This is a genomic window from Streptomyces sp. NPDC029292 (genome assembly GCF_055569295.1).
Map to the genome: position 1 here is coordinate 116723 of NZ_JBVHXR010000003.1, position 55281 is coordinate 172003.

The window sequence follows — 55281 nt, forward strand, 5'->3', positions numbered from 1 at the left end:
CGGCCAGCGCACCACAGATGAGGCTCGCGAGACTCCTGCGTCCCACGCCGCTCCTGGAGATAGGTGTCATGCCGTCCGTCCTCACGTCCCAATTGCCTGACGCACGCCATTCGGAGCGGTCGCCGGGGTGGATTGGTCGAATCCCACACGTCTTTACGGCGGCTTGGCCGGCTTGTTTCATCGACGAGCCCGTTTGTTCGGCGACGGACCCGCGTTTTCGGTTCGCTGATCCGTAACCCCATCCGTAGCCACACTCGCTGCGAACACGTAAGTGAAGGGACGGGCCGTACGCGGCCGAAGAGAGGGGGACGGGTGGAGGCGGACGAACTTCTGGTGCTCGTGGCCGGAGGCGACCAGAAGGCATTCGAGAAGCTGTACGGACTGGTGTCCGGGCCGGTGTTCGGACTGGTGCGGCGCGTGGTCCGGGACCCCGCGCAGTCGGAGGAGGTGGCCCAGGAGGTGCTGCTCGAACTCTGGCGCTCGGCCGCGCGGTTCGACCCCGGCCGCGGCAGCGCCCTGTCGTGGATCCTCACCCTCGCGCACCGCCGCGCCGTCGACCGAGTCCGCAGCGCCCGCGCGGCCACCGAGCGCGAGCAGCGCGAGGGGCGGCGCGCGCACCATCCCGCCTTCGACCAGGTCGCCGAGGAGGTGGAGGCCGGACTCGAACGCGAGTGGGTCCGTCGCTGCCTCGATCGACTCACCGCCCTCCAGCGACAGTCCGTCACCCTCGCCTACTACGACGGCTACACGTACCGTGAAGTCGCCGAACGGCTCTCCCTGCCGCTCGGCACCGTCAAGACCCGTATGCGCGACGGACTCACCCGCCTGCGCGAATGCCTGGGAGGTGCCGCATGAGCCTCCTCGACCGCATGACGCGCCGTGAACTCCACTCCCTCGCCGCGCCCTACGCGCTGGACGCCCTGGAACCCGACGAGCGCCGGCGCTTCGAGCGCCACCTGCGCGGTTGTACGCGCTGCTCGGCCGAAGTGCGGGCGCTGACCGAGGACGCGGTACGCCTCGCCTGGTCCACCGCAGCGCCGGCGCCGGCCGCCTTGCGCGACCGGGTCCTGACCGCCGTACGCACCACCCCGCAGGATCCCTCGCCCCTGGAGGCGTCACGCGTGCGTGTCTCCGCTCAGCCGGCACGCGCGCGTGCACCCCGTTTCCGGCCGCTGCTGGCCCCGCTCGCCACCACCACGGCCGCCGCGGCCCTCGTCGTGGCCTCGCTCTTCGCCGTGCAGGCGACACAGACCCAGGACAGGCTCGACCAGGAGCGCGCCCAGGCACGTGAGATCGCCCACGTTCTCGCGGCACCCGACGCGCGCGCGACCAGTGAGCGGGACGCGCAGGGGCGCGGAATCGGAGTGGTGGCCTCCGCATCGGAGCGGCGCGCCGTCGTGACGGTGAGCGGACTCGGCACTCCCTCCGGGGGGCGCGTGCATCAGCTGTGGCTCATGCGCCCCAACGAGAATCCGCGCTCGCTCGGGCTCTTCGACGGCGACACGCCCTTGGTCGCCGGTGGTCTGAATATGAACGCCACGTCACTCGCTGTGACCGTCGAACCTCACGGTGGCTCAGTACAGCCCACCACTACACCAGTTGTCCAACTCGCCCTGGAATCGGTTGGATTCGGAGAGTAATCGTCAACACCCTTACGGGGAAGGTGAATCCTGCGCCCGCGATACACGAGTGCCACGAGGGAGCGATAGGGTTAGCCTGCCCGGGCCGGGTGGACTCGTACGGGTGGGGAGTGACATGGAACAGATAACAGTGCGCAGCAGGGCACGTGTCCCTGCGATCACCTGCGGGAGCAGTGCGACCAGTTCGCGCCTCGACCGCCATCTCGCGGTGCTGGGCGGCCCTGCCATCCCGCAGCGTGAGACGGCTGAGGCGACGTCACTGATGCGTGAGCTCACCGCGCGTGACACCGCGCACGACAGCAGCGGCAGGGGCGCGCGAGTGAGGCGAGTCTCGCTCTTCGCACCGTTGAAGCGGCTGCGCCGTTCGCTGTTCGGCGGCCGCTGAACGGCAATCGGCACCGGCGTTTCCGACCCGTGCTCCGGCGATCCCACCGACCTGGCGCAGCGCTGCACTTCCGCGTCCGTCATCCCCACGGCAGGCAGCGGCGCCAGGTGGGCCGAGCCGGGGCGCGGGTGGTCGCGCTCAGTGAGCCACCCCGTCCCGCCGCAGCTCCGCGACGTCCGCGTCCGTCATCCCGAGCGTCCGCAACACCGCCCCGGTGTGCTCCCCGAGCCGGGGCACGTCACCCATCCGCGCCTCACCCCCACCCGGCAGGGTGATCGGCGGCAGCAGTGCCCGCAACGGCCCCACCGGTGAGCCCACTTCCCGCCACCGGTCCCTGGCCGCCAGCTGCGGATGCTCCGCCACCTCCCGTACGTCCCTCAGGCGCGCGCACGCGATGCCCGCACCCTCCAGCCGTGCCACGGCCTCGTCGGCACCGAGCGCGGCAAGGGTCTTCGCCACCAGAGCATCGACCCGCTCCCGGTTGTCGACCCGCGCCGCGTTCGTCGCGTACGCCGGATCGTCCACCAACTCCGGCTGCCCCAGCACCTGGTGAGCGAGCCTGCGCCACTCCCGGTCATTCTGCACCGACAGCAGCACCCGACCGCCGTCCGCCGTCGGATAGGCGTCGTACGGCGCGATGACGGCGTGCGCGAGACCCGTGCGCGCCGGGGGAGTTCCTCCGTGCATCGCATAGTGCAGCGGATGCCCCATCCACTCCGCCAGCGCCTCCAGCATCGACACCTCCACCGGGCCCCCGCGCCCGGTCGTGCCACGCCGCACCAGTGCCGCGAGCACCCCGGAGAACGCGTACATGGCCGCCGCGATGTCCGCCGCCGGAATCCCCGCCTTCACCGGCTGCTCCGGCGTCCCCGTCACCGACACGAGCCCCGCCTCGCACTGCACGAGCATGTCGTACGCGCGCTTGCCGGCGTAGGGGCCCGACGCCCCGTACCCCGAGATGTCCACGGCGATCAGCCGCGGATGCGCCGCGCACAGCGTCGCCGCGTCCAGGCCGAGCCGCGCCGCCGCACCCTGCGCGAGGTTCTGCACGAACACGTCCGCGTCCGCGACGAGACGCCGTACGACGTCCAGGCCGCGCGGGTCCTTGAGGTCCAGCGCGACGGATTCCTTGCCCCGGTTGCACCACACGAAGTGCGAGGCGAGGCCATGCGCCGCCGTGTCGTAACCACGGGCGAAGTCGCCGCCGTCGACGCGCTCGACCTTGATGACCCGGGCGCCCAGATCGGCCAGCTGACGGGTCGCGAAGGGCGCCGCGACCGCCTGTTCGACGGCGACGACGGTGATGCCTTCGAGCGGCAGGGGCTGACTGGCCGCAGGGGCCGCGGAATGTGGCTGCATGCGGTGGATCATGTCTGGTGCGTAACACCTTTGTCATGCACGAAGGTTGACGGGGCAATGTTCGGGGGCCAGGGGGCTGATCGTTTACACGATTCACATGGCCGATACACCCAACCTCACCCCTGAGGTGCGCGTGTGTGACCTGCATGACCAGCGTGAACCCGAGTCGACGGCCGCGAACGGCCCGGCGCTGAGCCGACGGCGGATCGACCGATGTCGCCGACATCAGCCGGAACGTGCCGACCGTCTCGATGGGCGCCGCGCTCGCCCCCATCGGCACCAAGCTGCGCACCTGGTCCACCGCGTACGCGCGGCCGCGGCCCCCGGTCGGGCCGCCGTCATCGCCGCCGCCCAGTACCTCGCGGCGACCGCCGTCGACCTGCTCACCCAGCCCGAGCGGCTCAAGGCGATCAAGGACGAGTTCAACGAGCGCACGAAGGACGTCGACTGGAAGACGGCGCTCCCGGACGGCAATGAGCCGCCGATGTACGAGCCCCCGGAGTGGTTCCTGAAGAAGACCGGTCAGAAGTGGCCGCCGAAGAACATCACGTGGCCCCCGAAGCGGGTGGTCTCCCAGGGGAAGCTCTCGTAGCTCTCGTCGCTGGGTCCGAACTCACGGCTCAGACGCAGGAGCTCAGCGCCGAGACGCAGAAGTCCAGCGGCAAGACTCAGGAGCTCGGCGTCCAGATACGGGCGTTGCGCATGCCGCTCACCGTCCTCCGGTCGCGTACCGGCGGATGGCGAGCGGCAGGAACACCGCGATGAGCGCGGCGCACCAGGCCAGCGACCCGGCGACGGGATGCGTCACCGGCCACGCGCCTTCGGCCGGCACGGACGCGTTCCCGAACAGGTCCCGTAGCGCTGTGGCCACCGCGCTGATCGGGTTCCACTCGGCCACCGCGCGCAGCCAGCCCGGCAGATTGCCGGTGGGGATGTAGGCGTTGGACAGCAGTGGCAGGAGGAAGGTCGCGGAGCCCAACTGTCCGGCCGCCTCCTCACTCTGCGAGGCCAGCCCCAGCAGAATGCCGATCCACGTCGTGGCGAACCGGAACAGCAGCAACAGCCCCACGGCGCCCACCGCTTCGGGCGCCGACCCCTCGATCCGCCAGCCCACCGCGAGCCCGACCAGCATCAGCGGCACCAAGCCGGCGGCCGTGACGACCAGATCCGCGGCCGCCTGCCCGAACGGCACGGCGGCCCGGCTCATCGGCAGCGTACGGAAGCGGTCCATCACGCCCCGGTGCGAGTCCTGGGCGGCCTGGAACATCCCGGTCATGATCCCGTTGGCGCCGGTCGCCACCATGAGCCCCGGCACCAGGAAGGCGCGGTACTCCTGCCCGGGTGTCGCGAGGGCGCTGCCGAAGACATAGCCGAAGAACAGCAGCATCGTGACGGGCATGGTCTGGGTGAGGATCAGCAGCCCGGGATTGTGCCGGATCCGCCGCAGATGGCGGCCCAGCATCGCGGTGCCGTCGTACGCCAACGTACTCATGTCACGAGCTCCTTGCGGTCGGTCCGGCCTTCGGCGAAGCCGACGGTGCGGCCTGCGGCGCCGTCTGCGTCGCCGCTTTCGGTGCGGCCTCCGATGAGGCGGAGGAAGACGTCGTCGAGGGTCGGCGGACGCAGGCTCGCGTCGAGCAACGGCACGCTCGCGGCGTCGAGTTCACGGACGAGACGCGGGAGTGTCAGCGTCGAGTCGGTGGTGACGGCGCCCACCGCGCACCGCTCCCGGTCGAACGCGGGCTCGTTGCCGGTGAGTTGGTCCAGTACGGTCGCCGCTGCGGGCATCGCGTCCGCGTGCGCCACGACCACCTCCGCGCGCCGACATGCTCCGGGTCGCGCATCAGACCCGCGCTCTCATGCACCGCCACCCCTGGCTGCCGGGCCTGATGTCCCCGCTCTACGGCTTCAGCCCCAACGCCCTGCGCTATCTGGAGCACTGCCTGGCCTGTCTCGACTCGTTCGACGCCTCGTACGGCACGAAGATCGAGCTGATCGCGATGCTCAACGGCGTCGTGACGACGTACGTCGCGAACGAGCTGGCCACCGTCGAACGCGCCCGCTCCCTGCCCTGGTCCGAGGAGCAGGAGAACGCGGTCCGGATCGCCTATCTCGGCAGCCAGGTGGCGACCGGCGCGTATCCGCGGATGGCGGCGGCCTTCATGGAGGACGCCGGGCCGATCGACCTGGAGGCGGTGTTCCAGCGGGCGCTTCAGCGGCTCCTCGACGGGTTCGAACCCAGGGGCTAGACAGGGGCTAGAGGAGCGCGAACTGGCCTTCGGGACCCTCTTCATGATGGTCGAGGACGGAGGCGGGGCGACGTGCCGCATCAGATACCGGGAGGACGCCCGCCTTGCGCAGCTCGCCCCGTGTGATCGGCGACGCGATCGTCATCTCGGCCTGCTGGGGCCGCAGTTCCGCGAGCAGCGCCAGCACGGTGACGAGTTCCAGCAGCTCGGACGTCCACGCCTGCGGCCAGGTCGCGGGCCGGATCGTCTCCAGGGCGCCCGCCTCGGGCGGCAGTTCCGTCCTGGCCGCGAACCACTGCTCCAGTACGCGCACTCCGCCCACCTCGAAGTCCCAGGCCTCCGGCGGGACCGGGGAGATCCGGCCCTCGCCGAGCTCGAGGGCCTCCTCGTCGCGGTCGTAGCGCAGATCGAGCGGGAGGGCCGGGAGCGGGGCACGGACGTACGGTCGACGGCCCCCGGGGAGCTTGGGCCGCTCACCGTCGCGCCGCATCAGCCACAGCAGCCGGCGGCCCAACTCGACGCCGTGCGCCCACACGTCGGGATCCGCGGTGAGCGGGACCGCGCATCCGTCCCGGCCCGGCCGCGCGACCGCCACCGTCCAGGCGAGCACGTCGACGGGGTCGGGGGAGTGGCCCAGGCGGGTGCCTAGGTGCTCCAACAGGCCCGGCGTCAGGTTCGGTTCGAGGCCGCCGGGGCGCCGGTAGAGGGGGCGGACACGGCCGCCGCGGCCGGCGCTCAGCGGCAGCGCGGAGGCGACCAGCAGCACCGGCCCCGACCCCTGGGGCACCACCGTCTGCTCGACCGCGAAAGACTGCCGCTCGTCGGCCACCCGCCACAACTCGGGGCGGGCCGCGTCGATCAGCCGGTGGTCGGGGATCAGCCACTGCTCGTCGAAGGGCCCGTGCAGGACGCGTACCGGCTGCGGACAGGGACCCGACTCGCGCGCCAGACGGCCCGTCCCGGTGGACTGCCCCGGCAACTGCGCGACCGCCGAGTGCGGCGTGCGCGAGCGCGTCGGTCCGAACAGCGCCTCACGGTCCGGCCCTTCGGCCTTCAGCAGGGCGTCCCACCGTGCCCTGAGGGACGCGGCGTCGGGGGCCGTCGGCCACCCCCGGCCCAGCCTCGGCGGTGCGACGGACCACGGCATGAGGTCCGCGAGCAGCGGAGCGTCGTCGTGCGTCACGCTGGGCATCGTACGACGTGCGTGCTGAGCGCCGGCCTCGTACGGCATGACCACGTGCTCAGTGGGCGTCGAGGGTGACCGTGAACGAGAAACGGTCGCCCCGGTAGTGGATACGGGCCACGTCCAGGGCGCGCCCGTCCTCGCCGTGCACGATGCCCGTGTAGTGCAGGATCGGGCTGAGCAGCGGGACTTGGAGCAGCCGCGCCGTCTCCGGGTCCGCGAGCCGGGCCTCCACGGTGTCCGTGATGCGGCTGATCCGCACGCCCACCACATCCCGCAGCACCTTGGTCATGGGCCAGCGCGTCAGGTCCTCCGGGTCGATCAGCGCCGCCAGTTCGGGGCGGACGTAGTTGCGCGCGTGGTTCGTCGGCTCGCCCGTCTTCTCGTCGCTGCGCAACCGGTGGTACGTCCCTACCTCGGCCAGATCCGGGAAGTACTCGGCGAGTTCGGCGGACACCGGCACCGTGCCGTGGTCGAGCAGCTCGGTCGTCATGCCCGACTGCTGGGCCACGATCGCGTCCACCGAGCCGAGCAGCCGCACGGGCGCACCCCGCTGCGCGCTCGGCTCGATGAACGTGCCACGCCTGCGATGCCGCGTGATGAGCCCCTCGTCCTCCAGCTCCTTGAGCGCCTGCCGCATGGTCAGCACACTCACCCCGTAGTGCCCCGCCAGCTGCTCCTCCGTGGGCAGGCGCAGCGGGTCCCGGGGCGAGCGGCCGAGTATCGAGGCGCGCAGGGACTGCGACACCTGATACCAGAGCGGCAACTTGCGGTTCAGGACGATCGAGTCCGGGGCGAAGGAGGTCACGAGGGTATCCGTACAGGTCGCGGGAGTTCAGTGCAACGGGCGGTGCAGGTCAGTCGACCGGGCGGAAGTGCCGCTGGAGGCCCTGCCACACGTCGTCGTACCCGCGTTGCAGATGCTCCGCCCGCGCCGCCTGCGCCGTGGCCGTCACCGGCCAGCGCGTTTCGAACATGAACGCGAGCCCGTCGTCGATCTTCTGCGGCTTCAGCTCGGCGGCGCTCGCCCGGTCGAAGGTCTCCCGGTCCGGCCCGTGCGCCGACATCATGTTGTGCAGCGAACCGCCGCCCGGAACGAATCCCTCCGCCTTGGCGTCGTACGCGCCCTCGATGAGCCCCATGTACTCGCTCATCACATTCCGGTGGAAGTACGGCGGCCGGAACGTGTCCTCGCCCACCAGCCAGCGCGGCGCGAAGACCACGAAGTCGACGCCCGCGAGGCCCGGAGTGTCCGACGGAGACGTCAGCACCGTGAAGATCGACGGGTCCGGGTGGTCGTAGCTGATGGTGCCGATCACATTGAAACGGCGCAGATCATAGACGTACGGCACATGGTTGCCGTGCCAGGCGACCACATCCAGCGGCGAATGGTCGTACGTCGCCGTCCAGAGGTTGCCGCAGAACTTGTTCACCACCTCGACCGGGCCCTCCACGTCCTCGAACGCGGCGACGGGCGCCAGGAAGTCCCGGACGTTGGCGAGTCCATTGGCGCCGATCGGGCCGAGGTCGGGGAGCCGGAAGGGCGCTCCGTAGTTCTCGCACACATAGCCGCGCGCGGAAGCATCCAGTAGCTCCACACGGAAGCGGACCCCACGAGGAATCAGCGCGACCTGGCTGGGCTCCACATGCAGCAGCCCGAACTCGGTGCGCAGCAGCAGCCCGCCGCGCTCCGGCACGATCAGCAGTTCACCGTCGGCGTCGCTGAACACCCGCTCCATCGAGGAGTTGGCGTGATACAGGTGCACCGCCATGCCGGTGCGCTGGGTCGCGTCGCCGTTGCCGCCGAGCGTCCAGAGCCCCGCGAGGAAGTCCGTTCCCGCGGGGGGCTCGGGCAGCGGGTTCCAGCGGAGGCGGTTGGGGTCGGGCACGGTCTCCGTGAAGGGCGCCGTGCGCAGCGCGCCGTTCTCCGTACGGGTGAAGGAGGGGTGCGCGGCCGACGGGCGGATCCGGTACAGCCAGGAGCGCCGGTTGTGCGCCCTCGGCTCGGTGAACGCCGCACCGCTCAGCTGCTCCGCGTACAGCCCGAGCGGTGCGCGCTGCGGTGAGTTGCGGCCGTGCGGGAGTGCCCCCGGGACCGCCTCCGAGCTGTGTTCGTTGCCGAAACCGGAGAGGTAGGTCAGCCCCTCGGCCGTCTTCCTTGCGTCCCCGCTCATGATCGCTCCCTCGCGCCTGATTCCTATGCATCACCGTAGGATTCAGGTTTTCCGTGCGCAAGAGGCCGACTCCGGGCGCTGGCCGAAATCGTCGCCCGGCGTACTACCCAGGGGTCGCCGCACGGCCGAAGAACCCGACTCCTGGGGGATCCGAACTGTCGGAGCGGTGTTCTACGCTCCCCGGCATGTGGTGGACGCGTGGACTGTTCGCCGCGCTCGCGGTCTGCGCCCTGCTCGGCGGATCGGCGGGCTGCGGCACCAGCGATGCGCACGAGCGGAGGGACGAAGCGTCGGCCTCGCCCGTGGGTAAATTGCTGGACGAGTCGGACGAGGAGGGACGGCTCTACCGTGAGGTGGACAAGAAGGGTGCGCCGGAGATCGCGATCGAGGTCCAGCCCGCCTCCGACGACAGCTGGGCCGTGACACTGACCGTCCGCAACTTCCGCTTCTCGCCCGCCGGTACGCGATCCGTGCCGGTGGCCGGACGGGGCATCGCGCACCTCTACGTGGACGGCCGGACCATCGCCCGGCTCCGCACCACCAAGTACCACCTCGCCGGCGGCCTCGTCACGCGCGGTACCCACCATGTCACCGCGCGCCTGTACGCGGACGACGGCACCGTGTGGGCCGTCCACGGCAAACCCGTCGAGAGCACCGCGGACATCACGGCGTCCCGGGCCGGGTCGACCCGGGCGCCATGACGTCCGCGAAGACGATGAGTGTGACCGGCACCCGGGCCCGTACTGATACCGGAGGTTCACCGGACCCCGGCGGAAAGGCATCATGAAGCCCGTGCCCCAAGCGACCTCGCTGCGCCGAGCTCCCGTGCAACGCCGCAGTGCCGAACGACTGACCAGAATCCTCGACGCCTGCGCCGACCTCCTCGACGAGGTCGGCTACGACGCCCTGAGCACCCGGGCCGTGGCCCAGCGCGCCGGCGTACCCATCGGCTCCGTCTACCGCTTCTTCGGCAACAAGCGCGCGATGGCCGACGCGCTTGCCCAGCGCAACCTGGAGCGCTATGCCGAACGCGTCACCCAGCGCCTCCAGGAGACCGGCGGGGGAGGCTGGCGCGTGGCCATGGACGCCGTACTCGACGAGTACCTCGCCATGAAACGCACCGCGCCCGGCTTCTCCCTCGTCGACTTCGGCAACCAGATCCCGGTCGGCTCCCGCTACACCGAACCCAACACCCGCGTCGCCGACCGCCTCACCGAGCTGCTCTCCGGCTACCTCGACCGAACCCCCGACGAGGATCTCCGCCGCACCTTCCTCATCGCCGTGGAGACCGCCGACACCCTGGTCCACCTGGCCTTCCGGGTCGCCCCGGAGGGAGACGAACGGATCATCGGAGAGACCCGGGAACTGCTGCGGGCTTACCTCGCCAGGGTCCTGGACTGAACCGTCTGGGTGCGGGACTGAACCGTCTGGGTCCTGGGCCGGACCGTCAGGGTCTTGGGTCGGACCGTCAGGGTCCCGGGACGAAGCGTCGGCGAATTTCCGACCTGACCCCCAGCGGGCCCTCCCCTCCATGCATACCGGTCGGTATGCTCGGCCCCAGCCCGTGTGCCACCGCCGTCACCGCCCTCCGGGAGGACCCGTGTCCCGCACCTCCGGCACCACCACCGACTCCCGTACCGCGCTACGCGTCTGCCCCCTCTGTGAGGCCACCTGCGGGCTGACGCTCACCATCGAGGGCACCCGCGTGACCGGCGCCCGGGGCGACCGCGACGACGTGTTCAGCAAGGGGTTCATCTGTCCGAAGGGCGCCTCCTTCGGGGCGGTCGACGGGGACCCCGACCGGCTGCGCACCCCCCTCGTCCGCAAGGACGGCGAGCTGCGGGAGGCGACCTGGGAGGAGGCGTTCGACGCGATCGCCGCGGGGCTGCGGCCGGTCGTCGAGCAGCACGGGCCACACGCCCTCGGCGTCGTCCTCGGAAACCCGAACGTGCACACCATGGCCGGCGCCCTCTACCCGCCCGTCCTGCTCGCCGGGCTGCGCACCCACAGCCTCTTCACCGCCTCCACGGTCGACCAGATGCCCAAGCACGTGTCGAGTGGGCTGCTGTACGGCGACGCCAACGCGATCCCCGTACCGGACCTGGACCACACCGACCACCTGCTGCTCATCGGTGCCAACCCCCTGGAATCCAACGGGAGTCTGTGCACCGCCCCCGACTTCCCGGGCAAGCTCAAAGCGCTGCGGGCGCGCGGCGGCACACTGACCGTCATCGACCCGAGGCGCACACGCACGGCGAAACTCGCCGACCGGCACGTGGCCATCCGCCCCGGCACCGACGCGACCCTGCTCGCGGCGATGACGTACGTCCTCTTCGAGGAGAAACTCGTCGACCTGGGCGACCTCGCCCCGCACGTCCAGGGCCTGGACGAACTCGCCGACACCGTACGGGACTTCACCCCCGAGGCCGCGAGCGAGGCCTGCGACGTGGATGCGGACACCATCCGGGAGCTGGCGCGCGAGCTCGCCGCCGCGCCCACCGCGGCCGTATACGGTCGCATCGGCAGCTGCACCGTCCCGCACGGCACCCTCGCGAGCTGGCTCGTCGACGTCCTCAACATCCTCACCGGCAACCTCGACCACCCCGGCGGCGCCCTCTTCCCGCAGGCCGCGACCGACAAGACGCCCCGTCCCGCCGGGCCCGGACACGGCTTCGCACTGGGGCGCTGGCGCAGCAGGGTGAGCGGCCACCCGGAGGCCAAGGGCGAGCTGCCGCTGTCCGCGCTCGCCGAGGAGATCGACACCGCCACGCAGGAGGGCAGCCCGGTCCGCGCCCTCATCTCGATAGCCGCCAACCCCGTACTCTCCGCGCCCGACGGCGACCGCCTCGACAAGGCCCTCGACTCACTGGACTTCATGATCAGCGTCGACCCCTACCTGAACGAGACCTCGCGCCACGCGCACGTCGTCCTGCCGCCGCCCCCGCCCTCGCAGAGCGCCCACCACGACTTCGCCTTCAACACCCTCGCCGTGCGCAACCAGGTCCGCTACACCCGCCCCGCCGTCCCCCTGGAGCCGGGCCGCATGGCGGAGACCGAGATCCTCGCGCGCCTCGTCCTCGCCGCGACCGGCATGCACGGCGCCGACCCGTCCGCCGTGGACACGATGGTCATCGACTCCACCCTCGGCAAGGCGGCCAAGGACGCGCACGGGCCGGTGCACGGGCGCGACCCCCGCGAGCTCGCCGCCCAGCTCACCGGCGAGAACGGTCCCGAGCGGCGGCTCGACATGATGCTGCGCCTCGGCCCGTACGGCGACGGCTTCGGCGCCCGGCCGGACGGCCTGACCCTGGAGCAGCTGCTCGCACATCCGCACGGAATCGACCTCGGGCCGCTGCGGTCACGCCTTCCGCAGCCCCTGAAGACGCCCAGCGGGAAGATCGAGCTGCTGCCCGGACCGATCGTCGACGATCTCCCACGGCTGCGGGAGGCGCTGCGTGAGCGCCCGACAGGCCTGGTGCTGGTGGGCCGCCGCCATCTGCGGTCCAACAACAGCTGGATGCACAACGTGCCCGCGCTCACCGGCGGCACCAACCGCTGCACCCTGCACATCCACCCCGAGGACGCCGAACGCCTCGGGCTCGGCGACGGGGCGGCCGTACGCGTCAAGGGCGCCGGGGGAGAGGTGACCGCCCCCGCCGAGGTCACGGACGCCGTACGGCGCGGTGTGGTGAGCCTGCCGCACGGCTGGGGACACGGTCGGCCGGGCACCCGGATGAGCCACGCCGCCCTGGACCCGGGCGTCAACGTCAACCAGCTCCTCGACGGCTCGCTGCTCGACCCGCTGTCGGGCACGGCAGTACTCAATGGCGTGCCCGTGGAGCTCGCGCTCGCCGAGACAAGGCTGTGACCTGGAGTTTTGCGCTTATTGCTCGCGTGTCAACATCTTGTTAACGCGTTCGAGTGCGACCTAACGTCATCGCACCACCGGCCCTGGTGGGAGTTCAAGGGCGAACGTTAGGCAATCCACTCATGCTGACCATCCTCGGCTTCACCATGATCGCGACCTTCCTGGTCCTGATCATGCTGAAGAAGATGTCGCCGATCGCGGCGCTCGTGCTGATTCCGGCACTCTTCTGTGTCTTCGTCGGAAAGGGCGCCAAGCTCGGTGACTACGTCATCGACGGCGTCACCAGCCTCGCCCCCACGGCGGCGATGCTCATGTTCGCGATCGTCTACTTCGGTGTGATGATCGACGTCGGTCTCTTCGACCCGATCGTCCGGGGGATCCTCAAGTTCTGCAAAGCCGATCCGCTGCGGATCGTGGTCGGCACGGCGCTTCTCGCCGCGATCGTCTCCCTCGACGGCGACGGCTCGACCACCTTCATGATCACGGTCTCGGCGATGTACCCGCTGTACAAGCGCCTGAAGATGAGCCTGGTCGTGATGACCGGCGTCGCCGCGATGGCCAACGGCGTGATGAACACGCTGCCCTGGGGCGGCCCGACCGCCCGCGCCGCGACCGCGCTGAAGCTGGACGCCAGCGACATCTTCGTGCCGATGATCCCGGCCCTCGCCGTCGGTCTGCTCGGCGTCTTCGCCCTCTCGTACGTCCTCGGGCGGCGCGAGCGCAAGCGGCTCGGTGTGCTGACGCTGGACGAGGTGCTGGAGCCGCAGGAGGCCGAGACGGTTCTGGTCGGCGCGGGCGGCTCCGGGTCCGGCTCCGGCTCCGGCTCCGGTGACAAGAAGGCCGTGGCCACCGGTGGTTCGGGCGCCGGTGCGGACGCGGATGCCGAGGTGCCCGACGAGGACGACGGCTTCCAGGGCCTCGACCCCAACCGCGCCACCCTGCGCCCCAAGCTCTACTGGTTCAACGCGCTCCTCACGGTCACGCTCCTCACGGCCATGATCATGGAGTGGCTGCCGATCCCGGTGCTGTTCCTGCTCGGAGCCGCGCTCGCGCTCACCGTCAACTTCCCGCACATGCCCGACCAGAAGGCCCGCCTCGGAGCCCACGCCGAGAACGTCCTCAACGTCTCCGGCATGGTCTTCGCCGCCGCCGTCTTCACCGGCGTCCTCCAGGGCACCGGCATGGTCGACCACATGGCCGAGTGGCTGGTCTCCAACATCCCCGACGGCATGGGCCCCCACATGGCCTTCGTCACCGGCATCCTGAGCATCCCGCTCACGTACTTCATGTCGAACGACGGCTTCTACTTCGGCATTCTCCCGGTCCTCGCCGAGGCGGGCCACGCGCACGGCGTCTCGTCCCTGGAGATCGCCCGCGCCTCGCTCGTCGGCCAGCCGCTGCACATGTCGAGCCCGCTCGTCCCGGCCGTATACGTCCTGGTGGGCATGGCCAAGGTCGAGTTCGGAGACCACACGCGGTTCGTGGTGAAGTGGGCGGCGCTCACTTCGATGGTGGTGCTCGGGGCCGGAATCCTGTTCGGCATCATCTGACAGTTGACAACATTTGGATGACAGGTAACAGATGACGGATAACAGATTTCATCATCCGTCATCTGTTACCTGTCATCCGTCATCCGTCGTCTGTTACCAGTTGTCTGTTATCCGTCCTCGAGTGGAGGTCCCCCCGTGGTCCCCGGTGAGAACCGCGGCTGGCTGTTTCGCCTCGTCATAGCCTTCAGCTTCGCGCAGGCGGCGGTGTCGATGGCCCGGCCCGCAGTCTCCTACCGGGCCCTCGCCCTGGGCGCGGACGAGCGCGCGATCGGCGTGATCGCGGGCGTCTACGCCCTGCTCCCCCTTTTCGCCGCCGTACCGTTGGGCCGCCGCACCGACCACGGACGCTGCGCCCCGCTGCTGCCGGTCGGCGTCGTCCTCATCGCCGGAGGCTGTGCGCTCAGCGGTACGGCGAACTCGCTCACGGCGATGGCGGCGTGGAGTGGCGTGATGGGCCTCGGCCACCTCTGCTTCGTCATCGGTGCCCAGTCGATCGTCGCCCGCCAGTCCGCTCCGCACGAACAGGACCGCAACTTCGGCCACTTCACGATCGGCGCGTCCCTGGGCCAGCTGGTCGGGCCGATCGCCGCGGGCGCCCTGATCGGCGGCCCCGACATGGCGGGCACCAGCGCGCTGGCGTTGCTGGTCGCGGGCGCGGTCGCAGCGGTCTCGTTCACCTCGCTGTGGCGCATTGAACGCCGTACGACGGCCAAGTCCCGTACGCCGCAAGGCGACCGGGTCCCCGTGCACCGGATCCTGTGGACCCGGGGTGTGCCCGCGGGCATCTTCATCAGTCTCGCCGTGCTGTCCGCGACGGACATCCTCACCGCATATCTGCCGGTGGTCGGCGAGCACCGGGGCATCGCGCCCTCCATGATCGGCGTGCTGCTGAGCCTGCGTGCGGCGGCCACCATCGCCTGCCGTCTGGTGATGACGCCGATGCTGCGGCTGCTGGGCCGCGCCGCCCTGCTCACCGTGACCTGTCTGGTGGCGGGTGTGCTGTGCGCGGGCATCGCGCTGCCGGTGCCGGTGTGGGCGATCGGCGTGATGCTCACGGTCCTCGGCTTCTGTCTCGGCGTCGGTCAGCCGCTGTCGATGACGACGGTTGTCCAGGCCGCTCCGGACGACGCCCGTTCCACGGCGCTCGCCCTGCGGCTGACCGGCAACCGGCTCGGTCAGGTCGCCGCGCCCGCCACGGCGGGTCTGGTCGCCGGAGTGGCGGGCGTGGCCGCGCCGTTCGTGATGCTCGGGGCGCTGTTGCTGCTGTCGTCGGGGATCGCGTTGCGCTCGCCGGCGAAGCCTGCCCGAGGTTCCGGTGAGTCGCTGCGGCAGCCCCGGGCGCCTTTGCGCCGGAAGAGCGATATCTGACGGGGCGTAGGGCGCTGCTGTCGTCTTCCGCGAGGCGGATGTGAAAGAGAGTCAGGTGAGTGTCTGATTTGTATGAAAATCATCCGACTCGGAGGAGCTCGCATGTCCACCTCGTCCCTTTCGCGCCGCCCCGGCATGCGCCGGGGTGCTTCCGCCCTCGCGGCCCTCGCCGTCGCGGGCACCGCGTTGCTCGCGGCCCCGGCTGCCGTGGCCGCTCCCGGTGACAACGGCGACGTCAAGGTCCACGACTCGGGGACGACGGTCGACGATCAGAGAGACGATCCGACGGTCTGCCGGTTCTACCTCGACGGCTTCGACTTCGACAGGGCACAGGACGTCAGCTGGTCCATCGAGACCCAGCCCCATGTGGCCGGCGGTGCCACGCTCGCGGGCGGCCTCATCATTCCCGAGTCCGGCCATGGCCGGACCGAGGGCCTCTTCTCGCTGCCCAATGGTCAGTACAAGCTCACCTGGAACTTCGAGGGCGAGAGCGGCGCGGGCAAGCAGAAGGTGTTCAGGGTCGACTGCACGACCCCGACCCCGACACCGACACAGACCCCGCCGGGCGGCGGTCCCGGCGGCCCGAACGGCGGACCTCCCGCGGGCGGCGGCGGTCTCGCCCGCACCCAGGACTTCTCACCGGTCGCCGGTGCGGCGGCCGCGGGCCTCGTCGTGGCCGGGGGGGCCGTGTACCTCCGGCTGCGCCGCCGCCCCGATGGCACGGCGTAGACGCGCCCGCAGGCCCTGGTACAGGACGCGCGCCTACCGCCTGATGCGGACCCTCGTGCTCACCGTCTGTCTGGTGGCGGGCGGCGTCTGGTGGGCGGGGGACGATGAGCCCGCCGGGCCGGTCGCAGCCGACGTCGCGGGGCCGGAAGGCGCCGCGGCGTCCTCCGGCCCCGCCCGGTCCGGCGGCGACACGCGGAGTGCCGATGCCCACCGGGCGGGCGGCGATGCGCGCGGCGCGCGGCCCGACCGCACCACGCCCACCCGGCGCCCGCGGCCCACACCCCCACCCACGCCCCTCCCGCGCTCCGCGGCGACCTCGCTCCGCATCCCTTACTTCGGCCTCGAGGCTCCGGTCGTCGGCCTCGAGCTCGACCGCGAGCGGCGGCTCACTGCCCCTCCCGTGGACGATCCCAAGCTGGTCGGCTGGTACGAGGGCGGGCCGACGCCGGGCGAGTCGGGCACGGCCGTCGCCGTCGGCCACCTCGACACCAGGACGGGACCTGCCGTCTTTGCCCCACTCAGTCAACTCCGGCCCGGCAGGCTCGTCGAGGTCCGGCGTGCCGACGGACGGACGGCCGTCTACACGGTGGACGCCGTGAAGACGTACGAGAAGGCGCACTTCCCCAACAGGGAGGTGTACGGCGACAGGGGGCGCCCCGAGCTGCGTCTGATCACGTGCGGCGGTGTGTTCGACCGGAAGGCGGGCTACGCCGGCAACGTCGTCGTCTTCGCTCATCTCACGGAGACCCGGGGGCGGGCCCGCAGCACGTGAGGCCCCCGCCGCCCCGAGTCGAGCAGCGCTGAACCGGTGCGTCCGTTTTTCCGGTGCCCGATCGTCCGCTTTCGCCCGTGCCGAACCGGACCGTCCGATCCCGCCGCGCGTCTTCCCCCGGGCGTGCGCAGTCCGTTAACTTCCGTGACTCATACGTCCCGTACGACCCGCACGGGACGTTCGACCGCGGAGCACCAGCGCCCTGTGAGCCCCCGGGGGCATCTTTCATGACACGCGCCATCTCTCTGCACAACGTCAGCAAGGCCTACACCCGCGGTGTCCGCGTGGTGGAGCGGCTGTCGCTGGAGATCCGGCCCGGCGAGTTCCTCGTGCTGCTCGGGCCGTCCGGCTGCGGCAAGTCGACCGTGCTGAGAATGATCGCCGGCCTCGAAGAGGTCACCGAGGGGGAGGTGCGCCTCGACGGCGAGTACGCCAACGATCTGCCGCCGTCCGGGCGGGACATGGCGATGGTCTTCCAGAACTTCGCCCTCTATCCGAGCATGACCAGCCGCAACAACATCGGCTTTCCGTTGCGCATCGAGACCCCTGGTGAGGACCCCGGCCCGCGCGTCGACGCCACCGCCCGGATGCTCGGCATCGAGGACCTCCTCGACCGCTTCCCCAACCAGCTCTCCGGCGGCGAACGCCAGCGCGTCGCGATGGGCCGCGCGATCGCCCGCCACCCCTCCGCCTTCCTGATGGACGAACCGCTCTCCAACCTCGACGCCAAGCTCCGCAGCCACTTGCGGGCCGAAATCTCCCGGCTCACCCGGGACTTGGGCGTCACCACGGTGTACGTCACGCACGACCAGGCCGAGGCGATGTCGCTCGGCGACCGGGTCGCCGTCCTGCGCGGCGGGGCCCTTCAGCAGCTGGGCACTCCGCGTGACGTCTACGCGCTGCCCGCGAACGTCTTCGTGGCCGCGTTCATCGGCACCCCGCGCATCAACCTATTGCGCGGCCTGGTCCGGGCCCCGCTCGACGGGGCGATGTCGATCAGCCTCGGCAAGCAGTATCTGCGGCTGCCCGAACCCCTCTCCCTCGACCACCAGTTGCTGCGGGTGCAGCAGGGCCGTGAGGTGATCGTCGGGCTGCGGTCGGAGGCCGTGCGGCTCGCAAAGCCGTCCGCCGCACGGCCGGGCGAGGTGGCGATCAGTGGCCTCGTCGAGCATGTGGAGTTCCAGGGGCACGAGGTCCTCGTCCATTTCGACACCGGCTCGCGGCCCGCCGTCGTACCGGAGCTGGAGGCGCCGCGCCCGACCCGTCCGGCGCGCCGGAGGCGCCGCGAGGGCACGGTCATGGACCGCCTGCGGGGACGGGCCGGTGCCCTGCGTGCCGGGCCGGTCGTGGTCCTGGAGCACCCGGCGGACGCGGAACCCGATCACCCCGAACCGGTGCCGCCGGAGGGCCGGCTGCCCGGCGACCTGGTCGTCCGCACCACCCCCGACATCGAACTCCGCCACGGTATGCAGGTCCCCCTCCTTGTCGACCTCGCCCATCTCTTCGTGTTCGACCAGTACGGCGAACGCATCTGCCCGGCTCCGGCGCGGCTGCCGGATCTGGAGGAGTGAGTTCCGCTAGGCAGGCGTGCATGACCTTGTTCACCACCCGCGCCCGTCTGGGCGCTACCGCCGCCACCGCACTGCTCGCCGCCGGCGCCCCGGCCGCCTACGCCCTGCTCGGCGACGCGACGCCGCAGACCACGGTCCGTGGTGCGGCGTACCTCGAGACCCGGCTCCTCTTCGGCACCGAACGGCCCGACGGCGGCGCGGCCGTGACCGACCGGCAGTTCATGGCCTTCGTCGACCGCCGGGTGACGCCCGGCTTCCCGGACGGGCTGACCGTGCAGGACGGGCGCGGGCAGTGGCGGGACGCGCACGGCGCGATCGAGCGCGAGCGGTCGTACGAGCTGATCCTGCTGTATCCGGTGAGGGAGGAGCGGGCGAGCGACAGGAAGATCGAGGAGATCCGGACCGCCTATGAGAAGGCCTTCGCCCAGGAGTCCGTGGCCAGAGTGGACGACCGGGTCGGCGTCGACTTCTGAGGCTGTGTGGCGTTCGATGGCGTAAGGCGTCGGGACCCTCTGGCGCCGCAAAACTATCATCGCTAGTTTAGGGTGCGGACGACGCGGCCCCGCCCGGGAGGAACACGATGAAGGCACACGACGGCATGTACATCGACGGCGCGTGGCGCCCCGCCGCCGGCACGGACACGATCGAGGTCGTGAACCCGGTCGACGAGCAGGTGATCGGCCGGGTCCCGGCGGGCACCGCCGAGGACGTCGACGCCGCCGTACGGGCCGCACGTGCCGCCTTCCCGGCCTGGGCGGCGACCCCGCCCGCCGAGCGGGCCGCCCGCCTGACCGCACTGCGCGACGTACTCGTCGCCCGCAAGGACGAGATCGCCGAGACCGTCACCGCCGAGCTCGGCGCGCCGCTGCCGTTCTCGCAGGCGGTGCACGCGGGTGTGCCGATCCTCGTCGCGGGATCGTACGCCGAACTGGCGGCGACCTACGCCTTCGAGGAGAAGGTCGGCAACTCGACCGTCTACCAGGAGCCCGTCGGTGTCGTGGGCGCGATCACGCCCTGGAACTACCCGCTGCACCAGATCGTCGCCAAGGTCGCCCCGGCCCTCGCGGCGGGCTGCGCGGTGGTGCTGAAGCCCGCCGAGGACACCCCGCTCACCGCCCAGCTCTTCGCCGAGGCCGTGGCCGAAGCGGGCATCCCCGCCGGAGTCTTCAACCTCGTCACCGGCCTCGGGCCGGTCGCGGGCCAGGCCCTCGCCGAGCACCCGGACGTGGACCTGGTCTCCTTCACCGGCTCCACCGCGGTCGGCAGGCGGATCGGCGCGACGGCCGGCGCGGCGGTCAAGCGAGTCGCCCTCGAACTCGGCGGCAAGTCGGCCAACGTCATCCTGCCGAGCGCCGACCTCGCCAAGGCCGTCAACGTCGGCGTCGGCAACGTGATGTCCAACTCCGGCCAGACATGCAGCGCCTGGACGCGCATGCTGGTGCACGTGTCCCAGTACGACGAGGCCGTCGAGCTGGCCGCGGCCGCCGCGGCGAAGTACGGGGACCGCATCGGCCCCGTCGTCAACGCCAAGCAGCAGGCACGGGTGCGGGGTTACATCGAGAAGGGCGTCGCGGAAGGCGCGCGGCTCGTCGCGGGCGGCCCCGAATCCCCGTGCGAGCAGGGGTACTTCATCAGCCCGACCGTCTTCGCCGATGTCACACCGGAGATGACGATCGCTCAGGAGGAGATCTTCGGGCCGGTGTTGTCGATCGTCCGCTACGAGGACGAGGAGGACGCCCTCAGGATCGCCAACGGCACGGTGTACGGGCTCGCGGGCGCGGTGTGGGCGGGTGACGAGGCCGAGGCGGTCGCCTTCGGGCGACGGCTCGACACCGGACAGGTCGACATCAACGGCGGACGGTTCAATCCCCTTGCCCCGTTCGGGGGTTACAAGCAGTCGGGTGTGGGGCGCGAGCTGGGCTCGCACGGGCTGTCCGAGTACCTCCAGACCAAGTCCCTCCAGTTCTGAGGAGCCTGCACGTGGTTCGCGCTGCCGTACTTCCCGCCGTGGGCGCTCCGTTGGAGATCGCCGAGATCGACCTGCCCGAACCCGGTCCCGGCCAGGTCCGCGTCCGGCTCGCCGCCGCCGGGGTCTGCCACTCCGACCTCTCACTGTCCGACGGCACCATGCGGGTGCCCGTCCCCGCCGTCCTCGGCCACGAGGGCGCCGGCACCGTCGTCTCCGTCGGCGAGGGCGTCACCCACGTCGCGCCCGGCGACGGTGTCGTCCTCAACTGGGCCCCCTCCTGCGGCAGTTGCCATGCCTGCTCGCTGGGCGAGGTGTGGCTGTGCGCCAACGCGCTGACCGGCGCCGGGGACGTGTACGCGCGACGCGCCTCCGACGGGAGCGACCTCCACCCCGGCCTGAACGTCGCCGCGTTCGCCGAGGAGACCGTCGTGGCCGCCGGATGCGTACTGCCCGTACCGGACGGCGTGCCGCTCACCGACGCCGCGCTCCTCGGCTGCGCCGTTCTCACCGGATACGGCGCCGTCCACCACTCCGCCCAGGTCCGTCCGGGCGAGACGGTCGCGGTGTTCGGGGTCGGCGGAGTCGGGCTCGCGGCGCTCCAGGCCGCACGGATCGCGGGCGCGTCGAAGATCGTCGCGGTCGACGTCTCGCCCGAGAAGGAGTCCCTCGCACGCGCCGCGGGCGCGACCGACTACGTCGTCGCCTCCGACACCACCGCGCGCGAGATCCGCGCCCTCACCGGAAAACAGGGCGTCGACGTCGCCGTCGAGTGCGTGGGCCGCGCCGTGACCATCCGCACCGCCTGGGACTCCACCCGGCGCGGCGGCCGCACCACGGTCGTCGGCATCGGCGGCAAGGACCAGCAGGTCACCTTCAACGCGCTGGAGATCTTCCACTGGGGCAGGACGCTGTCCGGCTGCGTGTACGGCAACTCGGACCCGGCGCGGGATCTGCCCGTGCTGGCGGAGCACGTCCGGGCGGGCCGTCTCGACCTCGGAGGCCTGGTCACCGACCGGATCGCCCTCGACGGCATCCCGGCGGCCTTCGACAACATGATCGCGGGCAAGGGCGGCCGGGCGCTGGTGGTGTTCTAGCCCGTGCCGAGTCCGTACCCCGGCCGCCGAGACGCGGCCGGGGTTCTCGGCGTGCGCGCCAATCGCTGTCGTTGCCATGTGCAGGTAAAAACTGCTGCCGCACGACCCGTTGACCTCCGTACCGTCCGGTCAGTATGTTCCCGGAACCGCGGCGCCGCACCCTCGTACCGTCCCCGCACCCACCGGAGTGTGCACGCATGGACACGGCACCTTCCGCACCATCCGCTCACCCCCAGTCCGCCACTTCCCCCGCTGTACGGAACCGACGCAAGGTGGCCACCGCGGCCGCTCTCGCCTCGGCCGTCGAGTGGTACGACTACTTCGTCTTCGGCATCGCCGCCGCCCTGGTGCTCGGCGATCTCTACTTCCCGACGGGCAGTTCGTCCGCCGGAGTCCTCGCCTCCTTCGCGACCTTCGCCGTGGGCTTCCTGGCCCGTCCGCTCGGCGGAATCGTCGCGGGGCACCTCGGCGACAAGCGCGGCCGCAAACCCATGCTGGTGCTCGCCCTGACCCTGATGGGCCTGGCCACCACGGGCATCGGCCTGCTCCCCACCTACGACACCATTGGCGTCGCCGCCCCGATCCTGCTCGTCGCCCTGCGCGTCGTGCAGGGCATCGCCGTCGGCGCGCAATGGGGCGGCGCCATGCTGCTCGCCACCGAGTACGCCCCTGAGGGCAAGCGCGGGGTGTACGGCAGCGTCGTCCAACTCGGCGTCCCCATCGGCGTGGTGACCGCCAACACGGTCTTCCTCGCCGCAGGGGCCTTCACCAGCGAGAGCGCCTTCGCCGCCTGGGGCTGGCGACTGCCCTTCCTGGTCGGCCTGTTCGTCCTCGCCCTCGCCTGGTACATCCACACCCGCGTCGAGGAGACCCCCGAATTCCGGGCGGCGGAAGAGGCGTTGGCGGCCGAGGAGAAGGGATCGAAGAGCTCGCCGCTGCGCACGATCGTGCGCGAGCACCTGGGCACGGTCTTCCTCGCGGGCGGCTCCTTCGCCGTGAACACCGCGACCTTCTACATCCTCATCACGGGCGTCCTCGACTACACCACCCGCGAACTCGACATGAAACGCGGCGCGGTCCTCACCGTCTCGCTCTGCGTCAGCCTCACGCAGCTGGTGCTGATACCGGCGTCGGCCGCGCTGTCCGACCGCGTGGGGCGCATCAGGATCTACGCGCTCGGGGCGGTCGGTATCGCACTGTGGGCCGTGCCGCTGTTCCTGCTGATCGACACCGGTTCGCTGGTGTGGCTGGCCGTCGGCACGTTCGTCGCGAGCTGCTTCCTCAGCGTCATGTACGGCCCTCAAGCCGCCCTGTTCGCCGAACTGTTCACACCCGAGATGCGGTACACGGGCGCCTCGCTCGGTTACCAGATCGCGGCCGTGTTCGGCGGCGGACTCGCCCCCTTCGTGATGGTGCTGCTCCTGGAGGCGACGGGCACGTCGATGGCCGTGTCCGCGTACATCATCGGGCTCGCGGTGATCGCCCTCGTCTCGATCAGGATCCTCGCGGGCAGGGCGCGTTCACGCTGACGCCGGGGCGGAACAGCGTGGCATCACGCCTGTTCGTGCTCAGGCCGCGGTTCCGGGATCCGCTCCGGGACCGTGGCCGAGCGCGTACGGGGCCGCGAGCGCGACACCGCCACACCCGCCAGGCACAGCGCCCCGCCCGCCAGCGTGAGCGGCCCCGGGACCTCGTCGAGGAACAGCCAGGACATCAGCACCACGAGAGCGGGCACCGCGTACGTCGTCGCGCCCATACGGCTCGCGGTCGTGCGGGCGAGCGCGTATGCCCACGTCGTGAACGCCAGCGCGGTCGGGAAGACGCCCAGGTAGAGCATGTTGAGCGTCGCGGAGGCGGGTGCGTCGGCCGCGTCCCGGACGAGCTGTCCGGCAAAGGGCAGACACACGACGGCCCCGACCAGGCAGCCGAACGTCGTGACCTGGAGCGCGCTCGACCGGCCGAGCGCGGGCTTCTGCGCGACGACCCCGGCCGCGTAGGCCACGGCGGCGAGGAGACACAGCACGACCCCGAGGACGGAGGAACCGCCCTCGCCGGACATCGAGAGCCCCACGGCGACCGCGCCCGCGAACGACACCGCCATGCCCGCGAGCAGCCGCGGCGGCATCGCGTCGCCGAGCAGCCGGGAGCCGAGCAGGGCGATGAGGATCGGGCCGACATTCACGACCAGAGCCGCCGTACCGGCGTCCACCTGCTGCTCACCCCAGTTGAGCACGACCATGTAGAAGCCGAACCACAACAGCCCGGATACGGCGATCCCGCGCCAGGCCGTGCGCGGCGGCCACCCCTCCCTGCGTATCAGGCAGATGGCGCCGAGCGCGACGGCTCCCGCCAGCAGCCGCCCGAGCGCCAGCGCGCCCGGCGAGTACGCCGCACCCGCGCTCCGGATCGACACGAAGGCGGAGGCCCACAGCACCACGGTGACGGTCGCGGCGCCTGCCGCGAGCAGTTCCGTACGGCGGACGGGCCCGGACGAGGAGGTGTTCATCATGCTCCTGAGGCTAGGTGGGGTACGGGGGCGAGGGCTCGCGGATTTCGGACGCCGTGCTGGTCTGCGCGGAGGCGGAGGCGGAGGCGGAGGCGGGGACGGCAACGGACCGGCCGACCGACGACTGGCGGGCACGCGGTCCGAATGACCGATGACCCGTGGGCCCGCGGCCTAGCGGAGCGCCGCCGCCTCGATGCCCAGCAGGTCCCCGAGAGCGCGCTCGCCCTCGGGCGTGACCTTCACCGCGCGGTCCGAGCCGATGCGGACACACCAGCCGGTGTCCAGAGCGTGGCGGCACAGGGCAGCGCCCGCGGCCCCCGCGAGGTGGGGGCGCCGTTCGGTCCAGTCGAGGCAGGCCCGGGCCAGCGGGCGCCTGCCGCCGCGGCCGAGGCCGATGTCCGCCGCGTCGAACCACCGCAGACCGGCGTCCGTGAGCGCGAACCCGGTGTCCTGGCGGAGCAGCCCGCGTTCCGTCATGGCGTCGGTCAGCGCGATCCCGATGCGTCCGGCGAGATGGTCGTAACAGGTACGTCCCCGGGCCAGCGCGCTGCTCACACCGGCCGCCCGCAGGGAGCGCGGCCGGTCCCGCTCCGGAACCACGTGCGCGGCCAGATCCTCCACCAGTTGCGCCGCCCGCTGGTCGGCCAGCCGTACATACCGGTGCCGACCCTGCCGCTCCTCGGCCAGCAGTCCGCCGGCGATCAGCTTGCCGAGATGTTCGCTGGCCGTCGACGGCGCCACACCCGCGTGCCGCGCGAGTTCACCGGCCGTCCAGGCCCGTGCGTCGAGCAGCGCGAGACAGAACGTGGCGCGGGTCTCGTCCGCCAGGAGACCGGCCAGCGCCGCGAGCCGGGGTCCCGCGGGGTCCTTGAGTGCCATGTCTCCCAGGATGCGGCAGCGACGTTTCGGCGCGGGCCGAAGTGTGCCGACGACCAGCCGCCGGAGACCTGCCGAACGGCACGGACTCGCTGGTCAGGCGGTAGCGGTCAGCTGGCTGTACTGCAGGGCCAGTCCGTCGAGGAGCGCCTGCAGCCCCGTCTCGAAGGCACCCTCGTCCACCTTCTGCTGATGCTCGGCGAGGAGGTGAGCCTGCCCGAGGTGGGGGTAGTCGGCGGGATCGTACGCGGCCGCGTCGTCGACGAATCCGCCGGCGAAGGAACCGAGGGCGGAGCCCATGATGAAGTACCGCATCAGGGCGCCGATGGACGTGGCCTGGGCCGGAGGCCAGCCCGCGTCGACCATGGCGCCGAAGACCGCGTCGGCGAGGCGGAGACCGGCGGGCCGCCGGCCGGGGCCACGGGCGAGGACCGGGACGATGTTCGGGTGGTCGCGCAGGGCTGCCCGGTAGGAGACGGCCCAGTCGTGCAGGGCGGTACGCCACTCACGGCCGTCCTCGAACATCGACAGGTCGACCTGCGCACTCACGGAGTCCGCGACGGCCTCCAGGATCTGGTCCTTCGTGCGGAAGTGGTTGTAGAGGGACGGCCCGCTCACCCCCAGCTCGGCGGCGAGCCGGCGCGTCGAGACGGCCGCCAGGCCCTCGGCGTCCACCAGGGCCCGTGCCGTGTCGACGATGCGGTCGGTGCTGAGGAGGGGCTTGCGCGGTCGTGCCATGGCGCACATAGTAGGGCTGCACCTGGAAACTAGCAGTGCTAATTTAAATGTACGGCTTTCAATGTCCGCTATCTATGGGGTGACTCGGCATGAACCTGGAGCTCAGCGAGGAGCAGACGGACGTCCGGCAGCTCGCCAAGGATTTCGTGGACCGCGAGATCGCCCCCCATGTCATCGAGTGGGACCGCGCCGAGGAAGTCGACCGCTCCATCGTGAAGAAGCTCGGCGAGGTCGGCTTCCTCGGGCTCACCATCGACGAGGAGTACGGCGGCAGCGGCGGCGACCACCTCGCGTACTGCCTCGTCACGGAGGAATTGGGGCGCGGTGACTCCTCCGTGCGCGGGATCGTGTCCGTCTCGCTCGGCCTCGTCGCCAAGACGATCGCGCACTGGGGGAGTGCGGAACAGAAGCGGCAGTGGCTGCCGGGGCTGACCTCCGGCGCGTACGTGGGCTGCTTCGGCCTCACCGAGCCCGGCACTGGGTCGGACGCGGGCAATCTGTCGACGAAGGCCGTGCGCGACGGTGACGACTACGTCATCAACGGCACCAAGATGTTCATCACGAACGGGACATGGGCCGACGTCGTGCTGCTGTTCGCGCGGTCGACCGACGCGCCGGGACACAAGGGTGTCTCCGCCTTTCTGGTGCCCACGGACACGCTGGGGCTGTCCCGCCGGACCATCCACGGCAAGCTCGGGCTGCGGGGGCAGGCCACGGCCGAGCTGGTCCTGGAGGATGTGCGCGTCCCCGCCGCTGCGATGCTGGCGCCCGAGGGCAAGGGCTTCTCCGTCGCCATGTCCGCGCTCGCCAAGGGGCGGATGTCCGTGGCCGCGGGCTGTGTCGGGATCGCCCAGGCCGCGCTGGACGCGGCGGTGACGTACGCGACCGAGCGGGAGCAGTTCGGCAAGTCCATCGCTCATCACCAGCTCGTCCAGGAGCTGATCAGCGACATCGCCGTGGACGTGGACGCGGCGCGGCTGCTGACCTGGCGGGTCGCCGATCTCATCGACCGCGGCCTGCCGTTCGCCACGGAGTCCTCCAAGGCCAAGCTCTTCGCCTCCGAGGCGGCCGTGCGCGCCGCGAACAACGCCCTCCAGGTCTTCGGCGGTTACGGCTACATCGACGAGTATCCGGCCGGGAAGCTGCTGCGCGACGCCCGCGTGATGACCCTCTACGAGGGCACCAGCCAGATCCAGAAGCTGGTCATAGGGCGTGCGCTGACAGGGGTTTCGGCCTTCTGAGTACCTGCCTGAGTATCCGTGCGGATGTGGCCCCGGCCGCATCCGCCGAGGCTTGTCCGCATGAGTGAGACACCGGTCAAGCAGCAGTCCACCGCGGCCTTCTACGGCCAGGCGGTCGCCTCGTTCGCCGTCGCGATCGTCGCGACCACCCTTGGCATCTTCAAGCTCCAGGCCGACGCCTGGGTGCGTTCCTTCCTGGCCATCGCCGTGCTCTATCTCGTGACCTCGACCTTCACCCTGGCCAAGGTGATCCGGGACCGGCAGGAGGCCGGGCAGATCGTCAGCCGCGTCGACCAGGCGAGGCTCGAGAAGCTGCTCGCCGAGCACGACCCCTTCGAGAAGCTCTGATCGAGTTTCGCGCCGCCCTGAGCGGGCGGTCTAAGCGCCCGCTCAGGTTCAGGGGTATGGTGTTCACCCGCACGTCAAAAACGTGCGGCCCGAAGGGCCTCCGTTGAGGGTGGTGGTGGGCGACGGGTGGGCGGAAGGGGCGAACCAGCGATGAGTGCGGCGCAGGAGACGGCCGGCGGCGAGATGCAGCCGTGGGCCGAGGTCACCCCGGACGCGGCCCGGCGGCTGCTCGTCGCCGCCGTCGAGGCCTTCGCCGAGCGCGGGTACCACGCGACGACGACCCGGGACATCGCGGGCCGCGCGGGCATGAGCCCGGCCGCGCTGTACATCCACTACAAGACCAAGGAAGAGCTGCTCCACCGGATCAGCCGGATCGGGCACGACAAGTCGCTGGACATCCTGCGGACCGCCGCGAGCGGCGAGGGCAGCGCCGCCGAGCGGCTCTCGGACGCCGTGCGCTCGTTCGTACGCTGGCACGCCGGACAGCACACCACCGCGCGGGTCGTGCAGTACGAGCTCGAAGCGCTCGGCCCCGACGCGCGCGCCGAGATCGTCGCGCTGCGGCGCCAGTCCGACGCCACCGTGCGCGGCATCATCCAGGACGGCGTGGCGGCGGGCGAGTTCGACGTGCCGGACGTGCCGGGCACCACGCTCGCCGTGCTCTCGCTCTGCATCGACGTGGCGCGCTGGTTCAACGTCGACGGCCCGCGCACGCCCGACGAGGTCGGCGCGCTCTACGCCGACCTCGTACTGCGGATGGTCGGGGCCAAGGAGTAGGCCCCGCCTCACCTGTGACGAGCCCGGGGGTCAGAGGTAGTAGCGCGACACCGACTCCGCGACGCACACCGGCTTGTCGCCGCCCTCGCGTTCCACGCTGAAGGCCACGGACACCTGCACGCCGCCGGGCACGTCGTCCACGCCCGTGATCTTCGCGGTGGCGCGCAGCCGCGAGCTGACCGGCACGGGCGAGGGGAAACGGACCTTGTTCGTCCCGTAGTTGACGCCCATCCTCACGCCCTCGACCTTGATCAGCTGCGGCCCGAAGAGCGGGAGCAGTGACAGGGTGAGGTACCCGTGCGCGATCGTGGTGCCGAAGGGGCCCGCCGCGGCCTTCTCGGGGTCGACGTGGATCCACTGGTGATCGCCGGTCGCCTCCGCGAAGAGGTCGATCCGCTTCTGCTCGATCTCGACCCAGTCGGTGTACCCCAGCTGCTCGCCCACGGCGGTACGCAGCTCGTCGACCGTCGCGAACGTCCTCGGCTCTGCCATGTCCCTGGCCTCCCACATCTCCATGTCTAAGCGACTGCTTAGCATGGTCCCGTGCGGGCCGCATGTCAACGGCCCGGCCGGGTGACGAGGTGAGTAGGGTTGGAGGAGTGCCCCAGATCCCTGAGAAGATCCACGAGCTGACCGTCGGCCAGTTGTCGGCCCGCAGTGGCGCCGCCGTCTCCGCCCTGCACTTCTACGAGTCCAAGGGCCTGATCAGCAGCCGCCGCACCACGGGAAACCAGCGCCGCTACCACCGCGACGCGCTGCGCCGCGTCGCCTTCGTACGCGCCGCGCAACGGGTCGGCATCCCGCTCGCCACCATCCGCGAGGCGCTCGCCGAACTCCCCGAGGAGCGCACCCCCACACGGGAGGACTGGGCCCGGCTGTCGGAGACCTGGCGCTCCGAACTCGACGAGCGCATCAAGCAGCTGGGCCGGCTGCGGGATCACTTGACCGACTGCATCGGCTGCGGCTGCCTGTCCCTGGAGAACTGCGTGCTCTCCAACCCGGACGACGTCTTCGGCGAGCGCCTGACGGGCTCCCGCCTCATGGTGGAGCGCGCCCGCTCCACCGACGGCGCGGCCAGGACGGACGCCGCCCGTCCCGCCGCACGCCAGAAGGAGCCCGAGGACTGCCGCTGAAAGGCGCCCCGGGCTCCGTAGGGTGGCCGCGCGTCGGCGCCCAGGGGGTTTCCGTACGCCCGACTACTCGTACGGCGGCCCCGGGCCCCGTACGCCCGGCTACTCGTACTCCGTGCCGCCCTTCCGCGTCAGATACGCCGGGCTGACCGCCTTCGCGATGGCACGGCCGCCGGTCACCGGGCTGTACCGCTCGGTGGCGGGGCGGATCACCACTCCCTCGCGCAGATGCAGTTCGCGCCCGGAGACGGTCTCCCGCCCCGAGGCGACCTCCAGGACACGGTCGATGTCGTACGGGCCCTCGTACAGCCGTGGTACCAGCGGCAGTTCGCCGTCCAGCAGCGCCGCCGCGTCCAGCCAGCGCACCGCGCCGTCCAGCTCGGCGGACACGTCGAACACGGCATGGCCGAGCGTCTCGCGGCGGCCGTCGGCGCCGTACGACAGGTCCTGTACGCCCGCCCCGTACACCTCGCCGAAGATCCCGACCCGGCGCGCGCCGAGCCGCTCGGCCAGCCGGGCCGCGACCGCCGGGACACCGTGACCGTGCACGGCCCGCCAGTACAGATTGCGCGGGTCCTCCTTCAGCGCAAGGGACTTCGCGCCGAAGCCCTTCGACGAGACGTGCACGCGGCCTTCGTCGGCGATGTATGTCAGCAGGCAGGCCGAACCGTGCAGCTTCTCGGTCAGGACGACGGGCTCGCCGGGCGTGAAGATGTCCGGGTACCGCTGGATGTTCTCGATGTCGACCCAGGGCAGCAGATCGGGCGCGTGCTCGACCTCGCCGTCCATCGTGGGCGGGATCGGCGGCACCCATTTGACGACGCCGAGCGCCTCGGCGAAGTCCGTGCCGTCCTCGGCGGCCCGCGCCAGGTCGACGTCCGCCAGTGCCTTCGGGCGGCAGACGATCCCCTGCGACAGCTCACCGCGCAGCCGTACGGCCTTGACCCGGTCCGACTTGCTGCCCGCCAGCCTCCCGGTCAGGCCCAGTTCCTCGATCAGCTCGCCCGGGAGCACGGACTGCTCCGGGATGTAGACGGCCCGCTCGCCGGTGCGGTAGGCGCCCTTGGCGACGACGGCTCGGTACAGGCCCACCTGGGCCAGTTCGAGGGCGTCGGCGTTCGGATGCTCGTGGATGGTCAGCACTTCGGCGGTGACGCGCAGCGTCGACATCGGTACTCCCTCGGGTTCCTCAGCTGTGTTTCATCGCCCCCAACTGTCCGGAGGGTAAAGGGCTGGAGCGAGTGGATTTGCGGCTGGTAGCGTCGGGATCTTCGGCCCGTGGTGACCGCCCGGCACGGAGTCCTGACGGGATCGACTCCCATGACCTCATCCGCCCTCGACGCCGCTCTCGCGGACATCGACACGGTTTTCAACGGTTTCGCCAGCCCGAACGAGATCGGTTGCGAGCGGTGTTTCCTGCCCGAGGAGATGGCGTTCCTGCGTACCCCGTACACCCGCGTGCCCCCGGACGTGCTGCGCCGGTTCGTCTTCAAGGTCCCCGACCATTTCGACGACCACGCCGCCTCGATGCGCCGGCTGCTGCCGCAGGGGGCACGGGCTATGGCGGACGGCAGCCTGGACGGCGTCGGCTGGGGACCCCATGGGCTGAGCCGGGTGGACTGGCGCTCCTGGCCCGCCGAACAGGCCGCCGCCATCGAGACGTTCGTGTACGCCTGGTGGCAGCACGTCCTCACGACGCCGGAGCCGCCGTATCCGGTGTACGAGGTCTTCGAGAGCTGCGCCTCCATAGCCAAAACCGCCATCGGGCTGCTGGACCGGTGGCTCCCGCACCCCGTCGCCGACGCGCACGTCGTACGCTGCGCGGACTGGTGGGTCGACGACCTGCTCGCCGACCGCTCGCCGTTCTTCTGGCTGGGAGACGCAGAGGACTCGGTCGAGTCCGAACTGCGGGTCTGGCTCGCCCAACAGGCCCCCGACCGCCTCCGCGCCCAGGGCGAGCCCGATCTCGCCCTCCGCGCCGAACTCCTCGTCCTCCCCTACGACGAGCGCTGGGCCCACCCGTACTGGACCAACCCCTCCGCCACCAGCTGACCGTTGGACATCGCCCGCTCCCCGTCCGGGAGTACGAGGGTGTCCTCCAGGCCTATGCGGATGGCGAGCCCCAGCCGTCCCGCGAGTCTCAGCACCGGCCAGGCGCCGCCCTCCTCGCCGTGCAGCAGCACGGGGCGATGGGGGTACCTCCCTGCTCGAGCGGAGCCGAGAGTTTGGGGGAGGGCGGTGCCGAGGTCGGTGAGCAGGGCTCGGGCCGATTTCTCCGCCGTCTCGGGGGAGGTGTCCATGACCTCGGCCAGGACGCGCAGCACCCGCGGCGCGAGCGGCGACATCGCGAACCGCGCGGCGCCGTCCGTGCCGGACCAGATGCCCGCCTCCACGCCGATCCCGCGGTCGAGGAGCGCCGCCGCGACCTCCTCGGCGCCCGGCTCGTGCCAGTTCACCGAGGCGTGGTCGGGCAGCACGGTCCAGGAACGGACGCGCTCCGCGCGGGCGGCGGGGTCGGGCTCGGCCCAGGCGCCGGTGGTCACGCCGACCGGAACGCCCACCCGTGCCCGTATCGCTTCAAGCGTCGCCGAGACCACCTTCGGCGACAGACTGTCCTGCCCACAGGGGGTTTTGGGATGGACATGGATGTCCGAGGCCCCGGCCGCGACAGCTTCGGCCGCGGACTGGGCCATCGCTCCCGGCGACATCGGCACGCCGGCACCGTCGGCCGACCCGCGCGCTCCATTCAGACAGACCTGCACCATGCCCTAGATACTGCCAGCCACCACTGACAGCACGATCGCGGACAGCGCCCCGTCAGGGGCGCGGGGAACTGCGCGCCCAGCCACGAACAACCCGCGGCCGACGGCTCACCCGCAGTTCCCGTACCCAGCCGCTCAACCCGGCGGAGCGCTCACGCAGACGCCAGAAGCAGCCGTCCGCGCCTCGACTCCGCCAGCGCTTCGGGCGTCAGAACGGGCCGCGGGACAACAATTCCGCAGCTTGTGCACACCGGACCCGACGACGGTTCGTGGGCCAGGTCGTACTTCCATGCGAGGCGCTCCCCGGCGCACACCGGGCACACCGAGCCCGGCTCGCGCTCCAACGCGGCGATCAGCCGGCGCAGCACCTCGGTCAGTGGTTCATGGGGGTGGATCCGCGGGTCGTCGCACCATGCGACCCCGAAGCCGCCCCAGGTCAGCCGGTGCCAGTCGTCGACACTGCCCGGACTGCGCAGCCCGTCGTGCTTCTCCTTCTTGCGGCGCTGCGCGAACTCGACCTCGTAGGCGAGCCAGACGGAACGGGCCTCCTCCAGCTCGTCCAGTGCGGCCACGAGCCGCGCCGGATCGGGGGAGCGGTCCTCGGGACCGAACCCGGCCCGGGAGGACAGATGGTCCCAGGTCGCCCGATGCCCGTAAGGGGCGAACTTCTCAAGGCACTTGCGCAGTGAGTAGCGCCGCAGTGCCAGATCGCACCTCGGATCTCGCACCTGTCTCGCCAGACTCCGGAAACCGGCCATCGCCCTGCACCTCCGTCACACCTGCACCTGTACTTCGGTCACTTCGGCGTCGTCGTCATAGGGACGTCGCCGAATAGACGTATCGACAAGCGATTCGGCTCCATCCGATTTCCGATGACCTCCATAAGCCACCCGTCGGACCGCCGAGTCGATCGCGGACCCCCTTCACGGATTACCTCCTGACGCTGTCAGCGGCCTGTAGGCCGCCTGCGAACTCGGCGGCGGACCGGGCGCCGTGGGACAGGCGGGCTCCCAACGGCGCGGTGATCCCAAAAAAGTGACGCATGTTCATCTTCAAACTCGGGGATACCGGCGGTAACGTCCGGCCCACCCCCGTCGGGAGGAGCTGCCATGCCACGGCGCACCCCACGCACCATCCTCGACAGACTGAGAACTCCCCGCAGATTCCCCGAGTTCCTGAAGGCCGCATCCATATGCGTCCTCATTGCCGGTCTTTTGTCGCCGCTTTCCCAGGCGGCGGCCGCCGACACGACGGCCACGGCCGCCGCGGGCGACTACTGCGGCGGCCAGTGTTCGGACATCCTCCCGCCCGGTGAGAACGGCAACGCGACCCTCGCCCAGATCCTCCTCAACCAGGCCTTCGGCACCCAGCCCGACCACGCCGAGGACCAGCTCGGCCCCTACGGCAACCTGGCCTCGGGCTACTCCACGCTCACCGACGCCAAGATCAACGACTTCTTCAACGACGCCTCCTTCGGCGTCGCTTCGGACCAGGTCGCCTCGACCACGAACCCGCGCAGTGACGTGACGATCGTCCGCGACAAGAAGACGGGCGTCCCGCACATCACCGGCACCACCCGCTACGGAACGGAGTACGGCGCCGGGTACGCGGCCGCCCAGGACCGCCTGTGGCTGATGGACGTCTTCCGGCACGTCGGACGCGGCCAGCTGACCTCCTTCGCGGGCGGCGCCGCGTCCAACCAGGGCCTGGAGCAGGAGTTCTGGCGCAACGCGCCCTACACCGAGGCCGATCTGCAGGCCCAGATCGACAACGCCACCGCCAATGCCGGCGCCCGCGGCACCCAGGCTCTCGCTGACGCGAACGCCTACATCGACGGCATCAACGCCTACATCGACGCCTCCGACAGCGGCCGCTACTTCCCCGGCGAGTACGTCCTGACCGGCCACAAGGACTCCGTCACCAACGCCGGCACCATCGACCACTTCAAGATCACCGACCTGGTCGCGCTGGCCTCGGTCATCGGCGCGCTCTTCGGCTCCGGAGGCGGCGGCGAGGTCAACAACGCCCTCTCGCTGATCGCCGCCCAGTCCAAGTACGGCGTGACCGAGGGCACCAAGGTCTGGGAGTCCTTCCGCGAGCGCAACGACCCCGAGGCGGTGCTCACCGTCCACAACGGCGAGAGCTTCCCGTACGCCTCGAAGCCCGACTCCCCGCAGGGCGAGGCCCTGCCCGACGCCGGTTCGGTGGCCCAGGAGCAGCTCGTCTACGACCGCACCGGCAGCGCGGCCACCTCCACGGCCACCAGCGCCTCGGCCACGGCGGCCACCACCTCCCTCACCTCGGCCAAGCGCGGCATGTCCAACGCCCTCGTGGTGAGCGGCAAGTACACCGCCAGCGGCCACCCCATCGCCGTCTTCGGCCCCCAGACCGGCTACTTCGCGCCACAGCTGCTCATGCTCCAGGAGATCCAGGGCCCGGGCATCAGCGCCCGCGGCGCCTCCTTCGCGGGTCTGAGCATGTACGTCGAACTCGGCCGCGGCCAGGACTACTCCTGGAGCGCGACGACCTCCGGCCAGGACATCATCGACACGTACGCCGTCGAGCTGTGCCAGGACGACTACCACTACCTGTACCACGGCACCTGCACGGCGATGGACAAGGTCGAGCAGACCAACTCCTGGAAGCCGACCACCGCCGACGGCACCGCGGCCGGCTCTTACCGCATGCAGGTCTACCGGACCAAGTACGGCCCGGTGGAGTACCGCGCGACGGTCGGCGGCAAGAAGGTCGCGTACACCACCCTGCGCTCCTCCTTCATGCACGAGGCCGACTCGATCATCGGCTTCCAGATGCTCAACGACCCGGACTACGTGAAGAGCCCGGCCACCTTCCAGAGCGCGGTGCAGCACATCAACTACACCTTCAACTGGTTCTACGCCGACTCGACGCACACCGCGTACTACAACAGCGGCGACAACCCGGTGCGCGCCACCGGCGTCGACGCCGAGTTCCCGGTGTGGGCGCAGGCGGCGTACGACTGGAAGGGCTGGGACCCGGCGACCAACACCGCCACCTACACCGCGGCGTCCGCCCACCCCAACTCCATCGACCAGGACTACTACATCTCCTGGAACAACAAGCAGTCCAAGGACTACACGACAGCCTCCTGGGGCGACGGTTCCGTCCATCGTGGCAACCTCCTCGAGGACCGCGTGAAGAAGCTGGTGGCGGCGGGCGGTGTGACTCGGTCCTCGCTGGTGAAGGCGATGGCCGACGCGGCACTCGCCGATCTCCGGGCCGAGGACGTGCTGCCGAAGCTGTTGAAGGTCATCAACAGCTCGACGGTCACGGACACCACGGCCGCGGCGGCGGTCGGCAAGCTGTCCACGTGGGTGACGGCGGGCGCCAAGCGCACGGAGACCTCGGCCGGGTCGAAGGCGTACGCCAACGCCGACGCGATCCGCATCCTGGACGCCTGGTGGCCGCTGCTGGTGAAGGCGGAGTTCCAACCCGGCCTCGGCAGCGACCTGTACACCGCCTTCAGCAACAACCTCCCCATCGACGAGTCGCCGTCGGCCGCACACGGACCGACCGGCGCGCACGCCGGAAGCTCCTTCCAGTACGGCTGGTGGAGCTATGTCGACAAGGACATCCGGGCGGTCCTGGGTGAGTCGGTGCAGGGCGGTCTGTCGCAGACCTACTGCGGCGGCGGCAGCCTCAGCGCCTGCCGGGACACGCTGATCAGCACCCTGAAGGAGGCGGCAGGCAAGACCGCGTCCGACGTCTACCCCGGCGACGACCAGTGCTCGGCGGGCGACCAGTGGTGCGCCGACTCGATCGTCCAGCGGACGCTCGGAGGCATCAAGCACGGCAAGATCAGCTGGCAGAACCGGCCGACCTTCCAGCAGGTGGTGGAGTACACCTCACACCGGTAAACACCGGGACACCGAATAGACACCGGGACACCGGTAGATACCGGTAAACACCGGAGCGGCGGCGGGTCACTTCACGCGGCCCGCCGCCAGCACCACCTGTGCCAGTTCCCGGTGGCAGATGTCGCTGTGGGCGCCGGACGGGGGCCCGCCGCGCTTCACCACCTCGGCGGCGTCGATGTTCACGCACCCCGAAGTGGGCAGCTTCGCGCGCAGCGCGTCGGCGAGCTTGAAGGTCTTCGTGCCCTCCACCGCCTGCACCCCGTCGTGGCCCATCGCGCCCCACTTGGCGCCCAGGGCGCGGCCGATGTCGAAGTCCGCCGTGACCGCCTGCGAGTCGCCCGCCATCCGCGAGGCCAGCGGATAGATCGTGCCGAGCGCCGAGTCGAAGTGGGAGTAGCAGCACACCAGGGGGCCGTCGACGCGCTTCTGCTGGCCGTGCAGTACACCGCTCGCCCGAGGATCGTGCGGCAGCCGCGCCGCGAACGCGTAGTGCGAGAAGGCTCCTTGGAGCAGGGTCACCGACTTCACCGTGCGCACGCCCTCGGGCAGCCCGCGCAGGGCGAAGGAGACCAGCCGTCCGCCGAAACTGTGCCCGACGAGATGGACGCGCACGTCCGGTGCCGCCTCGGCGAGTTGCCCGATCGTCCGCCCGAGCCCGCGCTCGCCGACCGTGCCCGCCCGGCGCTTCATCGCGAAGTACGTGGCCTGGCGCAGCAGTTCGTGCGCGCCGTCCCACAGCCGCGGCAGCGCGAAGGCGTCGGCGCCGGGAGTCTCGGCCTCGGCCAGCGCCCGCGCGAACTCGTCGCAGACCGTCGCCGTGTCCCCGAAGAGCATCCGGGGATCGCTCTCCGGCACGCCCTCCGCCAGCGTGTCCGCGCCGAAGGAGGCCTGCGGACCCTGCGGCCGGACCTCGACGAGCAGTCGTACGAGACGCCCGAACTCCTCCAGCGAGGCACCCTCGTCGGGCTGTTGGTCCAGCAGCCGGGCGATCTGCTCGATCACCGTCGCGCGGCCGGGGAACACCTCCAGGAGCGCGTGCCGGCTGCCCTTGTCGAGCACCGGCCGCGCGGCCGTGGTGAGGTCGGCGGCCACCGACGGGGGGAAGTCGGGGATCGGTTCGTCCGAGAACCGCATCGAGGGCCACACCACGCCCACGTACCCGAGGCGGGCGTGGGGCGCGAGCGCCGGGACGGGCTCGAAGAAGCGGCTGTAGAGCCGGGTCGCGCCCGAGCGGTCGTTGTTCCAGCCGTGCGCGAAGACCAGCAGGTCCCGCACTCCGCGCTGGGCCACTTCCGCGATCAGCCGGTCCCGTTCCGGGCCCTCCACGTCCCCGTCCGCGTCGAAGGTCAGCTCCCAGTAAGGAGAGACACTCACTGCCGGATCCGCCATGACAGGCCCCCTCGTCCCCCGCGGGCGGTGCGATGTGGGCGCATCGTCCTACCGGTGGGGAAGATTGGCCATACGTCACGACTCATCCGTAACTCATCCGTAGACGAGGTACTCCTTCCGTACCCGCCGGAATGCGCTCAACTCGTCCTGCCAGGCCGCCACGACCTCGTCCGCCGTCGCCCCCGCGTCGATCATCGTGCGCACGCTCGTGGATCCGGTCAGCTTGTCGATCCAGTTGTCGGAGCGCCAACCGAAGTCGCTCCAGACCTTCTTGGCGGTCACGAGGAGGGCGATGCCGGTGCGTACCGGGTCGTACGCCGCCCGGTCGTGCACATGGATCTGTACGCCCCCGATGGTCTTGCCCTGGAACTTGGAGAAAGTCGGAGCGAAGTACGCCTCCCTGAAGTGCACGCCGGGCAGCCCGAGTTGCTCCACTTCCGCTGCCCACCGCCCGTCGATGCCCTCCGCGCCGAGCAGCTCGAACGGGCGGGTCGTGCCCCGCCCCTCCGACAGATTCGTCCCCTCGAAGAGACAGGTTCCCGAGTACACCAGGGCGCTGTCGGCCGTCGGCATGTTAGGGCTCGGCGGCACCCAGGGGAGGCCGGAGGCGTCGTAGAAATCCGACCGCTTCCAGCCCGACATCAGTACGGTCTCCAGGGGGACCGGCGTCGTCAGGAACTCCCCGTTGAACAGGCGCGCCAGCTCCGCCACCGTCATCCCGTGCGCCTGCGCGATGGGCTGCCGCCCGACGAACGTCGCGAACTCCTTGTGCAGCACGGGGCCCTGGGCCGCCCGCCCGGTCACCGGGTTCGGCCGGTCGAGCACCACGAAGCGCTTGCCCGCGAGCTGCGCTGCCTCCATGCAGTCGTACAGCGTCCAGATGTACGTGTAGAACCGGGCGCCCACGTCCTGGATGTCGAAGACGACGGTGTCGACGCCGGAGGCGGTGAAGATGTCGGCGAGGGGCCGGCCGCTCTTCAGGTACGTGTCGTAGACCGGCAGCCCGGTCGCCGGATCGTCGTAGCGGCCCTCGGAGCCGCCCGCCTGCGCGGTGCCGCGGAAGCCGTGCTCGGGGCCGAAGACGGCGATCAGGTTCACGCGGTCGTCGGCGTGCATGACGTCGACGATGTGGCGTACGTCCCGGGTCACGCCGGTCGGGTTCGTGACGATGCCGAGCCGCCGGCCGCGGAACGGGGCGTAGCCGTCCCCGGCGAGGCGCTCGAAGCCCGTGCGGAGCCGCTTGCCGCTGTCTTCGGCCGCCCCGGCCAGAACCGGTGTCAGAGCCGCGGTGGCCGTGCCGGCGACGAGCAGGGACCGTCTGGACAGGCGCATGGTGTGACCTCCGTGATCGCGGAAGGCTTGCATAAGCACGCTAAGCGCTCCCGCCGGTGGTTTGTAAGCTGCGGGGCCGCTGTGGCTTGTCGCGCCCACGCGGCGGAGCCGCATATGTCACAGCCCAGCGCCCCCTGCGGGGCGCGGTCGGCCCTTCCCTTGCAACATACCGACTGGTTAGTCTGGCGCTGCAGCAGAGCCGATTCGCGTCGCGTCGAAGGAGACCGATGGTGGAAGCCGTGCAGGATGCGGGAGTGGTTGTCACCGGAGCGGGGGGTGGCATCGGGGCCGCGCTGGCCCGTCGCTTCGCGGCCGAAGGGGCCCGGGTCGTCGTCAACGACCTGGATGCCGACAAGACCAAGGCCGTGGCCGACGAGATCGGCGGCATCGCGGTACCGGGCGACGCGTCCGCGATCGTGGCCGAGGCCCGGGACGCCCTCGGTGGCACGGTTGACGTCTACGTCGCCAACGCGGGCCTTGCCTCGGCCGGGTCCGAGGCGGCCGACGAAAAGGTCTGGGCGCTCGCCTGGGACGTCAACGTGATGGCGCACGTACGCGCCGCCCAGGAGCTGCTTCCGGCCTGGCTGGAGCGCGGCAGCGGCCGTTTCGTCTCCACCGTCTCGGCCGCCGGACTGCTCACCATGATCGGCGCGGCGCCCTACAGCGTCACCAAGCACGGCGCGTACGCCTTCGCCGAGTGGCTCTCGCTGACGTACCGCCACCGCGGTGTGAAGGTCCACGCGATCTGTCCGCAGGGCGTGCGCACCGACATGCTCGCGGCCACCGGCAGCGCGGGCGACCTCGTGCTCCAGCCGACCGCCATCGACCCGGACGACGTCGCCGACGCGCTCTTCAAGGGGATCGAGGAGGACCGCTTTCTGATCCTGCCGCACCCCGAGGTCGCCGGTTACTACCAGGTGCGGGCCGCCGACCCCGACCGCTGGCTGACGAACATGAACCACATCCAGCAGAAGTGGGAGGCGGGCCAGTGACCGTCTCGCACTACGCCGCCCAGCCCTGGCTGACCCTGCTCAACGAGGCCCAGAGCGCCCCGGTGAGCCCCGCAGACTCCCTCGTGCACGCCCTCCGTACCGTCGTGGCGGGAACCCCGGAGCGTACTGCCCTCGCCTACTTCGACGGACGGCTGAGCTACCGCGAGGTGGACGAGCTCAGCGACTCCGTCGCCGGGCACCTCGCCGCCCGCGGGCTGGAGCGCGGCGACCGGGTCGCGATCCTGCTGCAGAACTCCCCGCACTTCGTGCTCGCCCTGCTCGGAGCCTGGAAGGCGGGCGCGACCGTCGTTCCCGTCAACCCGATGTACAAGTCGGGCGAGGTCCGCCACGTGCTCCACGACGCGGAAGTGAGCGCCCTGGTGTGCTCGGACCGCGCGTGGGAGTCGTATCTGCGCGAGACGGCCGCCGACTCGCCCGTATGCATCGCGCTGACTGCATGTGAGTTGGATCTCCAAACTCGCAACGACGCGCGCGTGCTGAGTTTTGAGCGACTGCCGGTCGCCGAGGACGCCGACGACCTCGGCGCCGTCGCCCGGCAGGGCCACAAGGCCCCCGAGGGCCGTGACGCCGCCCCGTCCGACATCGCGCTGATCAGCTACACCTCAGGCACCAGCGGCACCCCCAAGGGGGCCACCAACACGCACGGCAACATCATGTACAACGCCGAGCGGCAGCGCACCGGACTCGGCCTGCCCGAGGCACCCGTGTACTTCGCGATGGCGCCGCTGTTCCACATCACCGGGATGGTCTGCCAGCTCGCCGCCTGCCTCAACAGCGCGGGCACACTCGTCCTCGCGTACCGCTTCGAGGCGGGGGTCGTCCTCGACGCGTTCGCCGAGCATCAGCCCGTGTACACGGTCGGCCCGTCGACCGCTTTCATGGCTCTGGCCGCGCACCCGGCGGTCACCCCCGACCACTTCTCCTCCTTCGTGAACATCTCCTCCGGCGGCGCCCCGCTGCCGCCCGCCCTGGTGGAGAAGTTCCGGGCCGGCTTCGGCCCCTACATCCGCAACGGCTACGGGCTCACGGAGTGCACCGCGCCCTGTGCTTCCGTGCCGCCCGGGCGGGAGGCTCCCGTCGACCCGGTCTCGGGGACGCTGGCCGTCGGCGTGCCGGGCCCCGACACGGTCGTACGCATCGTCGACGACCAGGGCCAGGAGGTGCCCTTCGGGGAGCAGGGCGAGATCGTCGTACGCGGGCCGCAGGTGATCCCCGGCTACTGGCGCCGCCCCGAGGCCACCGCCGAGACCTTCCCGGACGGCGAGCTGCGCACCGGCGACATCGGTTTCATGGACACCGAGGGCTGGCTCTACGTGGTCGACCGCAAGAAGGACATGATCAACGCGTCCGGCTTCAAGGTGTGGCCGCGTGAGGTCGAGGACGTCCTCTACACGCACCCCGCGGTCCGCGAGGCGGCCGTCGTCGGGATACCCGACGGCTACCGCGGAGAGACCGTGAAGGCGTACATCAGCCTGCGGCCGGGCGCCGAAGAGGACCCCGACGCGCTCGCCGCGTACTGCAAGGAGAGACTGGCCGCCTACAAATATCCGCGGCATGTGGAGATCCTGCCCGACTTGCCGAAGACGGCGAGTGGGAAGATCCTCCGTCGGGAACTGCGTTCCCGGCCCCAGGACTCTCAATAGACGACACGTTTCACCGGACAACACTCAGAAGGCAGGTGGCGGCAGTGCCCAGGACGACGGACGGCGACGGTACGCCCGTCCCGCAGCGGCTCTTGGCCGCCGCCACCCGGCTCTTCGCCGAGCAGGGATACGACCGCACCTCCGTGCAGGAGATCGTCGAGGCGGCGGGCGTCACCAAGGGGGCGCTGTACCACTACTTCGGCTCCAAGGACGACCTCCTGCACGAGGTGTACGCGCGTGTGCTGCGTATCCAGCAGGAGCGGCTGGACGCCTTCGCGGACTCCGACGCGCCCGTGGAGGAGCGGCTACGGGGTGCCGCGGCCGACGTGGTCGTCACGACGATCGACAATCTCGACGACGCGTCGATCTTCTTCCGGTCCATGCACCATCTCAGCCCCGAGAAGCACAAGCAGGTGCGCGCCGAGCGGCGCCGCTACCACGAGCGCTTCCGCGCGCTCGTCGAAGAGGGGCAGAAGAAGGGCGTCTTCTCCACGGCCACGCCCGCCGACCTGGTCGTCGACTACCACTTCGGCTCCGTGCACCACCTGTCGACGTGGTACCGCCCCGATGGCCCGCTCACTCCGCAAGAGGTCGCCGACCACCTGGCGGACTTGCTGCTGCGCGCGCTGCGTCCGTAGGGGGCGGGGGTTTTCTTCGCCCCTGCCGCCCTACCCGTCCCGTACGGGGGGCTGCGCCCCCAGACCCCCGCTATCGGCCTGAACGGCCTCGTCCTCAAACGCCGGACGGGCCAAGAACTCTTGGCCCGTCCGGCGTTTGATGTGCGGGTGTCCCGGCCAGTCACACGTACTTCTTGATCTCCCGGTGCGCCAGGGAGCGCTGGTGGACCTCGTCCGGACCGTCGGCGAGCTTCAGGGTGCGGGCGCTGGCCCACAGCTCGGCCAGGGGGAAGTCCTGGCTGACACCCCCTGCCCCGTGCAGCTGGACGGCCTTGTCGAGGATGTCGACAACCGTCCGAGGCGTGGCGATCTTGATGGCCTGGATCTCGGTGTGGGCACCCTTGTTGCCGACGGTGTCCATCATCCAGGCCGTCTTCAGCACAAGAAGCCGCAGCTGCTCGACGGCGACGCGTGCGTCGGCGATCCAGTTCTGGACCACACCCTGCTGGGCCAGCGGCTTGCCGAACGCCGTACGGGACACGGCCCGCTTGCACATCAGCTCGATCGCCCGCTCGGCCATACCGATGAGCCGCATGCAGTGGTGGATCCGGCCGGGCCCGAGCCGCGCCTGGGCGATGGCGAAGCCGCCGCCCTCCTCGCCGACCAGGTTGCTCACGGGGACCCGGACGTGGTCGAAAACGACCTCGGCGTGCCCGCCGTGGGAGTGGTCCTCGTACCCGTACACCTGCATGGCGCGCCGGACTTCGAGCCCCGGGGTGTCGCGGGGGACGAGCACCATGGACTGCTGGCGGCGGATGTCCGCGCCCTCAGGGTCGGTCTTGCCCATCACGATGAAGATCTTGCAGTCGGGGTTCATCGCCCCGGAGATGTACCACTTGCGGCCGGTGATGACGTACTCGTCGCCGTCCCGCTCGATGAGCGTGGTGATGTTGGTGGCGTCGGAGGAGGCGACCTCGGGCTCGGTCATCGCGAACGCCGAGCGGATCTCACCGGCGAGCAGCGGCTCCAGCCACTGCTTCTTCTGCTGCTCGTCGCCGAACTGCGTGAGCACCTCCATGTTGCCGGTGTCGGGCGCGGCGCAGTTCAGCGCGGTGGGCGCCAAGTGCGGGCTGCGGCCGGTGATTTCGGCGAGCGGCGCATACTGGAGGTTGGTGAGCCCGGCACCGTACTCGGAATCGGGGAGGAAGAGGTTCCACAGGCCCTGCCTGCGCGCCTCGGCCTTCAACTCCCCGACCACGGCGGGGGTGTCCCACGGCGAGGCCAGCCGCGCGCGCTGCTCCTCCGCGACGGCCTCCGCCGGATAGACGTACTCGTCCATGAAGGCGAGCAGCTTCCGGCGCAGCTCTTCGGTGCGCGCGTCGAATGCGAAGTCCATGGCGGATCAGCCTTCCTGAAGGGTGGTCAGGCCGTGCTCGATGAAGAAGGGGACCAGCTCGCCGATGCGGTCGAAGCCCGCGCCGACCGTCTGGCCCAGCGTGTACCGGTAGTGGATGCCCTCCAGGATCACGGCGAGCTTGAACCAGGCGAACGCCGTGTACCAGGAGACGGCGGACACGTCGCGCCCCGAGCGCGCGGCGTACCGCTCGACGATCTCGGCCGGGTCCGGGTGCCCGGCGGCCGAAGCGGTGGTGCTGATGGGGGAGTTGGGCAGGTCCAGGGGCGCGCTGTACATCACCAGCAGGCCCAGGTCGGTGAGCGGATCACCGAGCGTGGACATCTCCCAGTCCAGGATCGCCTTGATCCGGTCGTCCTCGCCGATCAGCACATTGTCGAGCCGGTAGTCGCCGTGCACGACGGCGGGCGCGGGGGAGTGCGGCAGCTCGCGTCCCAGGGCGGCGTGCAACTCGTCGATGCCCGCGAGCTCACGGTTCCTGGACGCGTCCAACTGCTTGCCCCAGCGTCGCAGTTGCCGGTCGAGGAAGCCCTCCGGCCGCCCGAAGTCCGCGAGACCCACCTCGGCGGGGTCCACGGCGTGCAGCTCGACGAGCGTGTCGACCAGGCCGAGCACGGCGTCGCGGGTGCGCTCCGGGCCGAGCGGGGCGAGCTGCTCGGCGGTGCGGTACGGCGTGCCCTCCACGAACTCCATGACGTAGAAGGGGGATCCCAGCACCGACTCGTCCTCGCACAGCAGCACCGGGTGAGGCACCGGCACGGCCGTCGGGTGCAGCGCGCTGATCACCCGGTGCTCGCGCTTCATGTCGTGCGCGGTGGCCAGCACATGCCCGAGCGGAGGCCGTCGTACGACCCACTTCGTGGCGCCGTCCGTGACCGCGTACGTGAGGTTCGACCGTCCGCCCTCGATCAGCCGGCCGGTCAGCGGGCCGTTCACCAGTCCGGGCCGCTCGCTGTCGAGCAGGCCGCGCAACCGGTCGAGATCGAGACCTGGCGGGTGGTCCGGGCTCATCATTGCTCCTACGCACTCGGAAACGGGACGTGAACCATGATGCCGACCGGTCGGTATGTCGTCCAGAGAGTATGCGAAACGTGATCGGCGTCTCCCCCGGAGTCAAGGAAACCGGGGAAGACGCCGAGGGCAGGTCTGCCTGGTGGCCGTCCTAGTGGTCGTCCCAGTGCCCCTCGTGCTCGGCGTGCCGGTGGCCGTCGTGCAGATAGTCGAGGTGGTCGCCGTGCTCGACGGCGCGGTGCCCGCAGCCGTCGCCGTGCCGGTGGCCGTGCTCGTCGTGGGCGATGTGACCGTTCGGCTCGCACTCGTCCCAGTGTCCGGAGTGCTCCCGGTGCAGATGTCCGTCGTGCGCGTAGTCGGTGTGGTCGCCGTGCTGCACCTCGGTGTGACCGCAGTCCGGGCCGTGGGTGTGCTGGTGGGCGGAGTGCTCCAGGTGGAGGGTGGTCATGGTGCTCACCTTCGGAAGTGGGGTGGAGTGACGGCTCAGGCTAGCGTCATAAAGTGCCGCAAATCCGGCTATTCCGACTTGCGTGCCGTCCGAGTACCTCGGAGGGTCGATGCCATGAAGGCGATCAGCCACGGCCGGTACGGCGGTGAGCCCGCTGAGACTGCTCAGCCCGCTCAGCCCGTACGGCCTGTAGAGCCCGGAGAGTACGTAGAGCCCTCGAAACCGGCAGGATCTTCAGAACACCAGCGCTGCCGCGCACACGGCCAGTGCCACCGTGCACAGGGTCGCCGCCGTCGCGTGCCGGGGCGAGAGCGCCGGCGGGCCGCCCATGCCGCTGGCCGCGAGGACGCGGATGCGGCGGTGGGCGACGGCCAGGAAACCCAGCCAGAGCGCGCAGCACAGGGCGCAGGCCAGGACTCCGGCCACCGACCGGCCGCTGTGCAGCGCCGTCTTCGTGGCGAGCAGGGCGGCGACGGTGCTTGCCAGGGTCGTACGGCGCCACGCGAGCCGGGTACGTTCCGGTTGCAGGCCCGGGTCCCGTTCCCGGGCCGGCGTGGTCATCCTTCCCAGCCGACGAGTACGACGACGACCATCGCGACGGCTACGACCGCGACGGCGATGCTCAGCACGGCCGGGAAGCGGGACACCGGCAGGTCTTCCCCTCTGCGCATCGCCCTCTCGCACCGCACCCAGTGATTGACGGCGCGGAGCGAGCAGAGGACGCCTGCCGCGAGCAGGGCCAGTGCCAGGCCCACCCGCCAGGCCCAGCGCAGGTCCGGCAGGAACTGGTCCACGGCGAAGCCGCCGCCGATGAGTGCCATGGCTGTCCGCAGCCATGCCAGGAAGGTCCGCTCATTCGCCAGCGAGAACCGGTAGTCGGGGGTTCCGCCTTCCTCCCGGACCTCCTGGGGCGCAAACCACAACCGGACATTCCGCACGAGTTCGATCACGCCGAGACCATACCGGTCGTGGGTTTCCCGTCCTTCTGGGCCTCCGCCCCGGACCCCGCTCCATTTCAGCCCGTCCGGCATTTGGTGGACGAGCGCGCCAGCGCGATACGGGGGCCTGGCGGAGCCCCCAGGTACGGGAAGGGCAGGGGCGGCGGGGGCGAAAAACGCCCCACCGTCACCCCCGCGCCCGATAGTCCTTCAGCCGCTCATACGCCGCCAGCCCGTCCGGGACCCAGGTCCAGTCGGCCAGGTGGCGTTCCACCTGGTCCTCGGTGAGGAAGTCGTGCCAGGCGACTTCCTCGACCTGGGGGTCCACGGGAAGGTCGCAGCGGACTTCGTAGACGGAGGACCACCAGGTCTGCCCGGCGCCGTTGTCGTACAGGAACTTGAAGAGGGGAACGGGCCGCGGAAGCCCGGAGACGCCGAGTTCCTCCTCGGCCTCGCGGAGGGCCGCGTCGTCGTACGACTCGCCCGCACCCACGACGCCGCCGACGAACATGTCGTACAGGGAGGGAAAGACGAGCTTGGTGGGCGTGCGGCGATGGACGAAGACCCGGCCCTCGGCATCCCGGGCCTGGATGAACACGGCCCGGTGGCGCAGACCACGGGCGTACGCCTCCCCGCGCGGGGACTGCCCGATCACCTGGTCGTTCTCGTCCACGATGTCGAGGATCTCGTCAGCGGCACTCATGCCCCCATCCAAGCAGCCCCGGGCCCACCACGAGCGGCACGGAAGCACACACGGCAGGGACCGAGGCACACACGGCAGGGACCGAGGCACACGAAACCGGCACCGACCGGCACCGCCCCAAACGCCTCGCCCCTGCCCCCTCAATGCGGCTGAAGATCCCGCGAAGGCTCCGTCTTCGACGCCCCCCGCGGCATGGCCGGGTGCAACCCGAGCAGCACGATCCCCGCCACGACGGCCGCGAGCCCCGCCGCCTGCCAGGCCAGCGCCCCCGCGTCGGTGCGCAGCCGGTCCCCGAGGAACCCCACGCCACAGACGATCCCGGCCAGCGGCTGGGCCGCGGTGAGGGCGGGCAGCGACATCCGCAGCGGCGCCGTCTCGAAGGCGCTCTGCACCAGCACCAGGCCGGTCACACCGAGCACCAGCACGGCGTACGGCTGCCAGCCGGTGACCAGTTCGGTCCAGCCGCCCTCGCCGAACCGCTGCCCGCTGACCCGGGTGAGCGCGTCCTGTACGCCGTACAGGAGCCCGGCGGCCAGCGAGAGGAGCACGGGCCCGGAGCTCAGCCGGGACCGCTTCGCGTAGGTGGTGAGCAGCAGCGCGAGGCCCACCATGACCCCGATGATCAGCCAGTGCCGGAGGGGATTGGTGACGGCGTCGCCGCCCTGCGGCTGTCCGGCCACGATGAACGCCGTGACACCGCCCGCGAGCAGCGCGAGCCCGGCCCAGCCCTGCCGGCCCAGCGACTGCTTGGTCTGGTGGCGGGAGAGGGCCAGCGCGAAGAGCAGGTTCGTCGCGAGGAGCGGTTCCACCAGGGAGACCTCGCCCTTGCCCAGGGCGATCGCGCCGAGGGCCATGCCGCACACCATGAGGCCGATGCCGCCCAGCCAGCGCGGTACCCGGATGAGGTCGAGCAGCAGGCGGGGGGAGAGGAAGTCGCTCAGCGGGGCGTGCGAGGCGGCGTTCTGCTGGAGCACGAAGCCGAAGCCCAGACAGCAGGCCGCGCTCACGGCAAGGACCAGAACGAGAACCGACACGCTGTGTACCTCGAGACGTCGGGAGGGTCACGGGTGCGTATCCCGCCGACTGTAGTGCCATGGACGGGGGCCTGCCCCCGGGAGTACCGGGAACCAGGCAGTTGACTCGGTCACTCTTCTTGCCGAAGGATCTGACCGATCAGTAACAAGGCGTGGTCGACCATCACCGTCAACCACCACCAATGTCTCATCAACCAGCGACGTTGCCGATCGGTACGTGACAAACCTCATGACAGTCCTCATGAAAGCCCTCACGGCCGACGCCGATCCGGCCGTCGGTATGCCGAGAGGACGGGCCCATGGCCTACGACGCAGATGTGATCGTCATCGGAGCGGGCCTCGCGGGGCTCGCGGCGACCGCGGAGCTCGTCGACGCGGGCCGCAAGGTGATCCTCCTCGACCAGGAGCCGGAGCAGTCGATCGGCGGCCAGGCGCACTGGTCCTTCGGCGGGCTCTTCTTCGTCGACTCTCCTGAACAGCGCCGCATGCGGATCAAGGACAGCCACGCGCTCGCCCTCCAGGACTGGATGGGCACGGCCGCCTTCGACCGCCCCGAGGACCACTGGCCGCGTCAATGGGCCGAGGCGTACGTGGACTTCGCGGCCGGCGAGAAGCGTCCCTGGCTGCACAAGCAGGGCGTCCGCTTCTTCCCGGTGGTGGGCTGGGCCGAGCGCGGCGGCTACGACGCCAACGGGCACGGGAACTCGGTGCCGCGCTTCCACATCACCTGGGGGACCGGGCCCGGTCTGGTCGCCCCCTTCGAGCGGCGGGTGCGGGCCGGGGTCGCCCGCGGTCTCGTACAGCTCAAGTTCCGCCACCGCGTCACCGGTCTGTCCCGCAGCGCGGGCGCGGTCGACACGGTCACCGGCGAGATCCTGGAGCCGTCCGGCATCGAGCGCGGGCAGGCCAGCAGCCGGGCGGTCAGCGGCGCCTTCGAGCTCAAGGCGCAGGCGGTGATCGTCACTTCGGGCGGTATCGGCGGCAACCACGACCTCGTACGCGCCAACTGGCCCGAGCGGCTGGGCAATCCGCCCGAGAAGATGATCGCCGGTGTGCCCGCGCACGTCGACGGCAAGATGCTGGCGATCGCCGAGGAGACCGGCGCGCACCTCATCAACCGCGACCGCATGTGGCACTACACCGAGGGCATCCAGAACTGGAACCCCATCTGGGAGAACCACGGCATCCGCATCCTGCCGGGCCCGTCCTCCCTCTGGCTCGACGCGCGCGGCAACCGGCTGCCGGTGCCGCTGTTCCCCGGCTTCGACACCCTCGGCACGCTCGAACACATCATGAAGACCGGGTACGACTACACGTGGTTCGTGCTCGACCAGAAGATCATCGGCAAGGAGTTCGCGCTCTCGGGCTCCGAGCAGAACCCCGACCTGACCGGTAAGTCGATCAAGGACGTCATCGGGCGGGCACGCGCCGATGTGCCGGGGCCGGTCAAGGCGTTCATGGACAACGGCGCGGACTTCGTCGTCGAGAAGGACCTGGGAGCGCTCGTACGCGGGATGAACGCGCTCACCAAGGAGCCGCTCATCGACGAGGCGGAGCTGCGCCGCGTGATCGTCGCGCGCGACCGGGAGATAGCCAACCCGTTCACCAAGGACCTTCAGGTGACGGCGATTCACGGCGCCCGCAGGTTCCTCGGCGACAAGCTGATCCGTACGGCGTCCCCGCACCGCATCCTCGACCCCAAGGCGGGCCCGCTGATCGCCGTCCGCCTCAACATCCTCACCCGCAAGACCCTCGGCGGCCTGGAGACCGACCTCTCCTCGCGCGTGCTGACCGAGGGCGGGGACCCGCTGGAGGGCGTGTACGCGGCGGGGGAGGCCGCCGGGTTCGGCGGCGGCGGAGTCCACGGCTACCGCTCCCTCGAAGGAACGTTCCTCGGCGGCTGCCTGTTCTCCGGGCGTACGGCGGGGCGGGCGGCGGCCAAGGCGGTGAGCTGACCCCGCGATGGCGTGGCGGGTCGCGGGACCAACTCCGCGGCCCGCAGGGGTGGTTGACACGTGCAGCGACATGCTCGGCCCTTGACTGAAAGTGTTGGCGAGGAGTTTGCTGTGCGCGATCACTCCCTGACGAACCGCGCCTGTGAGGATGTCCCGCGGTGTCACCACCCCCGCTTCCCCCGGGCCGCGGTCACAAGCGCGCGGACCGGGAGTTCGACGCCGCGTTCGACGCCGCGCTCGACGACGCCGAACGCGTCGTCGCACGCGCCTCGTTGAAGCAGGGGCGGTAAACCGGACATCCGAAAGGACAACCCCGCGATGACGACGGGCAGTTCGAGTACCTCGAGAACGGGCAGACCGGCCGCCGACGGCGGCATCAGCACTTCCAAGGGACAGGGCCGCGCGCTGCGCGCCGACCGGCTGGGCACGGGGGGTCTGCTGCTGTCCGTCCTGGCGGCGACCGCCCCGCTCATGGTGGTCGCGGGTGTCATGCCCACCACATTCGCGGTGATGGGCATCGTCGGGCAGCCGCTGCTCTTCGTCATCCTCGGCGTGGTCCTGGCGCTCTTCAGCGTCGGGTACGCCGAGATGAGCCGCCACGTCCACAACGCGGGCGCCTTCTACGCGTACATATCGCGCGGCCTCGGCGGCACCGCGGGCTCGGCCGCCGCGCTGGTCGCGCTCGTCGCCTACAACGCCCTCCAGGTGGGCATCTACGGCATCTTCGGCTTCGAGGTGTCCGGGCTGTCCTCCACCTACCTCGACCTCGAAGTCGCCTGGTGGATACCGGCGTTGGCGGCCGTGCTCGTCGTCGGCGCACTCGGCTGGCTGAAGATCGACGTCAACGCGCGCGTGCTGGGCGTGCTGCTGGTCATCGAGGTGGCCCTCGTCGTCATCTTCGACATCGCCGCGGTCGCCGACCCGGCGAAGCAGGGCCTGTCGCTGCACGCCTTCAACCCGGACACCCTCACCGGCGCCGGAGTCGGCACCGCGCTGTGCTTCTGCATCGCGGCCTTCCTCGGCTTCGAACAGGCCCCCGTGTACGCCGAGGAGACCAGCAGGCCGCACATTCTGGTGCCGCGCGTGATGTTCCTCGCCGTCACCGGCGTCGCCGTCTTCTTCGCCCTCAGCTGCTGGGCGCTCACCGTGGCCACCGGCCCCTCCGGCATCGTCGGCGCCTCCCAGAAGCAGAGCGCGGGCCTGCTCTTCTTCCTCACCGAGTCGCGGCTCGGCGGCACCTTCACGGACGTCCTGCACATCCTGTTCGTGACCGGCATGTTCGCGGCGCTGCTCAGCTTCCACAACGTCGTCGCCCGGTACGCCTTCGCCATGGGCCGCGAGGGGCTGCTGCCCGCCGCCTTCGGCCGGACCACGGGCACGAGCGGCGCGCCCGGCACGGGCTCGCTCCTCCAGACCGTCCTCTCCCTGGTCGTCGTGATCGCCTTCGCGGTCGCCGACGACAAGCCGACCGGCGACCCGACCGCGCCCGTACTGCACCTGTTCACCTGGGGCGGCAACATCGGCGCGTTCGGCGTCATCCTGCTGATGGCGGCCGCCTCGCTCTCCGTCATCGTCTTCTTCGTCCGCCGCGGCGCCGCGCGGGCCCAGGCCTGGCGCCTGGCCACGTCCGCGATCGCGGGCATCGCCCTCCTGATCATCGGGGTCTACACGGTCAAGGACTTCGACGTCCTGGTCGGGGCGGGACCGGGCTCCTCACTGAGCTGGGGGCTGCCCGCCTTCATCGGAGCCGCCCTGGTCGTCGGCGTGATCCAGGGCCTGGTGCTGCGCTCCCGCAATCCCGAGGCGCATGCCCGGATCGGGCTCGGCAACGAGGCGTTCCAGCTGGACAAGGAGGCCGAGTCCGCTTCCTGAAGCGTCCTACCTGGAGTGTGCCTTCTTGAACAGCGAGTAAGAAGTGATGACGGAACGCTGACGGGCACCCGCCCCCGCTGGCTTTTTGGGTGTCGCGGGTGCTCGAATCAGTGTGTGAACCCTGAACCGTCCGAAGAGCCGGGCCCGGAGCGACCCGAGGAGCGCGGAGCGCCGGTCGGCCGCCGGGTCTTTCTCGGCACCCTCGGACTCGGCGCGCTCGGCGTGCTCGCCGCGCCCACGCTCCAGCGCGGCCTCGAATCCTTCCTCGCCGGTGCCTCCGACAAGGACCCCACGGGCCTGACCGGTCTGCTGCCCAACGGGGGCGGCTTCCGCTACTACTCGGTGGCGTCCTCCGTCCCGCACAAGGGCGAGGTGAACTACCGGCTCACCGTCGACGGTCTGGTCGACCACCCTCAGACGTACACCCTGGCCGACCTGCGGGCGCTGCCCCAGACGCGTCTCGTGCACGACGTCCAGTGCGTCACGGGCTGGCGGGTGCCGGGCACGCCCTTCGAGGGGGTGCGCCTGTCCCACCTCCTCGACGCCGCGGGAGTACGGTCCTCGGCCGGAGCCATCCGGTTCACCTGCTTCGACGGGACGTACACGGAGAGCCTGACCCTGGACCAGGCCCGCCGCGCCGACGTCCTGATCGCGCTTCGCATGCAGGACAAGCCCCTCGGCCACAACCACGGCGGCCCCGTCCGCCTCTACGTAGCCCCCATGTACTTCTACAAGTCCGCCAAGTGGCTCTCCGGCATCACCGTCACCGAGGACGTCCGTCCCGGGTACTGGGAGGACCGGGGCTACGACGTGGACGCGTGGGTGGGCCGTTCGAACGGACGTGACGATGCACCCACGAGTTGACGACACCCCGGCGGTGTCCCCGCACTCCTCCCGCGTACGGCGCTTCGGCCGCGCCGAGCGCTGGGTGCACCGCGTGACCGCGCTGCTGATGGGCGTGTGCGTGGCGACCGCGGCGTGCCTGTACATCCCCGAGTTCGCTCAACTCGTGGGCCGCCGTGAGCTCGTGGTCCGGGTCCACGAGTGGGCCGGCCTGATGCTCCCCGTGCCGGTCCTGGCGGGCCTGGCCTCCCGCGCCTTCCGCGCCGACCTGGGCTTCCTGAACCGCTTCGGGCCGCACGACCGGGTGTGGCTGCGTGCGGCCCTGCGGCGTGACAAGCGAGCGCAGTCCCGGCCGGCGGGCAAGTTCAACGCCGGACAGAAGGTCTACGCGGCCTGGATCGCCGGGGCCACGCTGGTGATGCTGGGCACGGGCCTGCTGATGTGGTTCACCCACCTCACTCCGCTGATGTGGCGCACCTCGGCGACGTTCGTCCACGACTGGCTGGCGTTGACGATCGGCATCGTCCTCGCGGGGCACATCGGCATGGCCCTCGGGGACCCGGAGGCCCGCCGGGGGCTGCGGACCGGGTCGGTGAGCCGGGAGTGGGCGGATCGGGAGCATCCGCTCTGGCGCCCTTGACCAGGTGTCAGGGCGCCGGCCTGCCCCCGCCCCCCCCGTGCCGCGTCCGGTCAGGGGCGTGCGCCGGGCTTGTCCACGACACCCATGCGGCACGGGCGGTGACGATCGAGCCGTTGTCGTACGTGGCCGTAGGCGTCTTCTTGCCCTTGTAGGCGGGCGGCTCGACAGGCGCTGCATGCTGTGACTCGCCCAGATACGCGTAGGTCTTCGGGTCCAGGAAGATCTCCTGCTTGCCCTGCCGGCCCGCGGCCGTGCGCTTGGGGTAGTTCACGATCACACCGATCGCGTTGCGCCCAAGGGGGTCCTTGACCCCCTTCTCCACCCGGGCACCGGGGATCTTCGCCAGCGCCCGGAACATCCCTGCCCGCACCTTTGGCGGGATGAGGACGGAACGGAAGAGGACGTCGATCTCCCTCCAGTCGCGTTCCGCCGCCGTTTCCCCCTTGATGTCGCCGATGGCGTGCTCCTCGCGGATGCGCCGCATCATCTGGTCGGGGTCGCTCGGCAGAGTGGCGAGGAAACGGTAGAACTGCCGCTGGGAACGGTCGTCATAGCCCTGCTTCTTCCACTTCTCCTCAAGAGCCGCGAGCGGACGGTTCCCACGGGAATGTCGAGGGCCTCGGCGATCTCCTGTTAGGTGAAGTCCGCCCAGGCGAAGAGGAGCAGTACGTGTCGATCGCCCTGGCTGAGCCGGGCCAGCGCTTTGGACAGCGGCCGGGAAGCCGCCTGCGCCGTGACCCGGTCGTCGGCGCGCTCGGCCCAGGTCTCCGCCACCGGGTCGTTCCCGGTGCGGGCGAGGATCTTCAGAGCCTTGACCTCGTCACGGCGGTGCCGGCTGATCAGCTTGGCCGCGATGCCATGCAGCCAGGGGCGGACAGAGGCGCGGCCCGCGTCGTAGCGGGCGCGTATCCGGAAGGCGGGCCGGCAGGGCAAGTCGGTCATTGAGTGGTTCGTTTGGCCAGCGGAATGAACATCGTTCACCACTACTTGCCAACCCGCGCGAAACAGGTTCACGTTCCGCCCGCACGGTCATCCCCGGGAAGGCTTCGGCCCGAGGGCTGTCCCGCAACTCAAGTCGATAGCTCAAGTCGATAACTCGACTCGATAACCCGACTCGTTGGCGCAGACAGCTCTCAGACAGCTCTCAGACAGCCGCGAAGTCCAGCAGCACCTTGCACGACCGGCTCCGGTCCGCCGCCAGGGCGAACGCCGACTCCGCCTCCCCGAGCGGGACCACCGCGCTGACCAGCGCGTCGAAGCGGGGCTCGGTCGCGAGCAGCGCGATCGCCTCGTCGAACTCGACGTCGAAGCGGAAGGCGCCCCGGAGTTCGATCTCACGGGACACCACGAGGTTGCCCGGGAAGGGGCTCTGGCCGGGCGGCAGCATGCCGAGCTGGACGACGACCCCGCCGCGCCGGACGAGGCGCAGGCAGGTGTCGAGGCCCGCGGCGACGCCGGACGCCTCGATGGCGACGTCGGCCTCCGCGGGCCACCCGGCATCGGCGGGATCGTCGGCCCGTACGACCGTGTCCGCTCCGGCCGAGACGGCGTACGCCAGCGCCTGGGGCAGCAGGTCCGTGACGGTCACCCGCGCAGCCCCCGCGGCCTTCGCGGCGGCCACCACGAGGCAGCCGATGGGCCCGGCCCCCGTCACCAGCACGTGCCGGCCCGCCACCGACCCTGCCCGCCGCACCGCGTGCAGCGCGACGGACAGTGGCTCGGCGAGCGCGGCCCGCTTGAGGTCGAGACCGGAGGGCAACGCCCGCAACTGTCCGGCCGGGACCACGACTTGGGCGGCGAACCCGCCCTGGACGTGGGGTGTACGCGCCGCGCTGCCCAGGTACCGCGCGTCCCGGCACACGTTCGCGCGCCCGTCGACACACTCGGGGCACACCCCGCACGGAGTCGCCGGGTGTACGGCAACGGCCGTACCCGGCACGGGAAGAAGCTGGGCGCCGCCTGCGCCGCGGCCTGAGGCCCCGTCGCCGTACGAGACGACCGTCCCCACGACCTCGTGTCCCAGCACCATCGGCTCCCGCAGCCGGAAGTCCCCGACCCCGCCGTGCCGCCAGTAGTGCAGATCGGACCCGCCCCCCGCCGTACCGGACGGCGACCAGCGCCTGGCCGGGCCCGACGGACGGCACGGGGAGTTCGTCGACCCGCAGGTCGCCCTGGCCGTGGATCACGCAACCGAGCATCGCCACGTTCCCTTCAGAGCACACTCGTCATGCCGCCGTCGACGTA

53 protein-coding genes and 5 pseudogenes (2 of these 58 only partly in view) are annotated in these 55281 nt (G+C 70.8%); 31 read left to right on the forward strand and 27 right to left on the reverse strand.

The genetic code is table 11. From position 1 onward, the window contains the following. On the reverse strand, window positions 1-70 hold the beginning of the coding sequence (locus tag ACZ4WS_RS08745; RefSeq protein WP_467978515.1) for a DUF4331 domain-containing protein. The gene continues 1469 nt to the left of window position 1, outside the view; 70 of the gene's 1539 nt are visible here — the first part of the coding sequence; it begins with the start codon at window positions 68-70; the stop codon falls past the left edge of the window. Between the two features lie 242 nt (window positions 71-312). Between ACZ4WS_RS08745 and ACZ4WS_RS08750 the strand changes: the two genes are divergently transcribed. From ACZ4WS_RS08750 to ACZ4WS_RS08760, 3 genes are all read left to right on the forward strand, one after another. Then, the gene (locus tag ACZ4WS_RS08750; protein WP_467978517.1) at window positions 313-855 is read left to right on the forward strand and encodes a sigma-70 family RNA polymerase sigma factor; all 543 of its coding nucleotides are present in this window, start codon (window positions 313-315) and stop codon (window positions 853-855) included. Beyond that, window positions 852-1640, forward strand: coding sequence for an anti-sigma factor (locus ACZ4WS_RS08755; RefSeq protein ID WP_467978518.1), 789 nt, complete (start codon window positions 852-854; stop codon window positions 1638-1640). Before ACZ4WS_RS08750 ends, ACZ4WS_RS08755 begins: the two co-directional genes overlap by 4 nt. Window positions 1641-1755: 115 nt before the next feature. After that, a complete protein-coding gene (locus ACZ4WS_RS08760) occupies window positions 1756-2025 on the forward strand; it encodes a hypothetical protein (RefSeq protein ID WP_362032658.1) in 270 nt (89 codons plus the stop codon). A 138-nt stretch (window positions 2026-2163) separates the two neighbouring features. Here the strand turns inward: ACZ4WS_RS08760 and ACZ4WS_RS08765 are convergent, their stop codons facing one another. Beyond that, window positions 2164-3396, reverse strand: a complete 1233-nt coding sequence (locus ACZ4WS_RS08765; protein ID WP_467978519.1) for a CaiB/BaiF CoA transferase family protein — start codon at window positions 3394-3396, stop codon at window positions 2164-2166. A gap of 85 nt (window positions 3397-3481) precedes the next feature. On the opposite strand from ACZ4WS_RS08765, the gene ACZ4WS_RS08770 reads away from it, so the two are divergent. Then, the gene (locus tag ACZ4WS_RS08770) at window positions 3482-3976 is read left to right on the forward strand and encodes a hypothetical protein (protein ID WP_467978520.1); all 495 of its coding nucleotides are present in this window, start codon (window positions 3482-3484) and stop codon (window positions 3974-3976) included. A 117-nt stretch (window positions 3977-4093) separates the two neighbouring features. Here ACZ4WS_RS08770 and ACZ4WS_RS08775 read toward each other — a convergent pair whose 3' ends face one another. Continuing rightward, the gene (locus ACZ4WS_RS08775) at window positions 4094-4876 is read right to left on the reverse strand and encodes an ABC transporter permease (protein ID WP_467978522.1); all 783 of its coding nucleotides are present in this window, start codon (window positions 4874-4876) and stop codon (window positions 4094-4096) included. Beyond that, window positions 4873-5202: pseudogene (locus ACZ4WS_RS08780) on the reverse strand (daunorubicin/doxorubicin resistance ABC transporter ATP-binding protein DrrA); the annotation flags it as partial. The gene ACZ4WS_RS08775 and the pseudogene ACZ4WS_RS08780, both read right to left, overlap by 4 nt. Here ACZ4WS_RS08780 and ACZ4WS_RS08785 point away from each other — a divergent pair. Beyond that, window positions 5202-5633: pseudogene (locus ACZ4WS_RS08785) on the forward strand (TetR/AcrR family transcriptional regulator C-terminal domain-containing protein); the annotation flags it as partial. The pseudogenes ACZ4WS_RS08780 and ACZ4WS_RS08785 sit on opposite strands and share 1 nt — an antisense overlap. A 7-nt stretch (window positions 5634-5640) precedes the next feature. On the opposite strand, the gene ACZ4WS_RS08790 reads toward ACZ4WS_RS08785, so the two are convergent. Genes ACZ4WS_RS08790 through hmgA form a run of 3 tightly spaced genes read right to left on the reverse strand, consistent with a single transcriptional unit; the run spans window position 5641 to window position 8990 of the window. Then, entirely contained in the window at window positions 5641-6825 is a 1185-nt protein-coding gene (locus ACZ4WS_RS08790; RefSeq protein ID WP_467978524.1) for a type ISP restriction/modification enzyme, read from the reverse strand. Between the two features lie 49 nt (window positions 6826-6874). Next, complete coding sequence (locus ACZ4WS_RS08795) at window positions 6875-7624, reverse strand: GntR family transcriptional regulator (protein ID WP_467978526.1); 750 nt, start codon at window positions 7622-7624, stop codon at window positions 6875-6877. A 49-nt stretch (window positions 7625-7673) separates the two neighbouring features. Continuing rightward, window positions 7674-8990, reverse strand: coding sequence for a homogentisate 1,2-dioxygenase (hmgA, locus tag ACZ4WS_RS08800; RefSeq protein ID WP_467978527.1), 1317 nt, complete (start codon window positions 8988-8990; stop codon window positions 7674-7676). Window positions 8991-9175: 185 nt separating this feature from the next. Here hmgA and ACZ4WS_RS08805 point away from each other — a divergent pair, with 185 nt between their 5' ends. The 12 genes from ACZ4WS_RS08805 to ACZ4WS_RS08860 all read left to right on the forward strand — a co-directional run bounded on the left by ACZ4WS_RS08805 (window position 9176) and on the right by ACZ4WS_RS08860 (window position 23440). After that, a complete protein-coding gene (locus ACZ4WS_RS08805; RefSeq protein ID WP_467978528.1) occupies window positions 9176-9691 on the forward strand; it encodes a hypothetical protein in 516 nt (171 codons plus the stop codon). An 82-nt stretch (window positions 9692-9773) separates the two neighbouring features. Next, window positions 9774-10391: a TetR/AcrR family transcriptional regulator gene (locus tag ACZ4WS_RS08810; protein ID WP_467978530.1), complete on the forward strand. Its 618-nt coding sequence runs from the start codon at window positions 9774-9776 to the stop codon at window positions 10389-10391. Between the two features lie 130 nt (window positions 10392-10521). Further along, entirely contained in the window at window positions 10522-12858 is a 2337-nt protein-coding gene (locus ACZ4WS_RS08815; protein WP_467978532.1) for a molybdopterin oxidoreductase family protein, read from the forward strand. A 122-nt stretch (window positions 12859-12980) separates the two neighbouring features. Continuing rightward, window positions 12981-14408, forward strand: coding sequence for a CitMHS family transporter (locus ACZ4WS_RS08820; RefSeq protein ID WP_467978534.1), 1428 nt, complete (start codon window positions 12981-12983; stop codon window positions 14406-14408). Between the two features lie 135 nt (window positions 14409-14543). After that, window positions 14544-15776, forward strand: coding sequence for an MFS transporter (locus tag ACZ4WS_RS08825; protein ID WP_467978535.1), 1233 nt, complete (start codon window positions 14544-14546; stop codon window positions 15774-15776). Between the two features lie 102 nt (window positions 15777-15878). Beyond that, complete coding sequence (locus tag ACZ4WS_RS08830) at window positions 15879-16505, forward strand: hypothetical protein (protein WP_467978537.1); 627 nt, start codon at window positions 15879-15881, stop codon at window positions 16503-16505. Next, complete coding sequence (locus tag ACZ4WS_RS08835) at window positions 16492-17277, forward strand: class F sortase (protein ID WP_467978539.1); 786 nt, start codon at window positions 16492-16494, stop codon at window positions 17275-17277. Before ACZ4WS_RS08830 ends, ACZ4WS_RS08835 begins: the two co-directional genes overlap by 14 nt. Window positions 17278-17504: 227 nt before the next feature. Then, window positions 17505-18848 (forward strand): ABC transporter ATP-binding protein, encoded by a 1344-nt coding sequence (locus ACZ4WS_RS08840; protein WP_467978541.1) that lies wholly within the window; start codon window positions 17505-17507, stop codon window positions 18846-18848. A gap of 20 nt (window positions 18849-18868) precedes the next feature. Further along, on the forward strand, window positions 18869-19321 hold the full coding sequence (locus tag ACZ4WS_RS08845) for a DUF3574 domain-containing protein (RefSeq protein ID WP_467978543.1): 453 nt from the start codon (window positions 18869-18871) through the stop codon (window positions 19319-19321). 107 nt (window positions 19322-19428) lie between these two features. Continuing rightward, window positions 19429-20817, forward strand: a complete 1389-nt coding sequence (locus ACZ4WS_RS08850) for an aldehyde dehydrogenase family protein (protein ID WP_467978545.1) — start codon at window positions 19429-19431, stop codon at window positions 20815-20817. Window positions 20818-20828: 11 nt separating this feature from the next. After that, window positions 20829-21911 carry a Zn-dependent alcohol dehydrogenase gene (locus ACZ4WS_RS08855; protein WP_467978546.1) on the forward strand — a complete coding sequence of 361 codons (1083 nt, stop codon included), beginning with the start codon at window positions 20829-20831 and terminating at the stop codon, window positions 21909-21911. Window positions 21912-22108: 197 nt separating this feature from the next. Next, window positions 22109-23440, forward strand: a complete 1332-nt coding sequence (locus tag ACZ4WS_RS08860; protein ID WP_467978548.1) for an MFS transporter — start codon at window positions 22109-22111, stop codon at window positions 23438-23440. A gap of 23 nt (window positions 23441-23463) precedes the next feature. On the opposite strand, the gene ACZ4WS_RS08865 is transcribed toward ACZ4WS_RS08860, so the two are convergent. The 3 genes from ACZ4WS_RS08865 to ACZ4WS_RS08875 form a co-directional block, all read right to left on the reverse strand. Beyond that, window positions 23464-24420: a DMT family transporter gene (locus ACZ4WS_RS08865; RefSeq protein WP_467978550.1), complete on the reverse strand. Its 957-nt coding sequence runs from the start codon at window positions 24418-24420 to the stop codon at window positions 23464-23466. Window positions 24421-24588: 168 nt separating this feature from the next. Further along, window positions 24589-25296, reverse strand: coding sequence for an ArsR/SmtB family transcription factor (locus tag ACZ4WS_RS08870; RefSeq protein ID WP_467978552.1), 708 nt, complete (start codon window positions 25294-25296; stop codon window positions 24589-24591). Between the two features lie 93 nt (window positions 25297-25389). Next, window positions 25390-26031 (reverse strand): TetR/AcrR family transcriptional regulator, encoded by a 642-nt coding sequence (locus tag ACZ4WS_RS08875; RefSeq protein WP_467978555.1) that lies wholly within the window; start codon window positions 26029-26031, stop codon window positions 25390-25392. Between the two features lie 89 nt (window positions 26032-26120). On the opposite strand from ACZ4WS_RS08875, the gene ACZ4WS_RS08880 reads away from it, so the two are divergent. From ACZ4WS_RS08880 to ACZ4WS_RS08890, 3 genes are all read left to right on the forward strand, one after another. Then, window positions 26121-27272: an acyl-CoA dehydrogenase family protein gene (locus ACZ4WS_RS08880; protein ID WP_467978557.1), complete on the forward strand. Its 1152-nt coding sequence runs from the start codon at window positions 26121-26123 to the stop codon at window positions 27270-27272. A 60-nt stretch (window positions 27273-27332) separates the two neighbouring features. Next, complete coding sequence (locus tag ACZ4WS_RS08885; RefSeq protein ID WP_467978559.1) at window positions 27333-27620, forward strand: YiaA/YiaB family inner membrane protein; 288 nt, start codon at window positions 27333-27335, stop codon at window positions 27618-27620. A gap of 150 nt (window positions 27621-27770) precedes the next feature. Then, window positions 27771-28397, forward strand: coding sequence for a TetR/AcrR family transcriptional regulator (locus ACZ4WS_RS08890; protein WP_467978561.1), 627 nt, complete (start codon window positions 27771-27773; stop codon window positions 28395-28397). Between the two features lie 30 nt (window positions 28398-28427). On the opposite strand, the gene ACZ4WS_RS08895 is transcribed toward ACZ4WS_RS08890, so the two are convergent. Continuing rightward, a complete protein-coding gene (locus ACZ4WS_RS08895; RefSeq protein WP_467978563.1) occupies window positions 28428-28889 on the reverse strand; it encodes a MaoC family dehydratase in 462 nt (153 codons plus the stop codon). 107 nt (window positions 28890-28996) lie between these two features. On the opposite strand from ACZ4WS_RS08895, the gene soxR reads away from it, so the two are divergent. After that, window positions 28997-29530: a redox-sensitive transcriptional activator SoxR gene (gene soxR / locus ACZ4WS_RS08900; RefSeq protein WP_467978565.1), complete on the forward strand. Its 534-nt coding sequence runs from the start codon at window positions 28997-28999 to the stop codon at window positions 29528-29530. 99 nt (window positions 29531-29629) lie between these two features. On the opposite strand, the gene ACZ4WS_RS08905 is transcribed toward soxR, so the two are convergent. Continuing rightward, window positions 29630-30697, reverse strand: a complete 1068-nt coding sequence (locus tag ACZ4WS_RS08905; protein WP_467978567.1) for an RNA ligase (ATP) — start codon at window positions 30695-30697, stop codon at window positions 29630-29632. A gap of 150 nt (window positions 30698-30847) precedes the next feature. On the opposite strand from ACZ4WS_RS08905, the gene ACZ4WS_RS08910 reads away from it, so the two are divergent. Further along, a complete protein-coding gene (locus tag ACZ4WS_RS08910) occupies window positions 30848-31579 on the forward strand; it encodes a hypothetical protein (protein ID WP_467978569.1) in 732 nt (243 codons plus the stop codon). Here the strand turns inward: ACZ4WS_RS08910 and ACZ4WS_RS08915 are convergent. Both ACZ4WS_RS08915 and ACZ4WS_RS08920 read right to left on the reverse strand, forming a co-directional pair. Further along, window positions 31525-32292, reverse strand: a complete 768-nt coding sequence (locus tag ACZ4WS_RS08915) for a 3-keto-5-aminohexanoate cleavage protein (RefSeq protein ID WP_467978571.1) — start codon at window positions 32290-32292, stop codon at window positions 31525-31527. The genes ACZ4WS_RS08910 and ACZ4WS_RS08915 overlap by 55 nt on opposite strands. A 149-nt stretch (window positions 32293-32441) precedes the next feature. Next, complete coding sequence (locus ACZ4WS_RS08920) at window positions 32442-33047, reverse strand: hypothetical protein (protein WP_467978573.1); 606 nt, start codon at window positions 33045-33047, stop codon at window positions 32442-32444. A 351-nt stretch (window positions 33048-33398) separates the two neighbouring features. On the opposite strand from ACZ4WS_RS08920, the gene ACZ4WS_RS08925 reads away from it, so the two are divergent. Further along, entirely contained in the window at window positions 33399-36185 is a 2787-nt protein-coding gene (locus ACZ4WS_RS08925; protein WP_467978575.1) for a penicillin acylase family protein, read from the forward strand. A 66-nt stretch (window positions 36186-36251) separates the two neighbouring features. Here the strand turns inward: ACZ4WS_RS08925 and ACZ4WS_RS08930 are convergent, their stop codons facing one another. Both ACZ4WS_RS08930 and ACZ4WS_RS08935 read right to left on the reverse strand, forming a co-directional pair. Beyond that, window positions 36252-37574, reverse strand: a complete 1323-nt coding sequence (locus ACZ4WS_RS08930; RefSeq protein WP_467978577.1) for a serine-threonine protein kinase — start codon at window positions 37572-37574, stop codon at window positions 36252-36254. A gap of 93 nt (window positions 37575-37667) precedes the next feature. Next, window positions 37668-38906 carry an exo-beta-N-acetylmuramidase NamZ family protein gene (locus ACZ4WS_RS08935; protein ID WP_467978579.1) on the reverse strand — a complete coding sequence of 413 codons (1239 nt, stop codon included), beginning with the start codon at window positions 38904-38906 and terminating at the stop codon, window positions 37668-37670. A 227-nt stretch (window positions 38907-39133) separates the two neighbouring features. Between ACZ4WS_RS08935 and ACZ4WS_RS08940 the strand changes: the two genes are divergently transcribed. Genes ACZ4WS_RS08940 through ACZ4WS_RS08950 form a run of 3 tightly spaced genes read left to right on the forward strand, consistent with a single transcriptional unit; the run spans window position 39134 to window position 42200 of the window. Next, window positions 39134-39898: an SDR family oxidoreductase gene (locus ACZ4WS_RS08940; protein WP_467978581.1), complete on the forward strand. Its 765-nt coding sequence runs from the start codon at window positions 39134-39136 to the stop codon at window positions 39896-39898. After that, a complete protein-coding gene (locus ACZ4WS_RS08945) occupies window positions 39895-41562 on the forward strand; it encodes a class I adenylate-forming enzyme family protein (RefSeq protein WP_467978583.1) in 1668 nt (555 codons plus the stop codon). Before ACZ4WS_RS08940 ends, ACZ4WS_RS08945 begins: the two co-directional genes overlap by 4 nt. A 44-nt stretch (window positions 41563-41606) precedes the next feature. After that, window positions 41607-42200: a TetR/AcrR family transcriptional regulator gene (locus ACZ4WS_RS08950; protein ID WP_467978585.1), complete on the forward strand. Its 594-nt coding sequence runs from the start codon at window positions 41607-41609 to the stop codon at window positions 42198-42200. Window positions 42201-42360: 160 nt separating this feature from the next. Here ACZ4WS_RS08950 and ACZ4WS_RS08955 read toward each other — a convergent pair whose 3' ends face one another. The 7 genes from ACZ4WS_RS08955 to ACZ4WS_RS08985 form a co-directional block, all read right to left on the reverse strand. Then, the gene (locus ACZ4WS_RS08955; RefSeq protein ID WP_467978587.1) at window positions 42361-43575 is read right to left on the reverse strand and encodes an acyl-CoA dehydrogenase family protein; all 1215 of its coding nucleotides are present in this window, start codon (window positions 43573-43575) and stop codon (window positions 42361-42363) included. 6 nt (window positions 43576-43581) lie between these two features. Beyond that, a complete protein-coding gene (locus ACZ4WS_RS08960; protein WP_467978589.1) occupies window positions 43582-44604 on the reverse strand; it encodes a phosphotransferase family protein in 1023 nt (340 codons plus the stop codon). Window positions 44605-44755: 151 nt separating this feature from the next. Then, entirely contained in the window at window positions 44756-45052 is a 297-nt protein-coding gene (locus tag ACZ4WS_RS08965; protein ID WP_467978591.1) for a hypothetical protein, read from the reverse strand. 234 nt (window positions 45053-45286) lie between these two features. Then, on the reverse strand, window positions 45287-45613 hold the full coding sequence (locus ACZ4WS_RS08970) for a DUF202 domain-containing protein (protein ID WP_467978593.1): 327 nt from the start codon (window positions 45611-45613) through the stop codon (window positions 45287-45289). Next, window positions 45610-46002, reverse strand: a complete 393-nt coding sequence (locus ACZ4WS_RS08975; protein WP_467978595.1) for a YidH family protein — start codon at window positions 46000-46002, stop codon at window positions 45610-45612. The genes ACZ4WS_RS08970 and ACZ4WS_RS08975 overlap by 4 nt, the downstream gene beginning before the upstream one ends. A 175-nt stretch (window positions 46003-46177) precedes the next feature. Continuing rightward, window positions 46178-46693 (reverse strand): NUDIX hydrolase, encoded by a 516-nt coding sequence (locus tag ACZ4WS_RS08980; RefSeq protein WP_467978597.1) that lies wholly within the window; start codon window positions 46691-46693, stop codon window positions 46178-46180. A 140-nt stretch (window positions 46694-46833) separates the two neighbouring features. After that, window positions 46834-47727 carry a DMT family transporter gene (locus ACZ4WS_RS08985; RefSeq protein WP_467978598.1) on the reverse strand — a complete coding sequence of 298 codons (894 nt, stop codon included), beginning with the start codon at window positions 47725-47727 and terminating at the stop codon, window positions 46834-46836. A 299-nt stretch (window positions 47728-48026) separates the two neighbouring features. Here ACZ4WS_RS08985 and ACZ4WS_RS08990 point away from each other — a divergent pair, with 299 nt between their 5' ends. The 5 genes from ACZ4WS_RS08990 to ACZ4WS_RS09010 all read left to right on the forward strand — a co-directional run bounded on the left by ACZ4WS_RS08990 (window position 48027) and on the right by ACZ4WS_RS09010 (window position 53037). Next, a complete protein-coding gene (locus ACZ4WS_RS08990; protein WP_467978600.1) occupies window positions 48027-49682 on the forward strand; it encodes an FAD-binding dehydrogenase in 1656 nt (551 codons plus the stop codon). Window positions 49683-49840: 158 nt separating this feature from the next. Continuing rightward, window positions 49841-49972 (forward strand): hypothetical protein, encoded by a 132-nt coding sequence (locus tag ACZ4WS_RS08995; RefSeq protein ID WP_467978602.1) that lies wholly within the window; start codon window positions 49841-49843, stop codon window positions 49970-49972. Between the two features lie 28 nt (window positions 49973-50000). Then, complete coding sequence (locus ACZ4WS_RS09000; RefSeq protein ID WP_467978604.1) at window positions 50001-51554, forward strand: APC family permease; 1554 nt, start codon at window positions 50001-50003, stop codon at window positions 51552-51554. A 114-nt stretch (window positions 51555-51668) separates the two neighbouring features. Further along, window positions 51669-52418 carry a molybdopterin-dependent oxidoreductase gene (locus tag ACZ4WS_RS09005; RefSeq protein WP_467978605.1) on the forward strand — a complete coding sequence of 250 codons (750 nt, stop codon included), beginning with the start codon at window positions 51669-51671 and terminating at the stop codon, window positions 52416-52418. Further along, complete coding sequence (locus ACZ4WS_RS09010; protein ID WP_467978607.1) at window positions 52402-53037, forward strand: cytochrome b/b6 domain-containing protein; 636 nt, start codon at window positions 52402-52404, stop codon at window positions 53035-53037. The genes ACZ4WS_RS09005 and ACZ4WS_RS09010 overlap by 17 nt, the downstream gene beginning before the upstream one ends. Window positions 53038-53044: 7 nt before the next feature. Here ACZ4WS_RS09010 and ACZ4WS_RS09015 read toward each other — a convergent pair. The 4 genes and pseudogenes from ACZ4WS_RS09015 to ACZ4WS_RS09030 all read right to left on the reverse strand — a co-directional run. After that, window positions 53045-53596 (reverse strand): annotated as a pseudogene (locus tag ACZ4WS_RS09015) (CU044_5270 family protein); the annotation flags it as partial. Next, window positions 53521-53955, reverse strand: a pseudogene (locus tag ACZ4WS_RS09020) (RNA polymerase sigma factor); the annotation flags it as partial. The pseudogenes ACZ4WS_RS09020 and ACZ4WS_RS09015, both read right to left, overlap by 76 nt. A 226-nt stretch (window positions 53956-54181) precedes the next feature. Further along, window positions 54182-55235, reverse strand: a pseudogene (locus ACZ4WS_RS09025) (L-idonate 5-dehydrogenase). Between the two features lie 13 nt (window positions 55236-55248). After that, window positions 55249-55281, reverse strand: the 3' portion of a protein-coding gene (locus ACZ4WS_RS09030; RefSeq protein WP_467978609.1) for an SDR family oxidoreductase. 726 nt of this gene lie beyond the right edge of the window; 33 of the gene's 759 nt are visible here — the last part of the coding sequence; its start codon lies beyond the right edge, outside the window — the gene reads right to left on this strand; its stop codon occupies window positions 55249-55251.

Bases quoted from the DNA above. Each gene is read 5' to 3' on its own strand.
- ACZ4WS_RS08755 (WP_467978518.1), top strand. From the start codon at position 852: ATGAGCCTCCTCGACCGCATGACGCGCCGTGAACTCCACTCCCTCGCC.
- ACZ4WS_RS08760 (WP_362032658.1), top strand. From the start codon at position 1,756: ATGGAACAGATAACAGTGCGCAGCAGGGCACGTGTCCCTGCGATCACC.
- ACZ4WS_RS08765 (WP_467978519.1), bottom strand. From the start codon at position 3,396: ATGATCCACCGCATGCAGCCACATTCCGCGGCCCCTGCGGCCAGTCAG.
- ACZ4WS_RS08770 (WP_467978520.1), top strand. From the start codon at position 3,482: ATGGCCGATACACCCAACCTCACCCCTGAGGTGCGCGTGTGTGACCTG.
- ACZ4WS_RS08775 (WP_467978522.1), bottom strand. From the start codon at position 4,876: ATGAGTACGTTGGCGTACGACGGCACCGCGATGCTGGGCCGCCATCTG.
- ACZ4WS_RS08790 (WP_467978524.1), bottom strand. From the start codon at position 6,825: ATGCCCAGCGTGACGCACGACGACGCTCCGCTGCTCGCGGACCTCATG.
- hmgA (WP_467978527.1), bottom strand. From the start codon at position 8,990: ATGAGCGGGGACGCAAGGAAGACGGCCGAGGGGCTGACCTACCTCTCC.
- ACZ4WS_RS08805 (WP_467978528.1), top strand. From the start codon at position 9,176: ATGTGGTGGACGCGTGGACTGTTCGCCGCGCTCGCGGTCTGCGCCCTG.
- ACZ4WS_RS08810 (WP_467978530.1), top strand. From the start codon at position 9,774: ATGAAGCCCGTGCCCCAAGCGACCTCGCTGCGCCGAGCTCCCGTGCAA.
- ACZ4WS_RS08815 (WP_467978532.1), top strand. From the start codon at position 10,522: ATGCATACCGGTCGGTATGCTCGGCCCCAGCCCGTGTGCCACCGCCGT.
- ACZ4WS_RS08820 (WP_467978534.1), top strand. From the start codon at position 12,981: ATGCTGACCATCCTCGGCTTCACCATGATCGCGACCTTCCTGGTCCTG.
- ACZ4WS_RS08830 (WP_467978537.1), top strand. From the start codon at position 15,879: ATGTCCACCTCGTCCCTTTCGCGCCGCCCCGGCATGCGCCGGGGTGCT.
- ACZ4WS_RS08835 (WP_467978539.1), top strand. From the start codon at position 16,492: ATGGCACGGCGTAGACGCGCCCGCAGGCCCTGGTACAGGACGCGCGCC.
- ACZ4WS_RS08840 (WP_467978541.1), top strand. From the start codon at position 17,505: ATGACACGCGCCATCTCTCTGCACAACGTCAGCAAGGCCTACACCCGC.
- ACZ4WS_RS08845 (WP_467978543.1), top strand. From the start codon at position 18,869: ATGACCTTGTTCACCACCCGCGCCCGTCTGGGCGCTACCGCCGCCACC.
- ACZ4WS_RS08850 (WP_467978545.1), top strand. From the start codon at position 19,429: ATGAAGGCACACGACGGCATGTACATCGACGGCGCGTGGCGCCCCGCC.
- ACZ4WS_RS08860 (WP_467978548.1), top strand. From the start codon at position 22,109: ATGGACACGGCACCTTCCGCACCATCCGCTCACCCCCAGTCCGCCACT.
- ACZ4WS_RS08865 (WP_467978550.1), bottom strand. From the start codon at position 24,420: ATGATGAACACCTCCTCGTCCGGGCCCGTCCGCCGTACGGAACTGCTC.
- ACZ4WS_RS08870 (WP_467978552.1), bottom strand. From the start codon at position 25,296: ATGGCACTCAAGGACCCCGCGGGACCCCGGCTCGCGGCGCTGGCCGGT.
- ACZ4WS_RS08875 (WP_467978555.1), bottom strand. From the start codon at position 26,031: ATGGCACGACCGCGCAAGCCCCTCCTCAGCACCGACCGCATCGTCGAC.
- ACZ4WS_RS08880 (WP_467978557.1), top strand. From the start codon at position 26,121: ATGAACCTGGAGCTCAGCGAGGAGCAGACGGACGTCCGGCAGCTCGCC.
- ACZ4WS_RS08885 (WP_467978559.1), top strand. From the start codon at position 27,333: ATGAGTGAGACACCGGTCAAGCAGCAGTCCACCGCGGCCTTCTACGGC.
- ACZ4WS_RS08890 (WP_467978561.1), top strand. From the start codon at position 27,771: ATGAGTGCGGCGCAGGAGACGGCCGGCGGCGAGATGCAGCCGTGGGCC.
- ACZ4WS_RS08895 (WP_467978563.1), bottom strand. From the start codon at position 28,889: ATGGCAGAGCCGAGGACGTTCGCGACGGTCGACGAGCTGCGTACCGCC.
- ACZ4WS_RS08905 (WP_467978567.1), bottom strand. From the start codon at position 30,697: ATGTCGACGCTGCGCGTCACCGCCGAAGTGCTGACCATCCACGAGCAT.
- ACZ4WS_RS08910 (WP_467978569.1), top strand. From the start codon at position 30,848: ATGACCTCATCCGCCCTCGACGCCGCTCTCGCGGACATCGACACGGTT.
- ACZ4WS_RS08915 (WP_467978571.1), bottom strand. From the start codon at position 32,292: ATGGTGCAGGTCTGTCTGAATGGAGCGCGCGGGTCGGCCGACGGTGCC.
- ACZ4WS_RS08920 (WP_467978573.1), bottom strand. From the start codon at position 33,047: ATGGCCGGTTTCCGGAGTCTGGCGAGACAGGTGCGAGATCCGAGGTGC.
- ACZ4WS_RS08925 (WP_467978575.1), top strand. From the start codon at position 33,399: ATGCCACGGCGCACCCCACGCACCATCCTCGACAGACTGAGAACTCCC.
- ACZ4WS_RS08930 (WP_467978577.1), bottom strand. From the start codon at position 37,574: ATGGCGGATCCGGCAGTGAGTGTCTCTCCTTACTGGGAGCTGACCTTC.
- ACZ4WS_RS08935 (WP_467978579.1), bottom strand. From the start codon at position 38,906: ATGCGCCTGTCCAGACGGTCCCTGCTCGTCGCCGGCACGGCCACCGCG.
- ACZ4WS_RS08940 (WP_467978581.1), top strand. From the start codon at position 39,134: ATGGTGGAAGCCGTGCAGGATGCGGGAGTGGTTGTCACCGGAGCGGGG.
- ACZ4WS_RS08955 (WP_467978587.1), bottom strand. From the start codon at position 43,575: ATGGACTTCGCATTCGACGCGCGCACCGAAGAGCTGCGCCGGAAGCTG.
- ACZ4WS_RS08960 (WP_467978589.1), bottom strand. From the start codon at position 44,604: ATGAGCCCGGACCACCCGCCAGGTCTCGATCTCGACCGGTTGCGCGGC.
- ACZ4WS_RS08965 (WP_467978591.1), bottom strand. From the start codon at position 45,052: ATGACCACCCTCCACCTGGAGCACTCCGCCCACCAGCACACCCACGGC.
- ACZ4WS_RS08970 (WP_467978593.1), bottom strand. From the start codon at position 45,613: ATGACCACGCCGGCCCGGGAACGGGACCCGGGCCTGCAACCGGAACGT.
- ACZ4WS_RS08980 (WP_467978597.1), bottom strand. From the start codon at position 46,693: ATGAGTGCCGCTGACGAGATCCTCGACATCGTGGACGAGAACGACCAG.
- ACZ4WS_RS08990 (WP_467978600.1), top strand. From the start codon at position 48,027: ATGGCCTACGACGCAGATGTGATCGTCATCGGAGCGGGCCTCGCGGGG.
- ACZ4WS_RS09000 (WP_467978604.1), top strand. From the start codon at position 50,001: ATGACGACGGGCAGTTCGAGTACCTCGAGAACGGGCAGACCGGCCGCC.
- ACZ4WS_RS09010 (WP_467978607.1), top strand. From the start codon at position 52,402: ATGCACCCACGAGTTGACGACACCCCGGCGGTGTCCCCGCACTCCTCC.